Annotated in this window: 42 protein-coding genes and 1 tRNA gene; 9 read left to right on the top strand and 34 right to left on the bottom strand. The window is 55.5% G+C overall.

The window, feature by feature from the left end; all coding sequences use genetic code 11:
- From MV985_RS01040 to MV985_RS01055, 4 genes are all read right to left on the bottom strand, one after another.
- Positions 1–745, bottom strand: a 745-nt coding sequence (locus MV985_RS01040) for an ATP-binding protein (protein ID WP_297458299.1), incomplete at its 3' end; no start/stop codon positions are given.
- The gene (locus tag MV985_RS01045; protein ID WP_297458311.1) at positions 742–1,008 is read right to left on the bottom strand and encodes a hypothetical protein; all 267 of its coding nucleotides are present in this window, start codon (positions 1,006–1,008) and stop codon (positions 742–744) included. The genes MV985_RS01040 and MV985_RS01045, both read right to left, overlap by 4 nt.
- Before the next feature lie 120 nt (positions 1,009–1,128).
- Positions 1,129–1,794 carry a CRISPR-associated protein Cas4 gene (gene cas4 / locus MV985_RS01050; protein WP_297458336.1) on the bottom strand — a complete coding sequence of 222 codons (666 nt, stop codon included), beginning with the start codon at positions 1,792–1,794 and terminating at the stop codon, positions 1,129–1,131.
- A gap of 142 nt (positions 1,795–1,936) precedes the next feature.
- Complete coding sequence (locus MV985_RS01055) at positions 1,937–2,272, bottom strand: hypothetical protein (protein ID WP_297458768.1); 336 nt, start codon at positions 2,270–2,272, stop codon at positions 1,937–1,939.
- A 125-nt stretch (positions 2,273–2,397) separates the two neighbouring features.
- Here MV985_RS01055 and MV985_RS01060 point away from each other — a divergent pair, with 125 nt between their 5' ends.
- Positions 2,398–3,246: a class I SAM-dependent methyltransferase family protein gene (locus MV985_RS01060; protein ID WP_297458345.1), complete on the top strand. Its 849-nt coding sequence runs from the start codon at positions 2,398–2,400 to the stop codon at positions 3,244–3,246.
- An 18-nt stretch (positions 3,247–3,264) separates the two neighbouring features.
- Here the strand turns inward: MV985_RS01060 and MV985_RS01065 are convergent, their stop codons facing one another.
- A complete protein-coding gene (locus tag MV985_RS01065) occupies positions 3,265–3,429 on the bottom strand; it encodes a hypothetical protein (protein WP_297458360.1) in 165 nt (54 codons plus the stop codon).
- Between the two features lie 164 nt (positions 3,430–3,593).
- On the opposite strand from MV985_RS01065, the gene MV985_RS01070 reads away from it, so the two are divergent.
- Positions 3,594–5,495 (top strand): aldehyde ferredoxin oxidoreductase family protein, encoded by a 1,902-nt coding sequence (locus tag MV985_RS01070; protein WP_297458367.1) that lies wholly within the window; start codon positions 3,594–3,596, stop codon positions 5,493–5,495.
- 298 nt (positions 5,496–5,793) lie between these two features.
- On the opposite strand, the gene MV985_RS01075 is transcribed toward MV985_RS01070, so the two are convergent.
- The 19 genes from MV985_RS01075 to eif1A all read right to left on the bottom strand — a co-directional run bounded on the left by MV985_RS01075 (position 5,794) and on the right by eif1A (position 23,045).
- Positions 5,794–5,880 (bottom strand) — tRNA-Ser (locus MV985_RS01075).
- Positions 5,881–5,894: 14 nt separating this feature from the next.
- Entirely contained in the window at positions 5,895–6,203 is a 309-nt protein-coding gene (rpsJ, locus tag MV985_RS01080) for a 30S ribosomal protein S10 (protein WP_297458378.1), read from the bottom strand.
- Between the two features lie 45 nt (positions 6,204–6,248).
- Entirely contained in the window at positions 6,249–7,535 is a 1,287-nt protein-coding gene (gene tuf, locus MV985_RS01085; RefSeq protein ID WP_297458391.1) for a translation elongation factor EF-1 subunit alpha, read from the bottom strand.
- 180 nt (positions 7,536–7,715) lie between these two features.
- A complete protein-coding gene (locus tag MV985_RS01090; protein WP_297458402.1) occupies positions 7,716–8,726 on the bottom strand; it encodes a hypothetical protein in 1,011 nt (336 codons plus the stop codon).
- An 86-nt stretch (positions 8,727–8,812) separates the two neighbouring features.
- Positions 8,813–11,011 (bottom strand): elongation factor EF-2, encoded by a 2,199-nt coding sequence (locus MV985_RS01095; protein ID WP_297458412.1) that lies wholly within the window; start codon positions 11,009–11,011, stop codon positions 8,813–8,815.
- A 119-nt stretch (positions 11,012–11,130) separates the two neighbouring features.
- Positions 11,131–12,204 carry an HD domain-containing protein gene (locus MV985_RS01100; protein WP_297458426.1) on the bottom strand — a complete coding sequence of 358 codons (1,074 nt, stop codon included), beginning with the start codon at positions 12,202–12,204 and terminating at the stop codon, positions 11,131–11,133.
- A 38-nt stretch (positions 12,205–12,242) separates the two neighbouring features.
- The gene (locus MV985_RS01105; RefSeq protein ID WP_297458438.1) at positions 12,243–13,001 is read right to left on the bottom strand and encodes an ABC transporter ATP-binding protein; all 759 of its coding nucleotides are present in this window, start codon (positions 12,999–13,001) and stop codon (positions 12,243–12,245) included.
- Positions 12,998–13,459, bottom strand: coding sequence for a hypothetical protein (locus tag MV985_RS01110; RefSeq protein ID WP_297458447.1), 462 nt, complete (start codon positions 13,457–13,459; stop codon positions 12,998–13,000). The genes MV985_RS01105 and MV985_RS01110 overlap by 4 nt, the downstream gene beginning before the upstream one ends.
- Positions 13,456–14,223, bottom strand: coding sequence for an MYXO-CTERM sorting domain-containing protein (locus MV985_RS01115; protein ID WP_297458458.1), 768 nt, complete (start codon positions 14,221–14,223; stop codon positions 13,456–13,458). Before MV985_RS01115 ends, MV985_RS01110 begins: the two co-directional genes overlap by 4 nt.
- Positions 14,224–14,227: 4 nt before the next feature.
- Complete coding sequence (locus MV985_RS01120) at positions 14,228–15,274, bottom strand: hypothetical protein (protein WP_297458774.1); 1,047 nt, start codon at positions 15,272–15,274, stop codon at positions 14,228–14,230.
- Positions 15,275–15,329: 55 nt separating this feature from the next.
- The gene (locus MV985_RS01125) at positions 15,330–15,686 is read right to left on the bottom strand and encodes a hypothetical protein (RefSeq protein WP_297458486.1); all 357 of its coding nucleotides are present in this window, start codon (positions 15,684–15,686) and stop codon (positions 15,330–15,332) included.
- Between the two features lie 154 nt (positions 15,687–15,840).
- Positions 15,841–16,647 carry a GTP cyclohydrolase IV gene (locus MV985_RS01130; protein ID WP_297458495.1) on the bottom strand — a complete coding sequence of 269 codons (807 nt, stop codon included), beginning with the start codon at positions 16,645–16,647 and terminating at the stop codon, positions 15,841–15,843.
- Between the two features lie 42 nt (positions 16,648–16,689).
- Complete coding sequence (locus MV985_RS01135; RefSeq protein WP_297458506.1) at positions 16,690–17,094, bottom strand: DUF1699 family protein; 405 nt, start codon at positions 17,092–17,094, stop codon at positions 16,690–16,692.
- A gap of 4 nt (positions 17,095–17,098) precedes the next feature.
- Positions 17,099–18,346 carry a DUF530 family protein gene (locus MV985_RS01140; RefSeq protein ID WP_297458516.1) on the bottom strand — a complete coding sequence of 416 codons (1,248 nt, stop codon included), beginning with the start codon at positions 18,344–18,346 and terminating at the stop codon, positions 17,099–17,101.
- Complete coding sequence (locus tag MV985_RS01145) at positions 18,343–19,503, bottom strand: DNA topoisomerase IV subunit A (protein ID WP_297458529.1); 1,161 nt, start codon at positions 19,501–19,503, stop codon at positions 18,343–18,345. Before MV985_RS01145 ends, MV985_RS01140 begins: the two co-directional genes overlap by 4 nt.
- Positions 19,496–21,178 (bottom strand): DNA topoisomerase VI subunit B, encoded by a 1,683-nt coding sequence (gene top6B / locus MV985_RS01150; protein ID WP_297458781.1) that lies wholly within the window; start codon positions 21,176–21,178, stop codon positions 19,496–19,498. The genes MV985_RS01145 and top6B overlap by 8 nt, the downstream gene beginning before the upstream one ends.
- Positions 21,179–21,180: 2 nt before the next feature.
- Positions 21,181–21,876 carry a KH domain-containing protein gene (locus MV985_RS01155; RefSeq protein ID WP_297458543.1) on the bottom strand — a complete coding sequence of 232 codons (696 nt, stop codon included), beginning with the start codon at positions 21,874–21,876 and terminating at the stop codon, positions 21,181–21,183.
- A 4-nt stretch (positions 21,877–21,880) separates the two neighbouring features.
- Positions 21,881–22,657, bottom strand: a complete 777-nt coding sequence (locus MV985_RS01160; protein ID WP_297458790.1) for a serine protein kinase RIO — start codon at positions 22,655–22,657, stop codon at positions 21,881–21,883.
- 16 nt (positions 22,658–22,673) lie between these two features.
- Positions 22,674–23,045, bottom strand: coding sequence for a translation initiation factor eIF-1A (gene eif1A / locus MV985_RS01165; RefSeq protein WP_297458797.1), 372 nt, complete (start codon positions 23,043–23,045; stop codon positions 22,674–22,676).
- 151 nt (positions 23,046–23,196) lie between these two features.
- Here eif1A and MV985_RS01170 point away from each other — a divergent pair, with 151 nt between their 5' ends.
- Genes MV985_RS01170 through rnhB form a run of 3 tightly spaced genes read left to right on the top strand, consistent with a single transcriptional unit; the run spans position 23,197 to position 25,518 of the window.
- On the top strand, positions 23,197–23,991 hold the full coding sequence (locus MV985_RS01170; protein WP_297458572.1) for a metal ABC transporter ATP-binding protein: 795 nt from the start codon (positions 23,197–23,199) through the stop codon (positions 23,989–23,991).
- On the top strand, positions 23,988–24,809 hold the full coding sequence (locus MV985_RS01175; protein ID WP_297458583.1) for a metal ABC transporter permease: 822 nt from the start codon (positions 23,988–23,990) through the stop codon (positions 24,807–24,809). The genes MV985_RS01170 and MV985_RS01175 overlap by 4 nt, the downstream gene beginning before the upstream one ends.
- 4 nt (positions 24,810–24,813) lie before the next feature.
- On the top strand, positions 24,814–25,518 hold the full coding sequence (gene rnhB, locus MV985_RS01180) for a ribonuclease HII (RefSeq protein WP_297458593.1): 705 nt from the start codon (positions 24,814–24,816) through the stop codon (positions 25,516–25,518).
- A gap of 41 nt (positions 25,519–25,559) precedes the next feature.
- Here rnhB and rlmD read toward each other — a convergent pair whose 3' ends face one another.
- Positions 25,560–26,825 carry a 23S rRNA (uracil(1939)-C(5))-methyltransferase RlmD gene (gene rlmD / locus MV985_RS01185; RefSeq protein ID WP_297458603.1) on the bottom strand — a complete coding sequence of 422 codons (1,266 nt, stop codon included), beginning with the start codon at positions 26,823–26,825 and terminating at the stop codon, positions 25,560–25,562.
- A gap of 58 nt (positions 26,826–26,883) precedes the next feature.
- Between rlmD and gyaR the strand changes: the two genes are divergently transcribed.
- Complete coding sequence (gene gyaR / locus MV985_RS01190; RefSeq protein WP_297458806.1) at positions 26,884–27,882, top strand: glyoxylate reductase; 999 nt, start codon at positions 26,884–26,886, stop codon at positions 27,880–27,882.
- 171 nt (positions 27,883–28,053) lie between these two features.
- On the opposite strand, the gene MV985_RS01195 is transcribed toward gyaR, so the two are convergent.
- From MV985_RS01195 to MV985_RS01210, 4 genes are read right to left on the bottom strand one after another with little or no spacing between them, the layout of a single operon-like run.
- A complete protein-coding gene (locus MV985_RS01195; RefSeq protein WP_297458615.1) occupies positions 28,054–29,304 on the bottom strand; it encodes a DNA double-strand break repair nuclease NurA in 1,251 nt (416 codons plus the stop codon).
- The gene (gene rad50, locus MV985_RS01200) at positions 29,291–31,954 is read right to left on the bottom strand and encodes a DNA double-strand break repair ATPase Rad50 (RefSeq protein WP_297458644.1); all 2,664 of its coding nucleotides are present in this window, start codon (positions 31,952–31,954) and stop codon (positions 29,291–29,293) included. Before rad50 ends, MV985_RS01195 begins: the two co-directional genes overlap by 14 nt.
- Complete coding sequence (locus MV985_RS01205; protein ID WP_297458656.1) at positions 31,951–33,354, bottom strand: exonuclease SbcCD subunit D; 1,404 nt, start codon at positions 33,352–33,354, stop codon at positions 31,951–31,953. The genes rad50 and MV985_RS01205 overlap by 4 nt, the downstream gene beginning before the upstream one ends.
- Positions 33,355–33,363: 9 nt before the next feature.
- Positions 33,364–35,043: an ATP-binding protein gene (locus MV985_RS01210; RefSeq protein ID WP_297458666.1), complete on the bottom strand. Its 1,680-nt coding sequence runs from the start codon at positions 35,041–35,043 to the stop codon at positions 33,364–33,366.
- Between the two features lie 87 nt (positions 35,044–35,130).
- Between MV985_RS01210 and MV985_RS01215 the strand changes: the two genes are divergently transcribed.
- Positions 35,131–36,684, top strand: a complete 1,554-nt coding sequence (locus MV985_RS01215; RefSeq protein WP_297458679.1) for a dihydropteroate synthase-like protein — start codon at positions 35,131–35,133, stop codon at positions 36,682–36,684.
- Here the strand turns inward: MV985_RS01215 and MV985_RS01220 are convergent.
- Positions 36,665–38,062, bottom strand: coding sequence for an ATP-binding protein (locus MV985_RS01220; protein WP_297458692.1), 1,398 nt, complete (start codon positions 38,060–38,062; stop codon positions 36,665–36,667). The genes MV985_RS01215 and MV985_RS01220 overlap by 20 nt on opposite strands.
- A gap of 76 nt (positions 38,063–38,138) precedes the next feature.
- Between MV985_RS01220 and MV985_RS01225 the strand changes: the two genes are divergently transcribed.
- A complete protein-coding gene (locus MV985_RS01225) occupies positions 38,139–38,387 on the top strand; it encodes a dihydrodipicolinate synthase family protein (protein WP_297458706.1) in 249 nt (82 codons plus the stop codon).
- Entirely contained in the window at positions 38,323–38,685 is a 363-nt protein-coding gene (locus tag MV985_RS01230) for a hypothetical protein (RefSeq protein ID WP_297458719.1), read from the top strand. Before MV985_RS01225 ends, MV985_RS01230 begins: the two co-directional genes overlap by 65 nt.
- A gap of 123 nt (positions 38,686–38,808) precedes the next feature.
- On the opposite strand, the gene MV985_RS01235 is transcribed toward MV985_RS01230, so the two are convergent.
- The 4 genes from MV985_RS01235 to MV985_RS01250 form a co-directional block, all read right to left on the bottom strand.
- Positions 38,809–39,114, bottom strand: coding sequence for a DUF3216 domain-containing protein (locus tag MV985_RS01235; RefSeq protein WP_297458728.1), 306 nt, complete (start codon positions 39,112–39,114; stop codon positions 38,809–38,811).
- Between the two features lie 11 nt (positions 39,115–39,125).
- A complete protein-coding gene (locus tag MV985_RS01240; protein ID WP_297458754.1) occupies positions 39,126–39,884 on the bottom strand; it encodes a YchF/TatD family DNA exonuclease in 759 nt (252 codons plus the stop codon).
- Between the two features lie 82 nt (positions 39,885–39,966).
- On the bottom strand, positions 39,967–40,212 hold the full coding sequence (locus MV985_RS01245; protein ID WP_297458762.1) for a DUF504 domain-containing protein: 246 nt from the start codon (positions 40,210–40,212) through the stop codon (positions 39,967–39,969).
- Entirely contained in the window at positions 40,209–40,931 is a 723-nt protein-coding gene (locus tag MV985_RS01250) for an MBL fold metallo-hydrolase (protein ID WP_297458765.1), read from the bottom strand. Before MV985_RS01250 ends, MV985_RS01245 begins: the two co-directional genes overlap by 4 nt.
- Positions 40,932–41,063: the final 132 nt, after the last annotated feature.

Raw genomic sequence — 41,063 nt, forward strand, 5'->3', positions numbered from 1 at the left:
GGATAAAGGAATAACTGAGCGCGCGTTTGATTTCCAGGAAAACCGCCAGCTCCATAGGCTTTCCTTTCTCCGGATGTGCTTTCAGGGTGAGGGTTTTGGCTATTCCCGTATCGGTGGGATAAACCTTTCTCGGGGACAGCAGTTGTCCCTTTGGCTTGAAGGAAAAGCGCCTGAGCTGGAAAATAAGGTAAGCCCCCTCAAGATAAGAGACGTAGTCTCTAACGGTGTGGACGTCCCTCAATCCCGCCAGTGAACCCAGCCTTGAATACGTGAACTCGCTGGAATGGTTGGAGATCAAATAACGTGCCAGCTCCCTGAGGGCATCCACGTGCTTTACGCCGTGCCTTAGTATAACGTCCCGCTCAATCAGGTCGCGGTAGATCTGGCTCAGATAGAACCTCCCGAACCTAACGGCCTCGGGGAAGCCCCCTATCTCAAGGTACTCCTCAAGCTCCCTCTTCACCCGCGAGACTTCTCTGTCGAAGTACTCCCAGCTCTCCGACAGCTCCACTCCTTTGAACCGCAGAAACTCCCGGAAGGAGAAGGGGAACAGCGTCAGATCAACGTGCCTTCCCGTGAGGTAGGTCGCCATCTCCCCTGACAGGAGCCTGGACGATGAACCTGTGACCACGACCCGCTTGTTGAGTCTGAGCCTTGAGACAAACCTCTCCCAGCCTTTTACCTCCTGAACCTCGTCGAGCACAACGATCTCAGGTTTCCCCCACAGTTCGCGGGCCGCATTCAAAAGCCTCCAAAGTCATCCGAACGAAAAGCCGAGAGTCTCTCGTCGAAGAAGTTCACGTAGAGGGCATTGTCACCGGCTAAACTCCAAGAGAAAACTGATTTGCCGGAACGTCTGACTCCGAGTATTGCCAGAACGTTTGGGGAAGCCATGGCTGACTTTGCGTTCTTCTCGGTGTCCCTCTGAATTATCCTCTCCCGCTCGATGAATTCCATCCTCTCCTCCCTTTGGGAAACCAGTACCCGCTTCAGTTCTTCGACCTGCATGGAGATCTTTACTCAAAAGTGCCTTAAGCTTTGTGGCTGCCAACCGCAAAGATATCCAAGATCTTTGTGGTTACCAACCCCAAAGTTCTCCCCAACCTTTGCGGTTGCCGGCCACAAAAGTCACTCCTCGTCCGGATAGCACAGGTAACGGTAGGGACAGAACCTGCAGGCGTAAGAGTACTCGCCCTTCGGTGGCTTGTTCTTTTCGTAGGCCTTTTTAACGCGGTAGAAGTGTCTTAGCGTCTCCCTGAAGAGCCTGTCGTCGTAGGGCACCTCGAAGGCCCTGAAGTTCGGCCCCTTCACGATGGGAAAGCGGGAGAAGTCTATCCTGCTTATGACCTTCATCGGCTCCTCGTGGAGCTTGATGTAGTAGAGGTAGCCGTATTCCGCCTCGGCCCAGCGGGTGTAGATGTTCAGCTGCGCCATGTGGTAGTCGTAGGGCCTGCCCGGAATGCTGGTTTTGCCCTTGATCTCGATGGGAAAGTCACCGATGGCATCAATCCTGCCGTGTATCTCGAAACCCAGCTTTCTCGACCTGAGAACGAGGTGTTTCTCAAGCTCGAAGCCGAAGCGCTTCTTCAGAATCTCACCGAGGACGTTGTGGGTGTTGATGCCCTGGTTTAACCTCACCTTCACGAACTCAGGCCACCTCTCCGGATAACCCTTTAAACGGAAGTATATCCTCCGGGGACAGGTTAAGGCCTCGCTCGCGTAGAACTCCAGCAGTTCCCCTTCATCGCTCCCGTTGCCGTTCATAGCCTTCCCTCCAGGAGCGGGGCGGGTCATCGGCCCGCGAACCTCGCCGCCCCTGCGTCAGCTAATACCGACGTCATCACCGATCAGACTGGGCAAGGGTCGTCATCCGCCTGGAGAGTTAAGCCCAACCGGACATTTAAATCTTTGGGAGAGAAGTGAAGGGAAAAGGGGATTAAAAAATTGTCCGCCTCTTCCTCCTGAGCGAGTAGCTCAGTCCGTAGGCCGGCCAGAGGCTTGGAGGCTGCTCGTAATGGTGCAGGTTTCTCAGGATCTTCTCAGCGATCATCCGGTTCTTTGCCCTGACCTTCAGAACGCCCTCATCGAGCTCTACCGTGCCGTCGGAGAGCCGGACAGTGAGCTTCGAGCCCTTTACTTCGGGCCTTGCCTTCATCAAAAGCGCCCTGTAGTCCTCGTAGGCCTCCCTGCTGAGCTTCTGTTCAAGAAGTGCGGGTTTTTCACGTGGTTTAAACAGGCGGGAGAACCAACTACTTGGAGGTTCTTCATCCATACCCTTCATCAGCCTCCAGGCTTTCTCGCCTTAACTTCGGCCTTTCAGTTTTTAAGGCTTTCTCCTCGCTTTTTGACGAAACGACGGGAGGAACGCTTTTAAGGTTCCAGATCAGAATAAAGCCGATGTCAGGGAAAAGGGGAACCCAGCTCATCAAACCCCGCATAAGGGAAATCCTCTCCCGCGAGCTTCCGGGGGAGTTAGTCGAACTTCTCCCAAAGCACTGGGTCCGGATAGGGGACGTTCTCATCCTTCCGCTCAGGCCGGAGCTCGAGCCTTACAGAGAAAGGATAGCCCGGATCTACGCGGAGGTTCTCGGCGTTAAAACCGTTCTCAGAAAGGGCCGCATCTCCGGCGAGTTCCGCGAGACGAACTACGAGGTGCTCTACGGCGGCGATACGGTAACGGTTCATGTGGAAAACGGGATCAGATACAAGCTCGACGTCGCGCGGATAATGTTTTCTCCTGCCAACGTCAAGGAGCGCGTGAGGATGGCGAAGGTAGCTATGCCGGGAGAGCTGGTTGTTGATATGTTCGCCGGAATCGGACACCTCAGTCTGCCGATGGCCGTCCACGGTGGAGCGAGGGTCATTGCGATAGAGAAAAGCCCCTACACTTTCCGCTTTCTGGTTGAGAACATCGAGCTGAACGGGGTTCAGGACAGGATGACCGCCTACAACATTGACAACCGCGACTTTCCCGGTGAGAACATTGCCGACAGGGTTCTGATGGGTTACGTCGTAACAACCCACGAGTTCATACCAAAAGCGCTGCAGATAGCGAAGGACGAGGCGATAATTCACTATCACAACACGGTTCCAGAGAGGCTTATGCCCGGGGAACCCTTCGAGACCTTCAGGAGGATAGCGAGGGAGCACGGCTATGACGCGGAGAAGCTGGAGGAGAGGATCATAAAGCGCTACGCTCCCGGTGTCTGGCACGTCGTTGTGGATGTGCGGGTGTTCAAGAAGTAAAAAGCAATCCGGAAGCCCCTATTCCCTCTCCCCCCAGAGGGGCTCCCAGTCGTCGCAGACGAAGTTCATGTGCACCGTTTTCATGTGCTTTCTGCACAGCCCGTGGGCGGGAAGGCCTGAGTCTATCGAGCCGAACCATCTGCAGGTCCTGCATGCCCTGATCACGTTATTCAATCTCTCCACCTGGGGAGATTTTTGAGTCATTCAGATAAAACTTTTGGATCCTCGCGGAGTCCGGATTCGCAGGTAGTTAACGAGTGGGCTTAACTATATGCGTTTTGTGAAACATTCCCTTTTGCGAAGACCTTATATCCCCGGAGCCGAAAATCCTTCGAGGTGATTCTGATATGGAGGCGAAAGGCGGTTACTGGGGCAGGATTCTGAGGGTCAACCTGACGACCAAAGATGTCAGGGTTGAGCCCTTGCCCGAGTACTTCCCAAGAAAGTACCTAGGCGGCGTCGGTTTTGGAACGAGGGTTCTCTACGACGAGGTTCCGGCCGGGGCTGACCCGCTCGGAGAGGAGAACAAGATGATCATCACGCCGGGACTCTTCGTCGGAACCGGCATCGGGACCGGCTCAAAGACGGCCTTCAATTTCAAGAGCCCGCTCACCGGTGGCTACGGAAGGGCAATGTCGGGCGCGAAGATGGGGGAAGAGCTCAAGAAGGCCGGCTACGACATGCTCATCATTGAGGGTAGAAGTGAGGAGCCCGTTCTTCTCGTTATAGAGGACGATGATGTCAGGATCGTCCCGGCGGACGGTTACTGGGGCCTCACCACTGGCGAGGCGAGGGCCAAAGCTAAAGGGGAGTACCCGGGTTTTGCCACCGCCTTCATAGGCCCCGCCGGAGAGAACCTCAACCTGATCGCCATGATAGACACGGACGAGAGGCAGGCCGGCAGAGGAGGTCCGGGAGCGGTTCTCGGAAGCAAGAAGCTCAAGGGGATCCTCGTCAGGGGAAGCAAGAAGGTGCCGATAGCCAATCCGGAGAAGCTCCGCGAGCTTATCAAGGAGTGGGCGCTGGTCTTCAAGAACCACCCGGCAACTAAAGCGGACATGGAGTACGGGAGCGGCGAGTTCCTCGACTGGATGAACAGGGAAAGAGGTACCTTCCCGGTCAGAAACTGGCAGATGGGCTTCTTCAAGAAGGCCTACGAGAGGGCCAAAAAAGAGGGACGGGAACACATCGAACTCGATCCCTACTTCTGGGCACCCAGGTATCGCGTGGGTAGGCGGCCATGCCCTCTCTGTAACAAGCCCTGCAGTCAATACATAAAGGTTGAGAGCAAGAAGTGGGGCACCTTCATGACCGACGGTCCCGAGTACGAGACGCTCTACTCCTTCGGAGGAGTCATCGAGGTTGACGACTTCGAGACAGTGGCTTACCTCAACTACCTTGCCGACCAGCTGGGTCTCGACACAATCTCGGCCGGTGTAACCATAGCCTGGGCAATGGAGGCCTACGAGAGGGGACTTCTCACGAAGGAAGATACGGACGGCCTTGAGCTGACCTTCGGCAACGGCGATGCAGCGGTTGAGGCCCTAAAGAAGATGGCCTACCGCGAGGGCAACCTCGGAAAGCTTTTGGCGGATGGTGTCAAGAGGGCCAGCGAAAGACTCGGTAGGGGAAGCGAAAAGTTCGCCCTCCACGTCAAGGGCATGGAGCCTCCAGCGTACGACGTCCGCGGCATAAAGGGAATGGCGTTGGCGTTTGCGGTCAACGTTCGCGGTGCCGACCACCTCACCAGCGGCGCCTACGGAACCGAGCTAGTTGGCAAGTGGTGGAAGTTCGAGGGCGTTGACAGGACGAAGGGCGAGAACAAGGGGTTCGAGATAGCCTTCCACGAGAATCTCATGGCGATCTACGATGCAACTGGAACGTGCAAGTTCTCCAGGCATATGTACTACCTCGAGGGCTTCCCGCCGCTGGTCGAGGCAGTTACTGGCATGAACATTGGGGAAGCAGAACTGATGGTTATCGGCGAGAGGATAATGAACGTCGCCAGGGCTTTCAACGTCCGTGAGGGCTTCACCAGGAAGGACGACAACCTGCCCTACAGAATAATGTGGGAGCCGATACCGGAGGGACCGAGTAAGGGCCTCCACGTCCCGCCGTGGGAGCTCGACAGGATGTTGGATGAATACTACCAGGCCCGTGGCTGGAGCAGGGACGGTATCCCGACAAAGGCCAAGCTCGTTGCCCTCGACCTCCCGGACATCGCGGAGGACATCGGCGCGGGGATTTAATTTTTCTTTCTTTTCTCTTCTATTTGGCCCTTAATGATTGACAAAGCCAGATGCCATCATGAGCAGTACTTAATATTCCGCCATCCAGCAACCTTTGCTTGCGCAAAACTTGACCAAAAATCCTTTACCCTCAAAGAGCATGAGAACGCGCCGTGCACACGATTATAAAGCTTGGATAATTCCTAGCTTCCGAGAACCATTTCTAAAATTGTCAGTTTTAGGGTGTACGGCCCTTAAACACTAACCCCATTAAACAGTCAGAGCTTTTTGATGAAACTTTGCTTGTGCAAAGTTTCTGTGGCGCCGGGGCAGGGATTTGAACCCTGGCGGGCTAACGCCCACGGACTCTCCAGGCCCGCGCCTTCCCAGGCTAGGCTACCCCGGCGCATAAAGGGAGAATCAGGAGATGAGCTCGATCTCGATTGTGACATCCTCGGGAACGCGGATGCGCATGATCTGGCGCATGGCCCTTTCATCCGCTTCAATGTCGACGAGCCTCTTGTGAACGCGGAGCTCGAACCTGTCGAAGGTGGCGGTTCCCTCTCCGTCCGGGCTCTTCCGGGTGGTGATCCTTATCCTCTTGGTCGGGAGTGGTATCGGGCCGCTCATCCTAACGCCGGTCCTCTCCGCGATCTGCCTGATCTGGTCGGTGACCTGGTTGAGGGCTCTAATGTTGGTGCTAGCCAGTTTAATCCTCGCCTTCTGCATTTCCGTCCCTCCTACTTTCAAGGATTAAAGGAAAGGCCGGAGAAATCACTCGGCCTTCTGGATGGATATGACCATACCGGCAGCGACGGTCTGGCCCATGTCACGGATGGCGAAGCGGCCCATCTGCGGGATCTCCTTGACCGGCTCGATGACCATCGGCTTGGTCGGCCTGAGAACGACGATGGCCGAGTCACCGGTCTTGATGAACTGCGGGTTCTCCTCGACGACGTTACCGGTCCTTGGATCGAGCTTGGCCAGGAGCTGCTCGAACCTGACGGCGACCTGGAGGGTGTGCGCGTGGAGGACCGGGGTGTAGCCGACGGTTATTGCAGTCGGGTGGTTGAGGACGATGATCTGGGCCTTGAAGGTGTCCTTCGGCCTGACGACGGTCGGCGGGTTGTTGGTGTGGCCTGCAACATCACCGCGCTTTATGTCGTTCTTACCGACACCGCGGACGTTGAATCCGATGTTGTCACCCGGATAGGCTTCCTGGAGGGGCTCGTGGTGCATCTCGATGGACTTTACCTCACCCTGGACGGGCTTGTGGAAGATCGTGCTTGCAGGCTCGAAGATGACGGTGTCGCCAACCCTGAGAACGCCGGTCTCGACCCTACCAACGGGGACGGTACCGACACCCTTGATGGAGTAGACGTCCTGGATCGGAATGCGGAGCGGCTTGTCAACCGGCTTCGGCGGCTCCGGTATCTGGTCGAGGGCCTCGAGGAGGGTCGGCCCCTTGTACCAGGGCATCTTGTCGCTCTTCTTGACAACGTTGTCGCCCTCCCAGGCGCTGATCGGGATGATCTGGACGTTCTTGTAACCGAGCATCTGAAGGAGCTTCTTGACCTGCTCGGCGACCTGCTTGAACTTCTTCTCGTCGTAGTTGACCATGTCCATCTTGTTGACTGCGACTATGATATGGTTGATACCGAGGGTTCTCGCAAGGAAGGCGTGCTCCTTGGTCTGGGGCATGACACCGTCGGTGGCAGCGACAACGAGAACGGCAGCGTCGGCCTGGCTGGCACCGGTGATCATGTTCTTAACGAAGTCCCTGTGGCCCGGAGCGTCGATGATAGTAATGTAGCGGTGCGGGGTCTCGAACTTGGTGTGGGCGACGTCGATGGTGATACCCCTCTCGCGCTCCTCCTTGAGCCTGTCCATGACCCAGGCGAACTTGAAGGACTTACCCTTCTCACCCATCTCCTCAAACTTCTTGATGATGTTCTCCGGTATGTTCGCGGTGTCGAAGAGCAGCCTTCCGATGGTGGTGCTCTTTCCGTGGTCCACGTGGCCTATAAACACGATGTTAACGTGCGGCTTCTCCTTAGCCATTTTCAAACACCTCCAGATTTTGGTCTAGTCTCGTTGACTAGGATGGCTTTTTAAATCTTTCGAACCTCGGCCCCCTCGGGCGGGAAACCCGCCGTTCGTTGGGGAGGCCTCACCAGTTCCGGGTTTACCTCATGTGGCGGGTTTAAAAAGTTAACTGCATGCGTTTTCTGACTTAAAACGTCACTCTGGGTTTGCTTTGTTCTCCGGAACCACCTCGTATAGCCTGATCGCGATTTTCCTGTTCTCGGGTAGCAGGTTTCGTTTAAACCGACATATCACCGTGGGTTCTGGAGGCTCTTCTTCTCCAACAACCCTTCTCAGTTCCCGTTTGAACGTTTTAGTTTTTCCCAGCAGGTACTCTCGGGTGACATCAAAGCCTGTGTTCTCCTCCAGGTTGATGAATGGTTCGTATTTATTCCGGGGGTTGCTCAGGTAGTCAAGCATGTGCCCATCGGCAATATAAACTAGATACCTCTTAATGTTGGCTCCCGGTCTAAAGAGGGCGAGTTTGAGAACATCCGCGAACACTGCTCCGGCGTTGTTTGGTTTGGCCAGTTCATTATTCCCGATTTTCCTGTGAAACTTCATTTCAAATGCAATGGCAGGCCTGTCTCCTTTTGGAGCCACAAATGTGTCAAGTTTTGCATGGTTTCGATTGGGGACCTCGGGGTGGGGATATTCAAGATAAACCTCTGTCGGGCTTATTCTCCCGACGATCGTCAGCGCATGGAACATCATGTATCTCATTGTGTCTTCGCTCTCCCGGTAAATTTCATCAAGCTGAGAACGTCCCTCAAGTATTGCCCTGAGTCTCGTCTCCACGAGGAAGGCAAATTTCTCAAAAACCCCGTACATCCGTCTATCGAGCCCATCGGCTGGATACCCTCTGGCCAATGCACCCGTTGTACTCACTGCCCCGTTGTTTTGCCCATTCTCCACTCTTTCCTCTATTTGAAACCCCAGCCTCGTTAGATACCTCAAGGCATCTTGGGTTGTAAACTTTGACGGGTCTAACAATTCACCGTTGGCGTATCTGTTGGCGATGGACACAACGTACTTGGGCGGGTACTCGCGTCCATTGTGCACCAGGGAATAGCGTAGGGACCTGAACCTTCCTGGAACCCCATGTTCGTTTATTTCCAGTATAGCATTCAACACATGCTTTCGGATGATGTTCCTGGGAATGGCCATACGAACACCAGTTCCAAAAATATCGGGAGAAGTATAAAATTGTATCCAGAAAGGGAAGGATATGAAAAGAGAGGAATAACGCCTCCTCACTGCTGCGGGCAGACGTCCTGCTCCTTCGGCGGGTTCGGGTCGAGGCCCTTCCTCTGGCGTATCTGCCTGATGATCTGCTGGGCCAGCTCGTTCGGGACGCGCTTGAATCCGGCATGTTCGGTGCTCCAGAGCGCCCTTCCGCTGGTGGCACCACGTATCGCTCCAGCGAATCCGAACATCTCCGCGACCGGTGCTTCCGCGATGATGATCATGACCTCTCCCTCCTGGCGCATGTCAATGAGCTGGCCGCGCCTCTGGTTGATCTCCCTGCTGACGGCACCCATGTACTCGTATGGAACGTTGATGATGACCTTCTGGTAGGGCTCGTAGAGGACCGGGCCGGCCTTCATCATGGCGCAGTGTATAGCGGTCCTGATGGCGGGGTATATCTGGGCCGGACCGCGGTGGACGTTGTCCTCGTGGATCTTGGCGTCGTGGAGGCGAACGATAACCTTCATAACCGGCTCCCTGGCGAGCGGGCCCTCGTCCATGGCCATGTGGAAACCGTCAACGAGCAGGTCCATGACCTCGTTGAGGTACTGGATACCCTTGGTGTTGTCGAGGAACATATTGCCGTTGTAGACGTCGACGATGCCTTTCGCGACCTCGTAGTCCATGCCGAGCTCCGCCAGCTTCTTGGCAACCTCCTTCGGGTTCTTGGGCCTGCCTTCGGGGATTATGCCCTCCCTGATGGCCTCGTAGATCTCGTCCGGCATCGGCTCCACGGTGATGTAGAACCTGTTGTGCTTGTTCGGGCTCTTTCCTTCAACTATCGGGCTGGGCTTGCTGACGCTCTCGCGGTAAACCACTATCGGCGGTGAAACGTCGACGTCGAGCTTCCAGTCCTCCTTGAGCTTGACGAGCTTGACCTCGAGGTGGAGCTCACCCATACCGCTGAGGAGGTGCTGGCCGGTCTCTTCGTCAATCTTGACGTGCAGAGTTGGGTCCTCCTTGGCGAGCTGCCTCAAAGCCTCGATAAGCTTCGGAAGGTCCTTGACGTTTTTGGCCTCAATCGCGACGGTAACGACCGGCTCGCTCGCGTAGTGGAGGGCCTCGAAGGGCTCAATCTTTTCGGTCGAGACTGTCTCACCGGCCATGGCATCGCGGAGACCTGTAACCGCGACGATGTTTCCGGCAGGGACGGCCTCCATGTTGACCCTCTCGGGACCCATGTAGATACCGACCTGCTGGATCCTGGACTTCCTCTTGGCGTTGATGAGGTAAACCTCCTGGCCGGTCTTCACCGTACCGCTCCAGACGCGGCCGGTTGAAACTTCACCGGCGTGCTTGTCGAGGATGATCTTGGTGACGACCATCGTCATCGGTCCCTTCGGGTCGCACTTGAGCATGGCCTGGCCGACCTCGCTGTTGACGTCTCCCCTCCAGAGGTGCGGGATCCTGTACTTCTGGGCCTCAAGCGGGTTCGGGAGGTGTCTGACGACCATGTCCAGAACCACAACGTGAAGCGGGGCCTTCTGGCGAAGGGTCTTCAAATCACCGCTGTTGGTGAGCTCGACGATGTCCTTGAAGGAAACGCCGGTCTTCTTCATGTAGGGAACGCTGAGCGCCCAGTTGTAGTAGGCACTTCCAAAGGCGACGCTACCGTCCTCAACTTTTACCATCCACTGGCTCTTGAACTCCTCGGGCGCGTACTTCTTGATGAGCCTGTTGACGTCGGTGATGATCTTGGCGAACCTCTGGAGTATCTCGTTCGGTCCGAGCTTGAGCTCCTTTATGAGACGGTCAACCTTGTTGATGAAAAGGACCGGCTTAACGTACTCGCGAAGGGCCTGTCTGAGGACGGTCTCGGTCTGGGGCATCACTCCTTCAACGGCGTCAACAACGATGATGGCACCGTCTATGGCACGCATGGCCCTCGTAACGTCACCGCCGAAGTCAACGTGACCGGGAGTATCAATCAGGTTGATGAGGTAGTCGTTGCCCTCGTAGTTGTGAACCATCGAGACGTTGGCCGCGTTGATGGTAATTCCTCTCGCCTGCTCCTGCTCGTCGAAATCCAAAACGAGCTGCTTTCCGGCGAGCTCTTCGCTTATCATTCCAGCTCCGGCGAGCAGGTTGTCGCTGAGGGTCGTCTTACCGTGGTCAATGTGAGCGGCGATACCCATGTTCCTGATCCTCTCGGGCTGGGTCATCAGTTCTTTGATCTTCGCAATCATCTCTTCCCTTCTTCCCATCTACATCACCATCCTTGGATGAGCTTGTCGGCTTAACTTAAAAGGTGCGGTTATAAAGCTTTTCCCGGTTTAGAATGGGAGCTGAGGGGATGCGTTCAGGATACTTAAGGGTTTTGGATTTACAAAAGCTTTTCCAGCGCCTTCAACACGGCATCCTTAACGTCCTCCCTCGCGTAGACCCCCCAGCGCCAGTGAGTATCCTTCAGCTCGACCAGTGAGCGCACCAGCGGGGAAACCTCACTGAGCCTTTTCAGTCCCTCGCAGGTTTCCACGAAGGCGTTCCTCTCCTCGAACTTCGGCTTCGGCGGGTAGTCAACGAGAACGAGGTGTCCGAACTCGGCCTCGAGCTGCTCCCTAACGGTGGAAACTACCCCCTCTCCGGGGTCCTCCCTCGTGTAGAGAACCCTCTTGTAGAGCCTCCTGTCGTCTATCGCCCCCACAAGTTCTCTCACTTCGGGCCTTTCACTTCCCCTGAGCCTCGCTAAAAGGTCAATCTCGTCCATCGTCCTGATTTCTTCGTAGGGAATTCCATCAAGCTCCACCGCCTTCACGAGCATGGCCCCGGATATTCTCGCCGTGTGGTGCTGGTAAACGGCCGGGTACATCATGCTCCTCGCGAGGAGAAGGTTCTGGGCGGCCATGATACCCTTTTCCATGACCACCAGTCTGGACCCGTCCCAGTGGAGGTACCTGACAAGCCGGTCGAGGTCAACGAGGCCGAAGGCGACGCCCGTGTAGTAGGCATCCCTCACCAGGTAGTCCATCCTGTCGGCGTCGATGTCGCCGCTAACGAGGGGGTGTTTGAGGAGCCTTTTGAACTCATTCCCTGAGAAGCGCTCCCCCAAAACGTCCCCGATTTCGCCGTGTTTTATTAGCCAGAGGGTGTTGTCCTCGTGCCTCGGGTAGAGGGCCTCAAGCGTGTGGGAGAATGGGTAATGGCCGAGGTCGTGGAGCAGGGCCGCGTAAACGGTTCCTTCGTCGATGTCGGGGTTGTGAGCGCGTATCCTCTCCGCGAGGTAGAACGTTCCCAGTGAATGCTCGAAGCGCGTGTGCCTGGCGGAGGGGTAGGCGAGATAAACCAGACCGAGCTGGGTTATCCTCCTCAAACGCTGGAACTCCGGTGTATCCACGAGTTTAACCGCGAGGTCGTCAAGCTCGATTCCCCGGTGTATCGGGTCGTGGACGAGCTTCATACCCTTCCCTCGGGAAAAAGATTAATAAACATTGGCCCCTAAGTTCCATTCGTCGGTGGGAGTTTACCGACCTCCTGCCTTGGGAGGGATTCTTCCGGATTCCCTCCCCCCTTACGTCTCACACGCGGCTTGAACAGCCTTTCAACGTCTTTCTGGACTTCTTCCGCCTTTCCGGCTAGAACTAGCTTTCCGCTGCCTATGACCACCACCCAGTCCGCTATCGGCATCAGTGGTTCCCATATGTGGCTGATTATCACGAAGTTGGTCTCTTTCCTCATCTCTTCGATGGTTTCGATGACCCGCTCCATGCTGTCGAAGTCTATATTGGCGAGGGGCTCGTCGAGGAATATAAGCTCGGGTTTTCCAATGAAGGCCTGGGCAAGACTCAACCTCTTAAGCATTCCAGAGGAGTAGCTGTTTATTCTCTTGTCAAGGAATTCTCTGGCGTCGAAGAGCCCCGCAGCCCTCTCGGCCTCTTCCCCATCAAGCCCCTTGCTCCTGGCGAACAGGGTAAGCCACTCCCTCCCCGTCACGAACTGCGGAAAGGCGGGCGGGTCGTAGGCGACTCCGAAACGGGCCTTCACCTTCCCGTTGTTCCACGGCCTTTCTCCGAACACCAGTATTTTGCCGCTCGTGGGTCTGTAAATTCCGGTTGCCAGCTTGAGAAAGGTGCTCTTTCCGCCGCCGTTCGGCCCGAGGATGAGGGTTATTCCCCCGGGAATTTCAACTGTCACCCCATCGAGCGCCCTGATGCTCCCGAAGATTTTCTGGAGTTCTTTCGCCTCTATCAGCGTCATCCGGTCCACCTCCAGACCACCAGGGCGAGGAGAAGGGCGAAGGCTGAGCCGCTCACGTAGATCGTGTTCTGAACCTCTTCAGTCGGATAGTTCCGGATGAAGCGGAAGGAGCAGGTGACCTTTTCAGTTCCGTTGTTAATTATCAGGTAGTCCCCTTCCCTGGGAAGGAGGAACTGGTACCTGGCATGGTCATAGATGGGGTGTCTGTCCATCAGCTTCCCGGTGATGACGTCGTACACCTCGACGATTCCGTTGCCGTTGCAGGAAGCTTCAACCAGCGAGCTGGTGGGGGTATGTGCCGTTACCGTGCTGATGCTGGTGACGTTTCCCTGCTGCTCCATCGGGGGGAGAAAGACCGGCCCTACCGAGCCGACCCTGTCTTCGTAGGAGCTGTAAACCCAGAGGAAGCCGATGGAAAGCATCAGCATTGCGGCAAGAAGGGCCGCCCAGAACCTCACACCACATCCCTCCTCCTGATGAGGACCCAAGAGAGGGCTAAGAGTGCCAGCGGGACGAGAATGCCCCAGCCGAGGTACTGTGCCGTGAAGGGCGTGAAGTTGGTGCTGCCGCTCCTCGGGATGGCGTCAATGAAGAGCTGGGGTGGTATGCGGGAGTTCCCCAAAATTCTGGGTGTATATATCACCGCGAAGCCGACCATGAATGCGAGGAAGGCATTGGGAGAGGCAAGAGAGACCAGTGTGGCGACTGCTATCAGGTAGAGCAGGAGGAATGCGGTCAGAGTGAGTGCATGGCCGATGAATGGAGCGACTATCTCCGGGAGGTAGTTCACTATGCTTGCGTAGGTGGTCAGGACAACGTAGGTAAACGGCAACAGGAACATCAAGAACCCGTAGACCAAGGATGAGAGTAATTTGATCCCGAAGATTTCGTCGTTCGAATAGGGTAGGGAGTAGACCGAACGCGCCACGCCGCTGTCCCTGTCGTAGCGGAAGGTGAGTGCGCCGAGGAGCAGGAGGAGGAAGCTCAGAAGCATCCAGACGTCATCGAGGGAGAGGAGTTCTAGGATAGACGTCGAAACACCACTGGACCGTGAGGGGCCGAAGAGCACTACATCCGTTCCCGAGGCGATGCTCATTGCGCTTTTAACGTGCATCAACGACTGCTTCATCGCCATCCCTGCCATCAGTACTCCCAGGAACAGCAGGATGGCCTTTATCAGGTCGTTCATCTCCCACTTGAAGAGCGTGTGAATCCTTCCCATCGGTTCACCTCCTTTTAAGTCTCCCCACAACAACCAAGCCGAGGAGCAGCAGGGAACCGTAGAAGATGTAAGCTACTTTGGTTTTTGGTTTCCTAAAAATAACCTTTTCTACCTCCCCCTCATTAATTCTAAATGATTTGAGGAAGAGACCGAAAGCATATAAATAATCGTGTTTAACCTCCACTCTGTAGCAGGAGTATTCGTCTATAAAATCTGCATTGAGGATGCCAATCGCCCAGAGGTCCGGGCCGCTATTGAGTGTTGTTATGAGTTTCCCATCGGAGGCATCAAACGTATAACTCAAGGTGGCCATTGGTACAATTTCAATCGGAAATCCCCTTCCAAAGGGCTGTGTTATGTTAAAAGAGTAGTAATCAGTAACCACTGTCTTTGTTGGAGGATAATAGATGATGTTCTTCCATTTTAGGGGATCCCTGTTGTTGATAGTGATTTTGTTTATGGTTGTGAAAAAGGGATACACCGTAAAGACTTCCCCCTCTTTGAGAGGGTTTCCGGGGTCATCAAAAAGCATTGTGTGGCCATAGGCTATCCCGTCCCGTATCACCTGCAGATCCTTCTTCCTGATAGTATAGGCCCCTCCTATTTTGACCGTTCTCAATTCAAAAATATACCACGTCCAGTTCTTGAAGTTGAATTCGTGACTTTTCTCAGTTCTCTCCGAGATCAGCTCTGACTCGTTCCAGAAAATTCGGGGAGACACTCCCCTGGGGAGGATGGTCATGATAGTAACGTTGCTCAAAAGAACGGTAACGTGCGAGTGTATATATCTGCCCTGGTCTTTAAGTTTGAAAATGACCTCAGTGTCGTTGTGTGCCTGTATTACGTAGGCCACTCCAGAGTAGTTGTAGATCATTAAAGAGGTTGTTACCCACTCGGGTTTGTCCCCACGCGAAAGCCGGTACTGGATATAGGGGTTGTATCTTGAGGAAACATAAACTAATGATGCATTTCCATGGAGTTCAAATGCACTGGAAAGAGAGGCTGTAAAAAGAATGAACGCTACTAATAAGAGGCCCATTGCCCTATACATACTCACTTGGAATCCCCCAAAGGATTTTTTGAATTATGAATAAAGAAGGAAAAAATCAGATGTACGGCCATCCAGCAGAGGATATTACCTTATGGTATCCATCAATCTTCACAATGGTTTCTGCCCCATGGGGGTCCGCTATTATTATGACTTTGGTCACAACGTGCCCCCCATATGCTCCTCCTCCACCGCGTCTGTATGTGATGGAGTAATGGGTGTACGGGTGCTGGACATCGTACTTGACCCCTATCTCTGTCCAGGAATATCCGTAGGAGTCGCTGTTGGATCCCCTAACCGAAGTAACGGCCCACTGAGTCGCTGCCGCGAACCCTGTCGCCACTACTAACAGACCGAACAATATGGCAACTAACTTTTTCATGGTACCGACCTCCTGCCCTGGGAGAGACTCCATCACCCTGGGCAGTTGTTTCTAACACCCTCCGACTATTTAACCCTTTCCTCGGAATCCGCTTGAGAATTCCAAAAAAAAACACAGGGACGTTTGGAAAGCAGAATATTTCCCGGATTTAGGTTGAAAAATGTCAAAATGTCGGGATTGGGTGTCCTCAGCTCCACGTTTCCGCGATAACGTCGTGCTTGTGTATGCTCTCGTTGCTGATCACTTTAACGCGGATTTTGCCCGGGAAGCGCTCCCTGGCCTTCGCGAAGATCTCCCTCGCAACGTCCTCGACGAACTTGGGGTTGGCGAACATGCCCTGCACAACCGCGTTCTCGTCCACAGTCTTGAGGAGCGTGTAGGTTGGATGGCTGAAGGAGCTCTCAACGACATCAATCATATCCTCAAGGGCTATCTCCTCCTCGAAGGGGGCTCTAATCTCCAGCTCACCAAGGGCGCGCTGGATGTGGGTCTTTCCGTTGTTGTTGGCCATTGCATGGGGACACGCGGTGTTTCCGATGACCTTGACGCGGAGGACCTTCTCAAAGCTCCCATCGTAGTTCTTTATAACGCCCACCTCGACGTCATAGGGCTCATAGCTTGTCTTTCCGCTCGCGGGGGTTTTCCTCGGGATTATGAGGTGGGTCTTAATCCACACCTCCGCGCGCCTGTGAGGGTGCTTCTCTTCGAGGCGCTTTATTACGGCCTTTCCCAGTTCCTCAAGCGAAGAATGGGCCTCCATAACCTCCTCCTCGACGGCCTCGCTCATGCTCTCTGTTATGCTCTCAACCAGGCGGCTCATGTGGATGCCCTTCTTCTCCTCCGGAACGTCAATGGTGACCTCGAATAGGGGGAGAAAAGTGTAAACCTTCTCCTTCCAGTTTATCTTCGCGACGCTCCTCAGGTTGGTGATTCCGACGCGGTGAAGGCGCTCTTTAATCTCAGGCACTTCCTCCTGGGTCTCGAATATCGGCATGATATCACCCTCTTTTTTAGGTCAATCTAACAGGGAGCCCTTTTAAACGTGCTTCTCCCCGGTTCGCTCGATAATGTAGTAAACAGTTCTAAGGGGTATCCCGAGACGCGAACTGATCTCCTTCGCCGGAACGCCCCTCTGAAAGAGTTCCCTCACCCTTCTTACCGTATCTTCATCGTACTTTCTCGGCCTCCCGCGAGGATATCCCTCTGGAACGAGCTCGATGCCCATCTGGGAGAGGGCCGCTATGACCTTTCTGGAGACCTTTGGATAGAGACTCGGCGGGCAGGATATCTTTCTCACGTTGGGTGCGCGCTCGAGGATTCTCACCAGTATCTCCTTTGTCGGGCGGAGGTTGACGTAAACTTCAGTAACGTCGTCGTTCAGCCGTTCGTCCAGCTTTCTAATGAGCTCCTCGTTGTTTCGCGCCTTCACCTCCACCCTCATCGTATCACCCTTGGAGGAGGCTGAGGAACTGCTTGGCCCTGTCGCTCTTGGGCATGAACTTCTCGAACTTCTTCGTGTCCGCGAACAGCGTCTTGTGAAGGCCCGAAATTACGAACTTCTTTATGGCCTCGACGAGCTCATCCTCAGGGATCCCCAAGAGCTGGGCGACCTTCTTCTCGCTGTAATCACTCATGCCGTAGAGCAGGACGCCGCCCAGCAGGTAGTTTGGAACACTCGCTATGTCCTTTCTCCGCCCGATGAGGGCCTTCTCCATCTCGCATTTGCGTATGACCAGCATGCTCCCATGTCCGGTCTTGAAGCCGGGCTCGTTCTTGAAGGGCAGGTCGAAGATGGAATAGTGGCAGTCAATGCAGAGCCTTATGTCCGGGTAGAGGCCGAGGCTCTCCCTCTCGTTCTCCGAGGTGAGGAAGTAGTACCTGAAGAGATCGAGGCCGAGCTTTTCGGCGCCTTTCTCCGGATCGAGGATCGCGTAAGCCAGGGCGAGATTGTCAACCGTGTAGTGATTGTTTATCAGAACGCCCTTGGTCTTGACGAAGCTTAAAACGCGCCAGCGGAATCTCCTCCCGTAGCGCTTCCTGAGTTCCCCCTCGATGTCCGCATCCGCCGGAAGATCGAGCCTCGCCTTCTTGAGCCGGTTGTTCTCCCAGTACTCCACCTCTATCCTGAGCCCGCGGGTTCTGACGGTTCCCTTCTCGCGGAGCTTGCTCTTTATGAACTTGAAGGCCTCCCTGACTTCTATACCCTCCCTGGAGAGCAATCTGAGGACGTCGCCGGAGTATGCCAGGTGGGGGAGTATCTCAACCCTGCCGATCTGGACGGGGTTGGGGATTGCCCGGACCTTTTCCACGTTCTCCCGCGTCAGTTCCCTGATCGTCACGGGCTTCTTCCCGAGCAGTAGGGTGTAGTTGGCCGAGATATGGGCTAGGGCCATCTTGTGGGCGGTTATGGCTGAGCGGAGGCGCTCCAGAGCGAGAATCCTGTTGCGCTTCTTCCGATAAATCCACTGGATGTGTGGGTCGCGGTTCTTCCTATCTGAAAAGCCGGCGGAGGGGGTTGCCTCCCCCACGCGCTTTGAGAGGTCTTCCTCAAGCTCACCAAGGAGCGAGAGGTTTTCCCTTAGGCGATAGGCCACGGTCGGGACGTGAAACCTCTCGAATAACCCCGTCACGTCTATCCCGATGTCGTCCAGTATCTTGTTAACCTGCGCGACGAGCTCCTCGGTCGTCGTCATGGCAGTAACTCACCGTTGTTTATCTTTTCGGGGAGGTACTTCTTGGCAACGAACTCGAGGCTCTTGTTCGCCAAGGCCTGCTGCTCAATCCTGACCCCCATCTTAAGGGCCATCTTGAGCTGCCTCTGCCACTCCCTGTTCTGGAACCATGGGTAGTTCATCTCCTCGATGATACGCTTGTAGTCGCCGGTCGGCCCGCCCTTCTTGTTGGGCGGGATTCCCTTGAGCTTCTCGGTGACGTTCTTCAGGCCGTAGCGCTCGATGTCGTCCATGGTCATCCCAACGAACTTCGCCTCTGGCGTTGCAAGCTTCTCGCTGAGGTATGCCAGGTTTATCGAGCCCTGCTTTATGGTGGAGTAGATGTACCAACCGTAGGGATCGCCATCGGTGAAGACGATGATGGGAAGGCCTTCCTCGTAGTGGAGCCTGTGGATTAAACGCCTGACGCCACGGGAAGCCTGTCCCTGCGTCGCTATGATCAGGGCGTTTTCCTTCTTCGGGAACTTTTCCTCTATCAGGCGGTCGGCCATAGCTGCCGTCTCGACGACCAAAGCGTAGTCAACGTTTATCTCAGGGAACTGGAGGTGTTCAACGGTTCCCGGAACCGCCCAGCCACCCATACCGAGCTTGCTCGTGTTGAACTCGTCCTCCCCATCCCTGATGACTATGTCGCCGTAGATGTAGCCGCGCCTGTCCGCCGTGAGGTGCATCTCTTCCCTCAATACGCCCATCATCCTCTCGAGGTCCTCTATGATCGGATCGCTCTCGCGCTGGTCCTCGAAGGTGTTCTCCTTCGTTCCGGGGATGGTATGCTTGTTGGCGTAGTAGGCCTCACGAAGGCTCGCGTGCTTGTTTTCACTCACGAGCCTCTTGACGTAGGCCATCAGGAGGAGCGTCTGCATGAACTTTCTGGCGTGAGCCACGTTGAGGAAGTACCTCCTCGAGAGTTTATCACCCATCCTGATGACGCGCCTCTTCTCGTCGAAGTAGACGTTGTTGAGACCACGGGTGGGTATGTCGAAGTAGGGATTCCTGCCGGCCTTTACCTCCTCCAAGATCCTTCTACCGTATTCCTCGAGCTTGTTGAGGACCCTGGTTGGATCATAGGAGAAGCGCTCCTTTGGTTTTTCGCGATGTATGGCTTTTCTATCAGGCATTCTCACTCACCCCCTCCTTGGCCGCGAAGTGGCTCTCGATGAAGGCCATGAAGTACTCCCTTATCTTCTCCTCAGGTTCGCCCGTGAGTATGCTAAGGGCCCTCGCTATCTCTGGCACGTACTTCTCAAAGGTCTTCTTCCTCCTGACCTGCGCCATCTTCCTGTGCTTCCCGCTGAGGTATGTCTGTAACCTTCTCGCCGCGTCCATTATCGCCAGGCGGATCTCGTTGTATATCTCCTCGACGTTGGCTATGCTCTGCTTCCCTGTTCCCGTGTAGGGCACGTGGACGCTGATGACGTTGATCATGAGGACGAGGGGTGCTCTCTCAGGATCGTCAATCTTGTACCGCTTCCAGTCTATGGAGCGCGCTGCCAGCGTGGTGACACACGAGCCGGCATCAAAGAGGAGCGGAACGCGGTTGGCATACCTGAAAAGCTCGAAGCCCGACTGGATCTCGCCGCCGTACGCTAAGCCGACCTCCACCTGGAATGGAATCCCACCGGAGTAGACCTTGGGCGGCCTCGTCACCGCGGTGACGAACTCCGGCTTGAGGATTCCTTTCAATCCTTTCTCGATGTTCTCCTCTCCTATCGGCCTTAATCCGTGGGTCGGGGGAGCTAAGAACTTCATGTACCTGAAGGCCTCGACTATCTCCTCCGCTTCCTGCCAGGTGAGCTTCTCCGGCGGCTTCTCCATCATCTTAGCGACCTGCCTGACGACCTTTGTGTATCCCTTAAAAGAACGGAGAACCGCTTTTACGTTCCCCTTTGCCAGCTTCTCGTAGAGCTGCTCCTGAACGGTTTTGTCCTGAACGGTCTTGATGAGTCTGAGGGCCGCTATGTACTCGATGAGCTCGTCGACCTTTTTGTCGCTTATGCGCGAGAACTCGCCGATGAGGAAGCGTTTTACCGTGTTCCTCCTCGTCTTCCTGGCCATCCTGTAAACGTCATCGGTAAGAACTCCCCGTGGATGGGGCTTCATCTCGACCGGCGGTTCCGGAACCTCGTCGCTGGAGCGCGGAAAGACGATGAGCTTTCCGTCCGGCTCTATCAACTCGATGTGGGCATGTGGATTCGCTATCGCGGTAAGCTTGAGGTACCAGTAAACGCCCTGCTTCGAGCGAACGTAGCGGACGTTCTTAACCTCCAGCTCTATCCTCGTCCCGCGCCAGCCTCTGGGGTTCGGGTGCTTCTCCTTCCTGACGATTTTACCCTCGTTTTTATCGACGTCGATTTTAACCCAGGCCTCGATAATCTCGTCGTTTCCGGTTGAGGTGATGACGCGCGTGGCCTTTCCGCTCGTTATCTGGGCGAACATTACGGCACCGCTTATACCTATACCCTGCTGCCCCCTGCTCTGGATGTTCCTGTGGGCCTTGGTTCCGGCGAGCATCTTTCCAAAAACGTGGGTTATGTACTTCTCCGGGATTCCCGGGCCGTTGTCCTCCACAACAACCCGGTAGTGCTCCCTGCCGAGTTCCTCTATCTCAACGCGGACGTAGGGCAGTATTCCAGCTTCTTCACACGCATCGAGCGAATTCGTTACTGCCTCGTGGATAACGGTCGTCAGCGAGCGTATTTTACCGGTGTAACCGAGCATTGCCGCGTTTCGCCTGAAGAACTCGCTGACGCTCTGTATCTTAAACTCCTTAAACAGCTGCTTTGCCTCGGCCATCCTCAGTCCTCCCAATCGTCCTCCCCGCCTTCGGGAAGTTCGTGATAGATGGAACCCTCGAGTTCGAGTTCCTTCTTGCGCCTTTCGAGGTACTTGTAAACGACCCCATGGGGTGAGCCTTTGGCGAGCTTCTCTATGGCGGTCTTGGCAACCTCAACCTGGAGGGGGTTGCCGATTATCGCGACGGTCTTCCCGTAGACGCTCACATCCGCACCGCTCATCTCCTCTATGATCTCCCTCGTTCTGCCCTTCCTGCCGATTATCCTGCCCCTGACCCTGGGAAGGGCGTTCTTGTCGTTGCCGATGATTATATCCGTGAGGTTGACCACCTCAAGGGTTTCTCCCTCGTTGAAGAGCCTGAAAGCCCTCTCGGGGGAGAAGCCCCTTCCGATGGCCATAACCACATCGCGGGCCTTCCACACTGCCAGGGGATCGTCGGTTTTCTCCGTTGAGGTTATGAAGACCTCTCCGGTCTCGCTGTCTATCTCGATCCTCGTCTTCGTGCGCTCCTCTATCTCCTTCTTTGTTTGTCCGTTCTTTCCAATGACAACGCCAACGCGCTCCCTTGGTATTCTCAAAAACTCTTCCTGCTCGCCTTCGGCGGCGTAGCTTATCTCCTCCTCGGGTTCCTCCCGAATGGGAGCACCGTCCTTATCGATCCGCTCGTACTTCTTCAGGAGTCTCTCAAACTCGTCCATTATCTCACCTCTCAAGGAGTTCGCGAAGTTTGTCATCGTAATCGTCAACGGGAACGCCCTTCCTGGCGAAGTAGTTTATAACGTTCCTCAGGTCCCTCTTCAGCAGCTCAACGCTCATGCGGTTCCTTTTAACGGTCGCCTGCGACCAGTCTATGATCACCGGTTTATCCCAGAGCAGGACGTTGTACTCGCTTAAATCGCCGTGCACCATGTCACCGCGCTTCCAGAGGCGCTCGATTACACCCATCAGGTAATCATAAAGCTCCCCGAAGTCCTCCCGCCGGAGTTCCCTCTCAACGTCCTTGAGCCTTGGAGCCGGAAGTTCATCACCTATGAACTCCATGACGAGAACGTTGTTCCGGAAGATTATCGGTTCCGGAACGCGGACGGCGTACTTGATGGCTCTCTGGAGGTTCTTGAACTCCCTACGGGTCCACTGAAAGACGAGCTTCCGCATATCCTTCGGCAGGTAGCCAATTCTCGGATCGGCCGCGAGGTACTCCCATATCCTCCTGAAATCGGTGGTGTAGGTGCGGTAGATTTTAACCGCTATCCGGTTTCCGTCCGAATCGACACCCGCGAAGACGTTGGCCTCTTTGCCCGTGCTGATAACTCCGTGAAGCTCTCCGATTTTCCCGCGCCGGTGGAGGTAGGCGAGGGCCTCCTTTGTTGTTTTGTCGAAGACCTCGTTGGCTATCTTGTAGAGCTCGCTGTCCTTCTCTCGTCTCTCCCCCAGCCGGAGCACCGCCTCCATCTCACGCTCGATGGTCTTCTCGCGCATGCCCATCACTCGACCGTCAGAACAGCAGCTCGCCGCCGCTGATGAAGTCCTGGCTTATCTTACCCCTCCTCAGGAGCCAGTCCACCTGTGTCCTGGTGTAGCGATAGACTATATCTCCCCTCTCGTCGGTCTGCACCGGCCAGGGCTGGACTATGACGACGTCGCCAACGCGCATCCACATCCTCCTCTTGAGCTTGCCCGGAATGCGGCATCTCCTTATCTTGCCGTCCTCACAGCGGACGTCCATCCAGCCCGAACCGAGGGCCTGCTCGATGACCCCAAAGAGCTGTCCCTTGCTCCTGTCGGGGAGTGGAACGCGGATCACCTCGTCTCCCTGGACTTGTCTGTTTTTCTTTTTTCTGTTTCCCCCACGCTTGTGGTACGCCATGATCATCACCTCCCTTGGGCTCGGTTTAAGCCCTTATAAACCTGAGCCTTGCAAAAATTTTCCAGGGGGAGTATCTGCCCGGGTTTTTAAAATTTTTGCACAGCCCACCAAGGTTTAAAAGCCGGTCCGACGAAATCATCGGGGAGATCCCATGAAGGCGATAGTGGCCGAGAACCTCACGATAACCTACGACGGGAAGCCGGCCCTCGAGGGGGTTAGCTTTTCCCTTGACGAGGGCGAGACGTTGCTCCTGCTGGGCCCCAACGGGGCGGGAAAGACAACCCTTCTAAGAACCATAGCCTGCTTTCATCGGGAGTACACAGGAAGGCTGGAAGTCTTCGGAAGGGAGCCCTGTGATGCCCGCGAGCTGATAGGTTACGTGCCCCAGAGCCACAGCCTCAACGAGCGCGTTCCGCTCACCGCCCTGGACGTCGTCGCGATGGGTGGGCTTTACCGCAGGGGCTTTGTCCACTTCAGAATCCCCCGCGAGATACTCGAAAAGGCGGAAGAAGTCCTTGGCTTCGTCGGGTTGGCCCACGTCAGGGACAGACTCTTCAGAGAACTCAGCGGCGGTCAGAAGCAGCGGGTTCTCCTGGCGAGGGCCCTCATGAGCGATCCGAAGCTGCTCCTCCTCGACGAACCCCTCTCGGCCCTCGACCCCAGCGCGAGGGCGGAGGTCACGGGTGTTCTGAGCAAGATCAAGCGCGAGCGGGGTATAACGATGGTGATCACGACTCACGACATAAACCCCCTGCTTGAAATAGGTGACAGGATAATGCTCCTCAACAGGCGCCTCATAGCCTTTGGCAGGCCGGAGGAGGTTCTCAGGGACAGTATCATCAAATCCGTCTACGGGCCGCTGGCCAGGGTTATTCCCGTTGGCGGAAAGCTCTTCTGCATAACCGGTGACGTTCACCTGCCGAGAAAAGGGGGTGGGGGGAGGTGATACCGGAATACCTGTTAAGGGCCCTTCTCGCGAGCTTGATGGTCAGCGTACTCCTCGGTCTCCTGAGTCCCCTCATAAACGCGAAGGGTCTGGCCTTCCTCACCCACGCGCTCTTCCACTCGCTCCTCTTCGGGGCGGTGCTGGGCATGATACTCGGGCTGGTATTCGAGAACCTCTCCCTCGTAATGCTGACCGCCCTGTTCGTCACGATCGCGGTGGTCCTCCTCATAGCTCACCTCGAACAGCTCGGCTTTTCCCCCGACTCGGCAGTGGGGATAGTGGCCAGCTTTGTGGCCGGCTTGACCGTCCTCGGCTTCGGGATACTCTATCGGGTGATGGCCACGAGGCCCTACTTCCCCCTCGGTGAGAGCATCGTCTCCTACCTCACGGGCGACATCTTTCTGATAGGGCTGGGTGATCTAAAGGTCCTGGTGCTCGGGGGTGCCCTCCTGTTCTTCACGATGCTCCTCCTCTACCGGGACTTCCTCTACCTGAGCTTCGACCCGGAAGGGGTCGAGAGCTACGGTGGCAATGTGAGAGCCTACCTTATGATCCTCTACGTCCTCGTGGGTGCCATCGGCTCCCTGATCGTCCAGACCGTTGGTCTGATAACCCTCCAGGTGGTTGCTGTTCTGCCCGGGGCGATAGCGCTGATGGTGAGCAGCGACCTGAGAAAGGTTCTCGGAGTCAGTCTCTTCCTGACCCTGGGCGTTCAGCTCTCTTCGGTGTTGCTGGCCTACGTCACCGACATACCACCGAGCGGTCTGGCCACGCTGATCCTGGGGGCAATATACGGCGTGCTGCTCTTCAGGAGGTGAGACCTTGGGGAGAAAGATCGCGGGGATAGACGAAGCCGGAAGGGGGCCGGCAATTGGACCGATGGTGGTGGCGGCGGTGGTAGTGGACGAGAAAAACCTCTCGAAACTCCGGGAACTCGGCGTTAGGGACTCGAAAAGGCTGACACCAAAGAGGCGCGAGAGGCTCTTCAACGAGATAATTAAACTTTTAGACGATTATGTAATTCTGGAATTATGGCCCAGGGAGATAGACTCCAGGAAAGGAACGCTCAACGAGTTCGAGGTCGAGAACTTCATTAAAGCTTTGAACTCGCTCAGGATCAAACCCGACGTGGTTTACATTGACGCTGCCGACGTCAAGGAAGAGCGCTTTGGTGAAGACATCCGAAGGGGATTGAACTTCAATGCCGAAATCGTGGCGGAGCACAAGGCGGACGACAGGTTCGTCCCGGTTTCGGCCGCCTCGATCCTCGCGAAGGTCACCCGCGACAGGGCGATAGAAAGGCTGAAGGAGGAATATGGCGAAATCGGGAGTGGTTACCCGAGCGACCCGAAGACGAGGGCCTTTCTCGAGGAGTATTACAGACAACACGGCGATTTCCCGCCGATAGTGAGGAAAACATGGAAGACCCTAAAGAAGATAGGGAAAAAGCTGGGGGCCGGGGCTGAACCGAGGGAGGACAAAAAAGGACAGACGAGCCTTGAGGAGTTCCTTAGGGGGAGGTCCTAAAGCGACTGGGCCATCGGATGGGCAATCCCCTTCCAATGGGATTAGTCCCTCCTCACGAGCTCCATAACAGCTTCAACGTGCGGCGTGTGGGGAAACATATCGATGAGAACCGCTCCGTCTATGCGGTATGCCTTTTTAAGGTGTCTCTCGTAGTCGAGCTTAAACGCTTTTGGATTGCAGGAGACGTAAACTATTTTCTCAACCCCGCTCTTCACGAGCAACTCGGCCGCTTCTTTCAACCCCTTTCTCGGTGGATCAACTATTACCGTATCGTAATCCCCCACTGATGTTCCCTCAGCCCTTCCAACCCTGAATTTTGCGTTAACGCCGTTAATTTCGGCGTTTTTATTTGCCATCTCCACGGCGAAGGGGTTCAGCTCGATGCCTTCAACTTTAAAGCCCCTCCTGGCCAGCCACACTCCAAAGGTACCAACGCCAGAGTAGAGGTCGAGAACCCTCTCGCCGTCGGTGAAACCTTCCACTGCCCTCAGGAGAAGCCTTAGAGCGTGGCTGTTGGTCTGGAAGAACGAATTGGGATGGATTAAATAAACGACGTCCTCGATTCTCTCGCGTATGTAGGGTTCTCCAGCTATAAGCTCCGCCTCACCCCTCGGATCGTCCCTGTCGTCTCGTTTAAGGCTCCAGTAGAGGGAATCGGCAAAGGAAAAGTAGTCCTTGAGGGCCTCTAAAACTCCCTCCGAGGGCTTCGTGTGGGCTATGAGGTTCACCATGACTTCGCCGGTGAACTTGCCCTCCCTGACCTGGAGGTAGTGAACTTCACCGCTTTTCTCCCTCAGGTTCCACGGCTTCAAGTCTGTTTCCTCTAGAAAATTCCGGAGGACGCGCAGGTATTCGGGCGTTCTCTTTGAGAAGACGGGGCATTCTCTCAGGTCAACAACGCCTAGAGGGTTCCCGTACTCCTTAAGTCCAATCCCCTCTGTGGTCACGATGAAGTTGCTCACGTTTCTGAAGCCCCAGATTTTTGGGGAGCCCTTTATTTCGGCCTTTAAGCCGGTTATTCGCTCAAAGATCTCAGCTTTAATCCTGAGCTGCTCTCCGTACCTCAATCCCTGCCAGAGGCATCCGCCGCAGGTTCCGAAGTGGGGGCAGCGAGGGGTCTGCCTCAAAGGTGATCCCTTAACAAGCTCGAAATCCCGCGCGATTCTCCTTCCGAAGCGGCGCTTTGTCCTCTTAACCCTCACGACGTCGCCAGGATATGTGAAGGGAACGTAAATTCTCCTCCCGTCCGCTTCAAGCATGCCGAGGCCATCGTCGCTGATGTCCTTTATTCTGCTCTTGAGCGTCATGTCATCGGATAGTGAAGAGACTTTTTATATCTCACCCCGATCTAATCCGGTGGTGCCAATGCCAAGGGTTTTTATCACGCGCAGGATTCCTGAGAATGGGATAAAACTCCTCAGGAAGCACTTCGAGGTCGAGGTGTGGGAGGAGGAGCGTGAGATACCGAGGGAAGTCCTCCTTGAAAAGGTTAAAGGGGCGGATGCACTCGTCACGATGCTCAGCGAGCGGATTGACAGAGAGGTCTTCGACAGCGCGCCAAAGCTTAGGATCGTTGCAAACTACGCCGTCGGCTACGACAACATAGACGTCGAAGAGGCCACTAAAAGGGGAATCTACGTCACCAATACTCCCGATGTTCTCACGGACGCCACCGCCGACTTCGCCTGGACGCTTCTCCTGGCGACGGCCAGAAGGCTCGTTGAGGCTGACAATTTCGTCCGCTCAGGTGAGTGGAAGAGGAGAGGGATTGCCTGGCATCCGCGCTGGTTTCTGGGACAGGACGTCTACGGGAAAACCATTGGTATAGTCGGCTTCGGCAGGATCGGGCAGGCGGTGGCGAGGCGTGCTAAGGGTTTCGGAATGAAAATCCTTTACAACGCGAGGAGCAGAAAGCCGGAGGCCGAGAAGGAACTCGGCGCGGAGTTCAGACCGCTGGATGAGTTACTAAAAGAGAGCGATTTCGTTGTGTTGGCAGTCCCGCTCACGAAGGAGACATACCACATGATAAACGAGGAGAGGCTTAAGCTCATGAAACCCAACGCGATACTCGTTAACATAGCGCGCGGGAAGGTGGTTGACACCGAGGCACTGGTGAAGGCCCTGAAAGAGGGCTGGATAGCGGGGGCTGGACTCGACGTCTTCGAGGAGGAGCCGTACTATCATGAAGAGCTATTCAAGTTGAAAAACGTCCTTCTGGCGCCGCACATAGGCAGCGCCACCTTCGGAGCGAGAGAGGGCATGGCGGAGCTTGTTGCTAAAAACCTCATAGCCTTCAAGAACGGCGAGGTTCCTCCCACGCTCGTGAACGGGGAGGTGGTGAATATAAGAAAGCCGGGCTTTTAGTGGGGCCGGGCGATGATGAGGCATTAACCGGCTGACGGTGATGAGCTGGACCCGTGCCTGAGCCCGCCTTACTGAACACAGGGGCACGTTGCTATTTTTCTTTTTTGAGATCCACGTTGCAGCTATTGGGCATCCTCACGCAAATTCTCTATTTTGAACCACCAGGATCCCTCACTCCAGCGGCTCCCTCCCGTACCTCAGGAAGCCGAGGAAGCGCTCGTCCTCCCCGATGAGAGCACTCAGCACCGCGTTGACGTAGGCGTCGAACTCCTTCTTCTTTATGACGACGGAGTGGTGGGCATACTCAAGCGGGAGCACGTACTCGTCCTCTGCAACGGAGAGTATCTCTGCGAGGGTTTTTTCGAAGTCCTGCTTCTCCGGAACCTCGAGGAGGTATATCAGCCCGCCGTCGGCGAAGCGGACGTAGGCCGGCCTTATCTTTGCCCCGATGATCTTGCCGCCCTCCATGATCAGGGTCTCCCTGAGGTTCCGGAGCCTTCCTTGCGCCATTATCTCCGCGACCAGCTTTGGGAAGCCGCCCTTAGGCTCCTTCAGGTAGCTGAACTCCAGGTAGCCCCTCTCGTCGGAGAGAGAAGCGACGACAGGGGTGTCAACTATCATCGGTGTGCCCTTGAGCTTGTCCCCCTCGCGCGCCTTCACGGCCTTCACAACGTCGGCCTTGTAGAAGGTCTTCGCTATCGCCGCTATCCTGCCCCCGAGGAGCCTGTCGAGGGCATGGAGGTACTCCAGGTACTCGAAGAGGACCATGAGGTCTTCCCTGTCGTTGACCCACCAGAAGCTTCCCCTTATGCTCCTCGCCCCGCGCTTCATGAGGATCGAGAATATCTCCTCGCCGTTCCATCCCCTTGAGGGAAGGGAGAAACCGTTTAAAACGCCGCTTTCCTCGAGTTTCTCCCGCCACTCGACCCACTGCTCGTCCAGGAAGTCGAGGAACTCCAGGGCCGCGTTGAGGAGTTGCTCTCCGTGCTTTCCATAGAGTTCCCTCGTCGTAGATGTGACGTAAGTGGGCGGCGTGATTATGGCGCTGCTTATCGTCCCGTCCATGAGGACCAGATCTGCCCCAAGCTCGAGCATCATCGCGCCCATCCTCTTCTCGAGGATGTCCATGTGGATCCTAACCCTCTCGTCAACGCTCTTGTAGGGAAAGACCATGCCGATGTCGTTCCAGTAGTAGAGCTTCTCCCCTATGGCCGAGGCGGAGACGGCGTAGATTATCGCCCCGCTGAGGCGCTTCATCATCCTGCTGCCGTCTATGGCATAAACGCTCGCCTCCCTTGGCTCCGGAAGGGGCCTCCACTCGAAGTGCTTTCCCACCGCCTCCCTGAGTCTCTCAACGTCCCGCAGGCTCTTCAGTAGGAACTCCCGGATTTCTCTGATATGAACGTCGCTAATACGCTCCAAGGCTCTCGACCTCCACCCTGCTCTTTCCTCCGACGTTCTCCACCCGTATCACGTAGTCGGCTGCATCCTTGAGTTCTTCGTCGTGCGAAACTATGATAACCTGCGGTATCTTCCTGAGCTGGCTCGAGATTATCTCCACGAGCTTCTTCCGCCTCTCCTCGTCGAGGAAGGGCGTCGGCTCGTCTAAAATCAGCAGCTCAAGGTTACCCACCTTGTAGAGCGATAACGCCAGACGGAACGCCAGACCGAGCGCTATCCTCTCGCCGCCGCTCAGGAACTCCAGACCGACCTCGTTGCCCGCGTAGAGCACCTTCAGCTCTATCTTCTCCTTCCCGTACTTCTTCACGCGCCTGAGCTTTACCCCCTGGTACTTGCCCTCGGTCATCTCGGAGAACGTCTCACCCGCTAACTTCTGGACCTCCTCCAGCCCGCGGAGTTCTTCCTCGGCCTTGAGCCTCGCGACCTTCTCCCTGAATGCAGTCATGTCCGCTATGGCCTTCTCGACGGTCTCAAGCTCCTTTTCCGCTTCTTCAATCTCCCTTCTCTTGGCCTTTAGCTCATCCAGGAGCTTCATGACCTCGTTTCTAAGTTCCTCTGCCCCTTTGAGCTCCGTTTTGGCTTTCTCAAGCTCCTTCGCGCTCTCCATGTACCTCTTTTCGGCTTCCCTGTAAGCTTCATCAGAGAACTCCTTTGAGAGCTCCTCTATATCCTCTTCCAGCTCTCTGGATTCTTTCTCCAGCTTTTCGAGGGCTTTGACGCTCTCCTTACGCTTTCTCTCGAGGAGGGCGAGCTTCTTCTTCGCTCCATCAAGCTGCGCTGGAACGCCCTTCAGGGAAAGGTACTCGCGGTAGGCGGGCTCGAGTTCTTCAAGCCTCTCCTCAATCTCGTCGAAGGAGTCGAAGCCCTGGCCCTTCAGCTTCTCCCTTATTTCCTCCTTCTTTATTCCTATCCCGGCGAGCCGCTTTTCTATCCGTTCAAGCTCTTCCCTGGCGTTCTCAAGTTCCTCAAGTTCTTCCCGGAGGTGCCTCAGCTCCTTCTTTATCTCGATGAGCCGCGCCTTCACCTTCTCGAACTCCTCAGCGGCCTTCTCAAGCTCCTCCAAATCGTACTTGGAAAGCTTCTCCTCGACCTCCCTCAGCAGGTCGGCGGTCTTCTTCAGCCTTATGAGCTTTGGCTCCCCCTCGATGATCTCCTTGAGTTCTTGCTCCCTCTTCTTCAGCTTCTCTAACTTCCTCCCCAGTCCCTTCAGCTTCTTCTCGATGGAGGTTATTTCAGCTTCGTATTCCCTCTTTATCTCCTCCCCGTCGTGCTCCTCGATGGGTCTCTTACACAGCGGGCACACTCTGGCACCTTCGAGCTTTGAGAGGTTCTCGATGAGGCTCTCCCTCAGGCCATTGAGGCTCGCCATCTCCTCCCTTATCCTCGCCATCTCCTCGCGGAGCCTCTCTAACTCCTCCCTCGCCTTCCCGATGGATCTCAGCTCCTTCTCAAGCTTCTCCGGTGTGGTTCCGGCCTTCTCAAGCTCTTTCCTGTACCTCTCCGCCTCGGCCTTTAACTGAAGGGCGCGCTGGTGGAGGGAGTTCTTGCGCTTCAGCTCCTCGTAGGTTTCCCTTAGAGCTTTCTCCTCCCTCTCCAGTTCGACTATTTTTGAAGAGATCTCGCCGAGTTTGGTGACTTTTTCCTCCAGTGTTCTCTTCTTTTCCCTCAGCCTGGCCTCCGAGACTTCAAGCTTCGCAAGTTCGTCCTTGAGCGAGAGGAGCGACTTGAGCTTCAGGTACTCCCCCACAAGCGGTTCAAGCTCCCTCAGGCGGGAGAGCTTCACCTCAAGCTCCGCTATCTCCCTCTCCACCTCGGAGATCTGCCCCTCGTAGTCAGCTATTCTCTGCTTCTCGGCCTTTATCCTCTGCTCCAGGACTGCCTTCCTCTTCTCCAGTCCATCAAGTTCTTCTTTCAAGGTCTTGAGGCGGTTGTATTCTTTCTCCGCCTCCTCGAATTCCTTCTCAAGCTTCCTTATCCTCTCTCTCAACTCGCTTATTCTCCTCAGCGTCTCGGAGAAGCGCTTCTCTGCCTCGCGGAGGCTCTCCTCAACATCGGCCTTCCTCTCGATGATCTTGCCAAGGTATTCCTTTTTCTTCCGGAGGTCCTTTATCACCTCCGCCGCGTTTCTCTCGGCGTTCTCGTAGTCCTCTATGCCCAAAACCTTCCGCAGGACCTTCTCCATTACCTCGCGATTCGTGATTATGCCCTCAATCTCGCCCTGCCTTATGTAGAGGGCGTTGGTGAAGACCTGTATCGGGTAGACGTTCCGCTCCACCCAGCGGGCTATGTCCGAGCTCTTCTCCGCTATCAGCGAGCCGTCCTCCAAGAGTTCGCTCTTCTTGGTGTCCCTCACGATTCTGTAGGCCCTCCCGCCGTGCTCGAACTCAAGAGCAAGCCCCATACCGCCCTTCGCGTTAACGCGCGTGTTGGCCTGGAGGTAGCCTTTGGGGAAGCTCGGGTGCCCCATGTATAATGCAGCAAAGATAGCCTCGAGGATTGAACTCTTCCCGGAACCGTTCGGTCCGATGAGGAGGTTTATGCCGTCGCTGAACTCGACCTCGCTCTTCTCGTGCGCCCTGAAGTTTTTGATTTTAATCCGCCTTATCCTCACGGCTTACCCCTCCTAAGCCAGGCGTCGAGGCTTGGTGGATTTTTAGGTTTGGGAACGGGCTTCTTTTTGGGGGTTTTCTCTTTCTTTCCGGGTTTCTTTTCCTTCGGCGGTTTTTCGGGGGCTTTGGCTTTCTGTGGGCCTTTTTCCTCCGGTTCCGCTTTCCTCTCCGGGGCCTTCTTTGGAACCATAGCCTTTGCTGGTATCCCCTTCTCGTACCTCTCCATCAGCCATGAGACGAACTCAGAAAGCCCTTCCGAGAACTCCTTCGGCTCAACGCGGAGGTGCATCAGCAGTTCCCTCTCCCACTCCGTGAACAGCTCCTCCTCGCTCAGCCTTTCCTGGGAGAGAACAGCCTCCCCGACGACCCTGCTCCTGAAGGTGTAGTACCTGATTCCGGAGTTCCTGAGCAGGTCGTTGAACTCCGCTAAAGCTATACCCCCCTTAACCGTTCCCTCAAGCGTTATCACGGCTATCGCGTTCTTCGGGATGAGATTTGCGACCTCCGCAACCTTACTCCTCAGCTCGGCCTTGCTGTTTCCCTCGACCCTGATCGAGTAGAATGGTCTCGTCTCGACCTCCACGAACTCCGGGACAAAGTCCTCGACGATGTAGAACCCTTTGGCTTCGCGGTTCTCGATCACCTTGGGCTTTTTATCCCTGGTGGAGTAGCGGATTATGTGGCTCGCCTCCCTGATTTCGGTTCTCTCCGGGGAGCCTGGGTAAGCTAAGGGGCCGCTTAGACCCGTTTGGGAAGGCTCGGCTATCCTCCTGACGTGGATGTGCCCGAGGGCGTAGTAGGAGAACCCATCGGGAAGCTCGCTCAGTCTCAGATCGAAGGCATCCTGATAGGGCGTGTCCTTGGCGAGGTAGTCTATCGCCTGATGAAGCATGAGGATTCCCCTCTTTCCCTTGAAGAGCGCCCTGAGGACGTTGACGTCACCCCTTATGAGCTGCCAGCGGGTGTGGTGCCTCAGCCCGTGGATTTCAAGGTCTCCTACCTTTCCCCACACCAAATAGCGGTTCTCGGATAGCTTCCTACTCTCCTGGAACTCGCCCCTCCTCGGCTCCCTCTTGAGGCCGACGGTGTATATCAGTCCGAGGTGCTCTAGGAGGTCGAAGACTGACGTCTCCCTTATCGTCTTGTCGTGGTTGCCCTCTATCGCGAAGACCGGAATTCCCTTCCTCCTCGGCAGTTCGAGAACCTCAACGGCATCGCGTATCGTCCTCGGCGATGGCCTGCTCACGTGGAAGAGGTCTCCGGCGATGAGTATGAAGTCAACGTTGGCCCTCACCGACTTTTCGATGGCCTCGCGGAAGGCCCTCAGGTAATCCTCGTAGCGGAAGGGCTGGTTGAACTGCTCCCTGCCGAGGTGAACGTCAGCTATGTGCGCGAACTTCATAGCAACACCTCACAGCGGGAGAGCCTCTATGGCCTCCTCCTCCGTCATCTCCTCTGCTTCATCCTTCCCCTCGAGCCACTCGGCAACGATGTCTATGTCCCCGCCGCCGTAGTGCCCCTTGAAGTCCCTCTCGAAGCTGTAAATCTTCACCATCGCGGGAATCGTTATCGCGTAGCCGACTATCACCGCCTCACCCACTCCGAGGGAAGCTATATCCCCGAGCAGGTCCTCGCTTATCTGCTCGCTCGCCTGCTGCACGTAGCGCTGGTCGTTCGGCTCGACGAGCTTGAGGATTATCTTCGTGTTCGTCTGGCTCAGTATGTCGTCGTCGAGCTTCTTCGGTCTCTGGGAGACTATGCCGAGACCGACGCCGAACTTTCTTCCCTCGCGAGCAATCTTGCCAAGCCAGAGGGTTGCGGGGTTCTTCTCGCCCCTCGGGGCGAATATGTGGGCTTCCTCTACGATGACGAGCAGGGGCTTTTTAACTGCGGGGTAGGCGTCAAGTATTTCCCTCATGGTTAACCTGTCGTTCGTTCTGAGGGCCTTTATGTACTCGATGCGGTTCTTGAGGATTCCCCTGAGAACGAAGCTCGCTAACGTAATCATCTGCTCCTCTTCCATGCCGCTCAGGTCTATTACGTTCACCATTCCCGGCCTTATCTCCCCGAGTACATCAATAGGGCTTATGAACTCGCCGAAGTTTGCCTTGAGTTCTCCGATGTAATCCTTCAGCCTTATTAAGGAGTCCAGATCCTTTGCCTGTATTTTCCGCTGCACGGCGTTGCCCTTTTCATCGTAGTAGGTTATGTGTTTCTCTTCTTTGTCCTCTGCCCCTTCGTAAATCCGTATCCACTCCTCGATCTTGTCCTCCATTGCCTCGAGGAATGGCAGGCCCCCAATGACCTTGCCGTTTTTTCTCATCTCCGCCCTGACCGTTCGGTACACAAGCCCAAGGAAGCGCCTCTGCAAACTGGCGTTCTCCGCTATGCCGAGCAGCGTGGCTAACTCGCTGAGCCTTATCCTGCCCGGATCAATCGTGGCCTTTATCGGGTTCACGCGCGCTCCGGGCCAGCTTAGATGTCTGTACTCGCCGTGAGGGTCGAGGATGACGACAGTGGCGTTGACGTTGCTAACTAACTCCTTCGTGAGAACCGCTATCGTGTTGGACTTTCCGGCGCCGGTGACAGCTAAAACCGCGAAGTGCCTCGAAACGAGCCTGTTGGCGTCGAGCTTCACCTCGACTTTCTCCCTCGCTATGAGCCTTCCGAGCCTTATGTGCCCCTGGGAGAAAATCCTCTCTAAATCCTCATCCCTCGCGAGGTAGACCTTCTCGCCCGGTTTTATAGGAACGCGGTTTGGAGCGGGCTTTGCTAAGAACTCACCACCGGCTGTCCTCAGTACTCCCAAAACTTTCGCCGTCGCGAGTATCTCCTCACTCTTGTCGAGAACCCCCTTCGAGAAAACGTTCACCGTCTTCTCCACGTAATCGTAACTCCCCCTCCCGGCATCCATCAGCCAGTTGATGTTCCGTATGGACTTCAGAAGGGCCAAAACCTCGTCGCCGTCCCTGTTCCTCGCTATCAGAAACTCCCCGAAGCGGGGGAGCTCATTTCTCGGATTAACTATGAAAGTGAAATGGTCGGTGGTTGATTCACCGAACACTATTCCAACGGGATTATCACGCTCCATATTACCACCTTTAGTTGATCTCTCCAGGTGGAACAAAAACCTTTCGCCGACCATAACTCCTAAAAGCCATTCCACGGAGGTTCATCCATGGGGAACTCCCGAAGAATCCTCCTCGTCACCGGCAGACTGGCAGAGCCGCTCGTCAGGAAGTACGGTAAAGGTTGCGACGTCTTCGTTGCCCCTGTGAGCGTCGCGGCCTTCCTTACGCCTCAGCTTATCGCCCGCTACCTCAAAAAGACCGGAATCCGGAGCGAGGACTACGACCTGATACTTATTCCGGGCCTCGTCCGCGGTTCCGCCCAACTCGTAGAGGACGAGCTTGGAATCCCGGCATTCAAGGGGCCGAGGAACGCGATGGATTTGCCCCAGACCCTTAAGGCTCTCCGCGATGGCTTCAAGCTGAGCAGGGAAATCCCTGCTGACGACCTCTTCTCTGTTGATGCGCTCAAGAGGGTGGAGGATATAAGAAACAGAACGGGGAACAGGCGCTACATAGAGAAAGCCCTCAAGAAGCCCTGGAACGTCCTCGTTGGAAACCTGCCAGCTGGAAGGGACTTCCCGGCGAGGATTTTGGGTGAGGTGGTTGACGCTCCGAGGCTCGGCGTAGAAAAAACGGTCGAGAAAGCCCTCTACTACCTCCGCGAGGGAGCTGACATAATAGACATCGGCATGGTCGCTGGAGAAACCAACCCTGACTTCATTGAGGAAATTCCGGAGATCCGCGAGCGACTTGCAGGGAAGGGCTTCGACGTTCCGATAAGCTTCGACTCGCTAAACACGGCCGAGATCGAGAGGGCCTTGGACTACGCCGACCTTTTCTTAAGCGTTGATGCCGGAAACGTTGAGGAACTCGTGACGGAGAAACCGGTCGTTCTAATCCCAACGAACCAGAGTACGGGATTCTTCCCCGCGAAACCGAGCGAGCGAGTTGAGTTCCTTGAGAGACTGAAGGAGAAGGCCCTTGACCTTGGATACGGAACGGTCATTCCCGATCTAATCCTCGAGCACGTCCCCCATTTAGCTCGTTCCATCACAGCCTTCCAGCTCTACCGCGAGAGGAACCCAGATGATGTCCTTTTAGCGGGCGTTGGGAACGTGGTTGAGCTCTACGATGCCGACAGCGTTGGCATGAACGCCCTTCTCTCTGGAATCTCGAAGGAGCTTTCAATAAACCTTCTCCTCACGACCGAAACCAGCCCGAAGGCGAGGGGATCGGTGAGGGAGTTGAGGAGAGCCGTTGACATGAACCTCTTTGAGATACCGAAGGATTTGGGCTTCGACCTCCTGATACTGAAGGAGAAGAGGTCTGTCGAGTGGAGGTTCGAGCCTGCCGAAAAGATCATCGAGGCCAGGGAAAAACCAGTTCGGCTTGAGCCGGTTTACTTCAGGATATGGGTCGAGGACGGAAGAATCTGGGTCAACGCCCACCGCGGGACGGAGGTAATTCTTACAATCGTCGGCGATGAGCCGAACGCCATAATAGACACGATCCTGGAGCACTTTGATATAGGCCCCAGGCATGCCTTCTATCTCGGCCGCGAGCTGGAGAGGGCGAAGACAGCCTTAAAGCTGAGGCGAAGCTACGTCCAGGAGGTCGAGCTCTTCGGGGAGTTTTACGTTTTCAAAGGAGTTGATGTGTAAAATCCTCTAAGTCCCACACCAGCCAGTCCTCTTCCCTAAGCTCATCCTTCCCCTCGACCTTCTTCGCCACAAGCCCGTATCTCTTCTCCCACCCATCCAATCCCACAAGCTCGCTCTTCCTCTCCAAGTCCTTCAAAACTCCCCGCGCTTCTCTCTCGCTTAGCTCTTTCCATTTAACTTCGACAAACAGGGCCTTCCTCTCCCGCTCGTTCAAAGCAACCACATCGATTTCCTCCCCTTTCCTCCACCACCTACCGAGCTTCGTGAAGCGGAACCCGGTTATCTCAAAAAACACCTCGGGCCTTCTCACGAGGTTCTCAAAGACCCAGCCAGTGTAGGCATTGAAGTCCTCCCGCGAGCGCTCCCAGACCTCCTCTGCGAGACCGGCCTCAAGGTAGCTCTTGTTCGGGAGGACGTAGCGGAACCAGAATGCGAAGTAGTTGTCGGCTATCGAGTAGAGCCCCCTCTTTGTGGTCTCCTTTGAGGTGGCCGTCACCGGGACTTCCCTCTTTACCACCTCGAGCCTCTGGAGGACGGAGAGGTACTTGGAGACAAGGCTCTTGTCAAGGCCTGTCGCGTTCACTATCTCCCCAAAGCGGCTCCTCCCACTTGCTATCGCCTCCAGTATAGCGAAGTAGTTGGCCGGTTCGCGGAGCTCCTCCCTGAGTAGTATCTCCGCCTCCTCGTAGAGGAAAGCCCCCTTGGAGAGGACGTTCTTAACCACGTTCTCGTCAAAGGTCTTTTTCGAGTCGAACTGAAGCAGGTAAGCGGGAATGCCTCCGAGGACGCCGTAGGCCTTCACGAGCTCCTCCGTCGAATAGTCGGGAAGGAACTCGCCGATATGGAAGAACGGTATCTCCGTCACCCTCCACTGCCCCGTTCTCCTCCCGTAGAGGGGGCTTTTATACGCCAGAATCTCCGTTTCCATGGCCGAGACGCTTGAACCGCAGAGGACGAGCATTATTCCCGTCTCCGAGAGCTTTAAGTCCCACGCCTTTTGGAGGAGGGACAACACAGGCCGGTACCTCTCGATCAGGAGCGGGAATTCGTCTATTATGAGGACCACTCGCTTCTTGCCTATCCTGTCTGCAAAGACGGTTAAAAGTTCGTCAATGTTCTTGAATTGAACCCTCCCAAAGAGCTCGTCGCCGAGGAACTCCGCCAGGAGCCTCTGCAAATCCTTGAGGTTCTCGGCGTAGGGCCTCTCCGTTGCCAGAAAATAGACGTGGGGCTTGTCCCGGGCGAACCTGAGGAGCAGTTCGGTCTTCCCTATCCTTCGTCTCCCGTAGATTACGAGAAGTTCTGCCTTTCCGCTTGAATACCTCCTCTCCAAAAACTCAAGCTCACGCTCCCTATCGACGAACTTTTGTCTACTCATAAGTATTATACCCACGTTTCAACTACTTAAAAATTTCGGGGGCAAACCTTAACTTCCCTTCCGCGTACTCCCTCCGATGCCTATGCTAAGAGGAGTCTTTGTCCCCCACGTCACGCCCTTTGATGAGAACGAGGATATAGACGAGCCCGCGCTTAGAAAACTTGTTAACAACTTCATCAAAGCCGGCCTCAACGGCCTCGTATCCCTCGGCAGCAACGGTGAGTTCCCCTACCTGAGCTTCGGGGAGAAGCTTAAAGTCGTTGAGACTGTTTTGGACGAGGCTAACGGCAGACTACTCGACCCTTGCGGAGAGGCTCAACGGTAAGATGCTCCTATTACAACGTCCCCAAGTTCACTGGAAGCATGGGGAGGATAACCGAACTGGTAAGGCATCGGGGAGAAAGGTTCACGGTCTTAGCCGGAACCGCCGAGGTAATGTATCCCTCCTGGTCATCGAGGCTTACGGGGTCGTTGTGGCGGTTGCCAACGTTGTCCCTGAACTCTGCGCCGAACTCTGGGAAGTCTTCAGAGACGGAAAACCCCGACAAGCCAGAGAACTCCAGCTCCGTATCAACCTGATAGATGAGGTTGTCGGGAAGAGGTACAACCAGATAAGCGCGTAAAGACCGCGATGGGGATGGGGGGCCTTACAGTCGGAAAGCAGAGGTTTTGCCTTCTCTGCCCCTGGAAAAAGATATGGTCGAGAATATAAGGAATGCCCTCGTGGAGGCTGGGATTCTCTGATTTTACTCCATGTTTTCGAAAATGGGGGGTTTGGGTTTCCTGAATTTGATATCGAGCTCGGTCCTTCTTTTGCTTATCCTTTCCAGGAGCCCCTCAACTTTTTCATTTCCCTGGTATTTCCTTCTCAGGCTCACCAGTGTACCCTCGAGGAAGCCCAGTATCGAGACCTCAATGAACTCCTTCCCCTTTTTGGTCTCAAGCCCCTCGTTGAGCGCCACGAAGGAATCGAGCCTCTCAATGAGGGCACTTTCTCCCAGTTTATCCAGCAGCTTTCGAACCTCTCCAACCTCTGGAACATCAACTGCCATTCTACCACCTCTCAAATTTTCAGCCCGAAAAACTTGATCGCGTTCCTTTCCGTTGCCCTCTCCACCTCTTCGAACCCCAGCCCCCTTATCTCCGCTATCCTCCTAACCGCGTACTCCACGTTCCAGGGGTAGTTCTTCTCCCCCCTGTAGGGGCTCATGTAGGGTGAATCCGTCTCCACGACGATGCTTTCGAGAGGCAGAACTTCAGCAACTTCTCTAACTGCCGGAATGAAGTCTATCCCGGTGTTTATGCCGATGATGTGGCCGTTCTCAGCTATCTCAAGGGCCAAATCCTTCGGTCCGCTGTAGGAGTGGAAGTAGGCCCTAACCCCCGCCCTCTGAATCGCCTCGAAGACCTCCCGTTCGGCGTCGCGTGCATGTAGGACGACGGGAAGGTTTAGCTCGACGGCCAGGTTGAGGAAGTGGTGGAAGATCTCCCTCTGGCTTCTCCTCTCCCCCTCTGTCTTCGCGTAGTGGAAGTCCAGTCCTATCTCTCCGAGGGCTACTATCTCGTTAGCGTGCTCGCGGATGAAGGCCTCGACCTTCTTAACCTTCTCCCAGTTGCCCCTCCTAGCTTCGTTAGGCGCGTAGCCGAGGGTTGGCTGGACGAAGCCGAAGTATGGCTTTAGCAGTTCCCAGCTCTTCCAGACGTGGAACTTCCTGTACTCCGTTATGGAATCAACAACGGCCTTGAGGTGCTTCCTGCTCTCTTCGACGACTTCTGGAGCTTTTCCACGGAACATCTCGATGTGCGCGTGCGCGTCTATCATGGTTGTGGGTTCGGGAGGGGATAGAAAAGCTTTTTCCTGTCAGTAAAAACCTTCGACGGGAGGTTCTCATCGGAATCGCATTTCAGAGCTTCCGCGTCTCCCAGATTATTTTCCCGTCCTTTCTCACGACCTTCAGAATGCGATGGTAGGGTATCTGCGCATCTCCAACGAAGAAGTAGCCGTGTCCAAGCTCGATCATCTCAACCGGGATTCGCTTGATGTCACCGTAGGCCCCGCGGTGCTCGATGACGACGTAGTAGTCCCTCTCGTCCTCTCGCGGGTCGTACTTGATCTTTGCCAGAACCTCCTTCACCGAGCCTTTCCTCACAATAACCACCCCATTATTTCCTTGAGGTTCCCCCTCCAGTCGTCTATGTACCTGCCATGCCCCGGAAGGCCGAAATCAACCTCGAACTCAGAAAGCCGTTCAAGGCTCTCCTTCAGTTTTTCACTGTCCCCTGTGGGGAGATCTGTTCTCCCGACGGTGCCCCTGAAGAGCGTATCGCCGGTGAACATGATCCTCGTTTCCCCGTCGTCGAGGTAGAGGCACGAGCTTCCCGCGGTGTGGCCCGGCGTGTGGATCAGCTCAAGCCCCAGCGAGCCTATCCTGAGTTTATCCCCGTCTTTGAGCTTTAAATCCACTTTATGGGGCTCGAACTTCCTTCCGTATAAGTGGGCAAGAATAACGTAGTCGTCGCCCCTTTCCAGGGTTTTCGCCGTTGTCTCGTGGGCCGCGAAGAGGACTTCGATACCCCGGTTTTTCAGCCACTCTCCCAGCGGCCGATTTCCGCCCACATGATCGAAGTGCTCGTGGGTGTTGAAGACGATGGCTTTTTCTACCCCGTCGAGATAACCTTCCCTCTCCCAGATTCCGGTGTAGACGTGCCAGTTCACACCGGTGCCGGTGTCGATTATCAGGGCTTCTCCACCATCCCGAACGAGGTAGACGTTTGAGTCCCACGCGATTCCGCGGAGCATCACCGTGTGGGGAGGAATCTCAACCGGTACCAGCTCCCGCGGGAACTCCTCTATGGAGCTTATCCTCAAACTATCACCTCCAAGAAGGGGCTCGAGGGGGGACCGCGTCATCATCTCGGGGGGAGCGAGTCCCCGTCAGGAGGGATGAATCTCTTCATCGCCCCCTGGACTCTACGCCTGGACTTTATTAATCTTAGTCTT

The organism is Thermococcus sp. (assembly GCF_027012695.1).
GTDB lineage: Archaea > Methanobacteriota_B > Thermococci > Thermococcales > Thermococcaceae > Thermococcus.

What these genes read in the sequence shown, in the direction of transcription:
- MV985_RS01045 (WP_297458311.1), bottom strand. Translation starts at nt 1,008, where the DNA reads ATGCAGGTCGAAGAACTGAAGCGGGTACTGGTTTCCCAAAGGGAGGAG.
- cas4 (WP_297458336.1), bottom strand. Translation starts at nt 1,794, where the DNA reads ATGACCCGCCCCGCTCCTGGAGGGAAGGCTATGAACGGCAACGGGAGC.
- MV985_RS01055 (WP_297458768.1), bottom strand. Translation starts at nt 2,272, where the DNA reads ATGGATGAAGAACCTCCAAGTAGTTGGTTCTCCCGCCTGTTTAAACCA.
- MV985_RS01060 (WP_297458345.1), top strand. Translation starts at nt 2,398, where the DNA reads ATGTCAGGGAAAAGGGGAACCCAGCTCATCAAACCCCGCATAAGGGAA.
- MV985_RS01070 (WP_297458367.1), top strand. Translation starts at nt 3,594, where the DNA reads ATGGAGGCGAAAGGCGGTTACTGGGGCAGGATTCTGAGGGTCAACCTG.
- rpsJ (WP_297458378.1), bottom strand. Translation starts at nt 6,203, where the DNA reads ATGCAGAAGGCGAGGATTAAACTGGCTAGCACCAACATTAGAGCCCTC.
- tuf (WP_297458391.1), bottom strand. Translation starts at nt 7,535, where the DNA reads ATGGCTAAGGAGAAGCCGCACGTTAACATCGTGTTTATAGGCCACGTG.
- MV985_RS01090 (WP_297458402.1), bottom strand. Translation starts at nt 8,726, where the DNA reads ATGGCCATTCCCAGGAACATCATCCGAAAGCATGTGTTGAATGCTATA.
- MV985_RS01095 (WP_297458412.1), bottom strand. Translation starts at nt 11,011, where the DNA reads ATGGGAAGAAGGGAAGAGATGATTGCGAAGATCAAAGAACTGATGACC.
- MV985_RS01100 (WP_297458426.1), bottom strand. Translation starts at nt 12,204, where the DNA reads ATGAAGCTCGTCCACGACCCGATACACCGGGGAATCGAGCTTGACGAC.
- MV985_RS01105 (WP_297458438.1), bottom strand. Translation starts at nt 13,001, where the DNA reads ATGACGCTGATAGAGGCGAAAGAACTCCAGAAAATCTTCGGGAGCATC.
- MV985_RS01115 (WP_297458458.1), bottom strand. Translation starts at nt 14,223, where the DNA reads ATGGGAAGGATTCACACGCTCTTCAAGTGGGAGATGAACGACCTGATA.
- MV985_RS01120 (WP_297458774.1), bottom strand. Translation starts at nt 15,274, where the DNA reads ATGTATAGGGCAATGGGCCTCTTATTAGTAGCGTTCATTCTTTTTACA.
- MV985_RS01125 (WP_297458486.1), bottom strand. Translation starts at nt 15,686, where the DNA reads ATGGAGTCTCTCCCAGGGCAGGAGGTCGGTACCATGAAAAAGTTAGTT.
- MV985_RS01130 (WP_297458495.1), bottom strand. Translation starts at nt 16,647, where the DNA reads ATGCCGATATTCGAGACCCAGGAGGAAGTGCCTGAGATTAAAGAGCGC.
- MV985_RS01135 (WP_297458506.1), bottom strand. Translation starts at nt 17,094, where the DNA reads ATGAGGGTGGAGGTGAAGGCGCGAAACAACGAGGAGCTCATTAGAAAG.
- MV985_RS01140 (WP_297458516.1), bottom strand. Translation starts at nt 18,346, where the DNA reads ATGACGACGACCGAGGAGCTCGTCGCGCAGGTTAACAAGATACTGGAC.
- MV985_RS01145 (WP_297458529.1), bottom strand. Translation starts at nt 19,503, where the DNA reads ATGCCTGATAGAAAAGCCATACATCGCGAAAAACCAAAGGAGCGCTTC.
- top6B (WP_297458781.1), bottom strand. Translation starts at nt 21,178, where the DNA reads ATGGCCGAGGCAAAGCAGCTGTTTAAGGAGTTTAAGATACAGAGCGTC.
- MV985_RS01155 (WP_297458543.1), bottom strand. Translation starts at nt 21,876, where the DNA reads ATGGACGAGTTTGAGAGACTCCTGAAGAAGTACGAGCGGATCGATAAG.
- MV985_RS01160 (WP_297458790.1), bottom strand. Translation starts at nt 22,657, where the DNA reads ATGCGCGAGAAGACCATCGAGCGTGAGATGGAGGCGGTGCTCCGGCTG.
- eif1A (WP_297458797.1), bottom strand. Translation starts at nt 23,045, where the DNA reads ATGGCGTACCACAAGCGTGGGGGAAACAGAAAAAAGAAAAACAGACAA.
- MV985_RS01170 (WP_297458572.1), top strand. Translation starts at nt 23,197, where the DNA reads ATGAAGGCGATAGTGGCCGAGAACCTCACGATAACCTACGACGGGAAG.
- rlmD (WP_297458603.1), bottom strand. Translation starts at nt 26,825, where the DNA reads ATGACGCTCAAGAGCAGAATAAAGGACATCAGCGACGATGGCCTCGGC.
- gyaR (WP_297458806.1), top strand. Translation starts at nt 26,884, where the DNA reads ATGCCAAGGGTTTTTATCACGCGCAGGATTCCTGAGAATGGGATAAAA.
- MV985_RS01205 (WP_297458656.1), bottom strand. Translation starts at nt 33,354, where the DNA reads ATGAAGTTCGCGCACATAGCTGACGTTCACCTCGGCAGGGAGCAGTTC.
- MV985_RS01210 (WP_297458666.1), bottom strand. Translation starts at nt 35,043, where the DNA reads ATGGAGCGTGATAATCCCGTTGGAATAGTGTTCGGTGAATCAACCACC.
- MV985_RS01215 (WP_297458679.1), top strand. Translation starts at nt 35,131, where the DNA reads ATGGGGAACTCCCGAAGAATCCTCCTCGTCACCGGCAGACTGGCAGAG.
- MV985_RS01220 (WP_297458692.1), bottom strand. Translation starts at nt 38,062, where the DNA reads ATGAGTAGACAAAAGTTCGTCGATAGGGAGCGTGAGCTTGAGTTTTTG.
- MV985_RS01225 (WP_297458706.1), top strand. Translation starts at nt 38,139, where the DNA reads ATGCCTATGCTAAGAGGAGTCTTTGTCCCCCACGTCACGCCCTTTGAT.
- MV985_RS01235 (WP_297458728.1), bottom strand. Translation starts at nt 39,114, where the DNA reads ATGGCAGTTGATGTTCCAGAGGTTGGAGAGGTTCGAAAGCTGCTGGAT.
- MV985_RS01240 (WP_297458754.1), bottom strand. Translation starts at nt 39,884, where the DNA reads ATGATAGACGCGCACGCGCACATCGAGATGTTCCGTGGAAAAGCTCCA.